Origin of the sequence: Acinetobacter sp. CIP 53.82, assembly GCF_000369465.1 — a bacterium.
In the GTDB taxonomy this organism is placed as follows: domain Bacteria; phylum Pseudomonadota; class Gammaproteobacteria; order Pseudomonadales; family Moraxellaceae; genus Acinetobacter; species Acinetobacter indicus.
This window is the reverse complement of the sequence record NZ_KB850046.1, coordinates 1,764,074-1,821,744: the sequence shown is the minus strand read 5'-3', so window position 1 is coordinate 1,821,744 and position 57,671 is coordinate 1,764,074. Positions and strand designations below refer to the sequence as shown.

Sequence of the window (57,671 nt, the reverse complement as noted above, 5' to 3'; positions counted from 1 at the left end):
CGAAGAAGTACCAATGCCGTGGGACTGGCCGGCGGAGGTGAATTATCATGAGGCCAAAGCCTTTTGCCACTGGAAAGCGAAGCAAACTGGTCAGCCAGTACGACTGCCCACCGAAGAGGAATGGTATCGGCTGGTACAGCTGGCTGGCGTAAATGAGCCGTCTGCACCTGCCAATCTGGCGCTGGCCTATGGTGCTTCCTCCTGTCCGGTCAATACCTTCCCGCATGGCGATTTTTATGACCTGCGCGGCAATGTCTGGCAATGGACCGAAACCCCGATTTATCCATTTCCCGGTTTTGTGGTGCATCCGATTTATGATGATTTCAGCACCCCGACCTTTGATGGCCGGCATAATCTGCTCAAAGGCGGTTCCTGGATTTCTGCCGGCAATGAAGCCGAACTGGCCTCACGCTATGCCTTTCGCCGGCATTTTTTCCAGCATGCCGGTTTCCGTTATGTGGTTTCTGATCAGGAGCCGCTGGCGATTCAATCACAATATGAAACCGACCGGCTGGTGTCTGAATATCTGGAATTTCAGTATGGCCGTGAATATTTTGGCGTGGCCAATTTTGCCCAGACACTGGTGCAACTGGCCCTGACCCAGCTGGCCGACAGACCACGACGTAAAGCACTGGATATTGGCTGTGCTACCGGCCGCGCCAGCTTTGAACTGGCCCGTTATTTTGATGAAGTGGTCGGGATTGATTTTTCAGCGCGCTTTATCCAGAACGGCGTCAAACTGGCACAGGGCGAAACCCTGCATTACAGCATCTGCACCGAAGGTGAACTGGTAGACTATCATGCCTGTGATTTAGCCCAGCTTGGACTGGCGGAGGTCCGGGACAAAGTCCAGTTTTACCAGGGTGATGCCTGTAATCTTAAAGCGATTTTCAGAGGCTATGATTTTATTCTGGCAGCCAACTTAATTGACCGGCTGCATCATCCGGCGCAGTTTTTAAGCCAGATTCATACACGGCTGAATATGGGCGGCATTCTGATGCTCAGCTCACCCTATACCTGGATGGAAGAACACACTGTCCGCAGTGAATGGCTGGGTGGCTTTAAAAAAGATGGCGAAAACTGGAGCAGTCTGGATGGCTTAACAGCCTTGCTAGAGCCGCATTTCCGTTTAATGACTGAACCGCAGGACATCCCTTTTGTGATTCGGGAAACCCAGCGCAAGTTTCAGCATACCTATGCGCAGGTCAGCTTCTGGGAACGGATTGCCTAAATGGATAGAAAAGAAAGTGAGGGATCAGGCCAAATTCCGGATTTGGCCTGATGATCTGGAGATTTGAACGAACGATTTAACGGCGAGGCACAGAGTCTTCATGCAGCGCTTCATTCAGCTGGTCGACCGTAATGGCCCACTCCCCATCCGAGGCAATTTTTTCAGCTAAAAACTGACGTTGACCATCACTCCAGAATTCTGCATCCATAATATGAATTTCCGCCGCCAGTTGATGCTGGCCGATAAAATCTTGAATCGCCTGCTCGCTGGAGTCCAGGCCCAGTTGTTCAAACAGATTGGTCATTCTTGGTCGGGTTTGGCGCATGCGTGAATCTCCCTGTTGTTGTTCTTGTCTTCACCATAGCATATAAAACTGCAAATCCTAGTGCTGTTAAAAAAAATTCACCTTTTCATAAATTTGCAAGATAGATGACAACCAGCTCAGACAAAAAACAGGGCCAGTTATAGCGGCCCTGTCTGCTGATCTTGGTGTAGATGAACTGCGCTTTTATTCAGCAGCAATCGACCAGTCCTGAATCTCCCAGCCCTGCTCGACCGCCAAGGCCCGCAGACGATCATCCGGATTCACCGCAATAGCGTGGTCTGCATATTCTAGCAAGAAACGGTCATTGATTGAATCTGAATAAGCCCAGGATTCGGTCACCTCACGTCCGGCCAGCCACTGTTCCAGACGTACCAGTTTGCCCTGCTGATAACAGGCAGTATTGATGACCTTACCGGTATATTTGCCATCGACCACTTCGGCATTGGTGGCAATGATTTCGCTAATGCCAAATTCACGGAAAATTGGCGCAGTAATAAAATCCGAAGTCGCGGTAATGCCGACCAGTGCATGTCCGGCCTCACGATGACGCTGAATCGCCTTAAAACCTTCCGGGCGCATTTGTGGACGAATCACTTTTTGCATAAACAACTCATGCAGTTCGGTCAGGTAGTGTGACTCGTGCTGGGTCAGAAATTCGAATACAAATTCGTTATAGGCAATCGGGTCAAGCTGGCCAGCTTTGTAATCTTCATAAAATTTGTCATTCATGGCGCGGTGATGAACCGGATCGACCAGACCTTCATTGACTAAAAACTCACCCCAGGAATGATCCGAATCTGTATTTAACAAGGTGTGATCGAGATCAAATAGCGCCAATTTCATGAAAATACTCGTAAAAACTGAAATTTAAGAAAAAATTTGTAAATCTATCTCCGCTAGTCGATAGAAATTCGTTAAGATCATAGCAATTTTAACATTTTTAAACTTTGCTTTTTTTCGTGTTGGATACAGAAATAAAAATCCCCGGAAGCAAAGGCATAATTTACAGAATATTTAGGTAGCCAAATGATCGACTCAGAAGGTTTCCGACCCAATGTCGGGATCATTTTGGCAAACGACTTTGGACAGGTTTTATGGGCAAAACGCATTGGACACAATGCATGGCAATTTCCACAAGGAGGTATCCAGCATGGAGAAACCCCTGAGCAGGCACTTTATCGTGAGCTGAGAGAAGAAGTTGGCTTACTGCCCGAACACGTTCAAATTATCGCACAAACGAAAGGTTGGCTGCGTTACCGTTTGCCGCACCGTTACATCCGGCCCGATTCCGATCCGGTATGTATTGGTCAAAAACAGAAGTGGTTTTTACTCAAACTCACGGCCTCGGCCCAGTTGATTCAGCTCAACCTGTCCGATCCGCCCGAGTTTGATCAATGGCAGTGGGTCAGTTACTGGTACCCACTGGGTCAGGTCGTGAATTTTAAACGCGATGTGTACCGCAAGGCGATGGTGGAATTATGTCATCAATTGCCATCTAAGAAAGCCTGAAAAAAGCTGTATGATCATGCAGATTTTTTAAACGACTCTTGCTATAAAGAGAACAGAACTGGAACGCTGATTTGGAGCAGACTTTATGTCGAATATGCAACTGGATACCCTAAGACGCATTGTGCAGGAAATTAATGCGTCCACCAGTTTGCATGAATCGCTCGACATTATGGTCAATCAGGTTGCTGAAGCCATGCATGTCGATGTCTGCTCTATTTACCTGCTTGATGAGCGCAACCAGCGTTATCTGCTGATGGCCTCTAAGGGTTTGAATCCGGAAGCGGTCGGCCATGTGTCCCTACATACCGGTGAAGGTCTGGTGGGGCTAGTCGGCCAGCGCGAAGAAATCGTCAACTTGGACGATGCACCGAAACATGAACGCTTCCTGTATTTACCAGAAACTGGCGAAGAAATTTATAATTCCTTCCTCGGCGTGCCGGTCATGTACCGTCGTAAGGTCATGGGCGTACTGGTGGTGCAGAACAAAGAATGTCAGGACTTTAGCGAAGCGGCTGAATCCTTTCTGGTCACGCTCTGCGCCCAGCTCTCTGGCGTGATTGCCCATGCGCATGCCGTCGGCAATATTGATGTCTTCCGTAAACCCAGCAATTTGCCAGCCTACAAAACCTTCCAGGGCGTTTCCGGCTCGGGCGGGATTGCGCTTGGCCGTGCGGTCATTCTCTATCCACCAGCAGATTTGGCGGCGGTACCTGACCGTGAAGCCGATGACATCAGCGAAGAACTGAAACTGCTCGACACTGCGCTGGATGCCGTGCGTCAGGAAATTCAGGCGCTGGATGACAAAATGCAGGATGCGCTGATGGCCGAAGAACGCGCCCTGTTTAGCGTGTTCCTGCGTATGCTGGATGAAAATGCCCTGCCGGCGGAAATTAAAGAACTGATTCGGGATGGCAATTGGGCACAAGGTGCGGTGCGGATTGTCATTGACAGCCACATTGCCCAGTTTGCCCAGATGGAAGATGACTACCTGCGCGAACGGGTCTCCGACTTAAAAGATCTCGGCCGGCGTATTCTGGCCTATTTGCAGGAAGCCGATGCCAGCCACCGCGAACTGACCGATGAAAGTATTCTGATTGGTGAAGAAATCTCGACCGCGGCACTGGTGGAATTACCGGTCGATAAAATTGCCGCAATTGTCACCACCGAAGGCGCCATGAACTCACATATGGTGATTGTGGCGCGCGCACTGGGTATTCCAACCGTGGTCGGGGTGACTGAACTGCCGATCAACACCCTCGATGACGTAGAAATGATTGTCGATGCGCATCAGGGCCGGGTGTTTATTAATCCGCCACGGCGTTTACGCACCCGCTATAAAGAAATTCAGAAAGAAGAAGAACTGATTGCCAAAGACCTGAAACAGTATGAAACTAAGGACGCCGTTACCCCAGACGGCGTGACGGTCAAACTGTATGTCAATACCGGTCTGATGATTGATGTGGTACGCGGGGTACAACGTGGTGCCAAAGGGGTCGGCCTATACCGCTCTGAAATTCCGTTTATGCTGCGGGACCGTTTCCCGGGCGAAGAAGAACAGCGTGCCATTTACCGCCAGCAGCTGAGCCACTTTGCCAATAAACCGGTGGTAATGCGTACCCTGGATATTGGCGCAGACAAAGACCTGCCGTATTTCTCGATTGAAGAAGAAAACTCGGCGCTAGGCTGGCGCGGGATTCGCTTCACCCTCGATCATCCGGAAATTTTTTCTTCGCAAATTCGCGCCATGCTCAAAGCCAGCATTGGCTTGAACAATCTGCACATCCTGCTGCCAATGGTCACCAGCGTCAATGAAGTCGAAGAAGCGCTGTATCTGCTAGATCGTGACTGGCATGCGGTACAGGAAGAAGAACAGGTCAAGATCAATAAACCGCGTATCGGGATTATGGTAGAAGTGCCCAGTGTGCTGCTGCAGATTGATGAATTTGCCGAACTGGTCGATTTCTTCTCGGTCGGTTCCAATGACCTGACCCAGTATCTGCTGGCAGTGGACCGTAACAATCCACGCGTGGCCAACGTCTATTCGCATTTCCATCCATCAGTGCTACGCGCACTGACCCGTCTGGTCAAGGAATGTCACAAGTACGATAAACCGGTCAGCATTTGTGGTGAAATGGCCGGTGATCCGCTATCTGCGGTGCTGTTGATGGCGATGGGCTTTAATACCCTGTCGATGAGTTCGAGTAACATTCTGCGCGTGCGTAAAGCGATTTGCCATGTGCCGATGAGCGAAGCACAGGAGCAGCTGGAACGGGTGCTGAAAATGAATAATTCGCTGATGGTGAAAAGCTGGATGGAATATTATTTTAAAACCCATGGTCTGGGCGATATGGTCAAGGCCTCTACCCGGATTGTTGGCGCTTAAGCCATATTTTGATTTAAATCAGACAGAATGAATAAGGGCGATAATCATCAGAATATCGCCCTTGTTTGTGTTTGCTATAGCCGCGTTTGGCATTCTTTTTCCGGTCGACAAAAACCTGGCTCTTGTTGACCTCATGCATATATTTGGCCACGAAGTTATGCTGAATCACTTCTGGCTGTTTTTTCTTTGCCATCACTTTATCCTTCCGGTTCATGATTTGAATGCAGGTGTTCCTGCGCTGTATTGATGGGTACATTTGCGCAAAATTCAAGCGCATTTTAGCCTTAAAACTGCGTTTTGCTTCCCGTCGACATCCCTTTGGAATGGGGAGTCAATCATACATTTTTTTGGACAATTCAGCAGCAATTTTGCGACAGTCATGTAACAATAAAAGAAACGGTATAGAAAAATTTTGCAGTGTTTTTCTGAACATTCTTCAGTCAAAAAATGAAAGTAGATTCAGCTGCTCTGCCCCTATAATTATACCACAAAATCTTATATTTTTTATTATTTTGCAAAGACTTAGCAGTTATATAGCACGCTAGAAAAAACTTCCTGATAGGCTAAGATGAAGCTAGAAGATCAATTCAAACAGCCTCTTCCAAAACAGGAGTTCACAGCATGATTTATGAAGTTTCTGGAGATATTTTATTAAGCCAGGCTCGTGCCATTGCCCACGGTGTTGCCCCAAATGATAACTTTGCCACCGGACTGGCTTTAAGTCTGCGCGAACACTGGCCAGCGCTGTATAAAGACTTCCGGAACTATTGCCATATTTACCATCCTAAAGCGAGTGAGCAGTGGACCTGGGTCAATGCCGAAGGTCAGCGCATCATTAACCTGATGACTCAGGAAGCAGCCTATGACAACGGTTCTAAGCCGGGTAAAGCATCGACAGAATACGTCAACCGCACCCTGAAAAACCTGAAACAGCTGGTTGAAGCCGAGAATATTGAAAGTTTGGCGCTGCCACGTCTGGCTACCGGTGTCGGCGGTCTGGATTGGGAAGAAGTCCGCCCGCTAATTTACAAGCATTTAGAAGACCTGAATATTCCGGTTTATATCTACACCCTGTACCAGAAAGGGGTTAAAGCAGACGAACCGGCGCATTAAGCCAAACTCGTTTGATCGTTAGCGTGAGACTGATGCCGGGATCACACGGCTGCGCAACTGCAGACCGCCATGCATCCAGTCCGATTTCCCCGCTTGGCTGAAGTCAAGCGGGGAATTTTTCTATCAGGATACTCTCTATCACGCGTGATGTTTAAACCGCCAGCGCACGTTCTAACAGCCGGGCAACATCGACCTGGGCCGGGTCTAACATGCCCACCACTTGACCATGCAGGGTCTGATAACGGCTCTGGATAAAGGCCTGTGCCACAAAATCAGGTGCATGCTGGTTTAAGATGACCGCCTGTGCCAGCAGCACCAAACGGATTACCAGCGTACGTGCCATAAACTGCAAGGCTTGTGGGTCTGTCTGCTGGAACAGCTGCATCAGCGCCTGTAATTCCTGCTGTAACAGCGGCTGCTGTTGCACACCGTCGGCCAGCGACTGCAACAGGACCTGCATGGAGGCCGGATCACGCTGTATCGCGCGTAGCACATCCAGACACATGACATTGCCCGACCCTTCCCAGATACTATTCACCGGAGCTTCTTTAAAAATACGCGCCATGATGCCGTTGTCGACATAGCCATTGCCGCCAAAAACTTCCATCATTTCGCCGCTCAGCTCGACAGTACGCTTACACACCCAGAACTTGGCGGCCGGAGTCATAATCCGCTTCCAGGCCTGCGCCAGCAGCGTATCCAACTGATAGCACTGCGCCAGATAAAAACCCAGCTGCACCGCGGCTTCGGTTTCCAGTGCCAGATCAGCCAGCACCGCCTGCATCAGCGGCTGTTCAGCCAGCGGCTTACCAAAGGCTTTACGCTGCCGGGTATAGGCAATACATTGCACCAGCGCCTGGCGCAACATGGCACTGCTGCCGACCACACAGGTCAGGCGGGTATAATTGGCCATTTCAATAATAGTGGGAATACCACGGCCAGCTTCGCCAATCATGATGCCCCAAGCCTCGTGAAACTCGACTTCCGAGCTGGAATTGCTGCGGTTGCCGACCTTATCTTTTAAACGCTGGATATGAATCGTGTTCTTGCGGCCATCTTCCAGCCAGCGCGGCACAAAGAAGCAGGCCAAGCCATCCTGTTCGGTTTTGGCCACCACCAAATGCGCATCACACATCGGCGCCGAGAAAAACCATTTATGCCCGATCAGCAGATAAGGCTGGCCACGACCCGCTGCCCCCACCGGAGTGGCGATGGTTTCATTGGCGCGTACATCGGAGCCGCCCTGCTTTTCAGTCATGCCCATGCCCAGCCAGATTGATGTTTTCTGCGCCATTGGAATATCCCGCGCATCATATTCATTCGACAGCAGTTTATCGCCGAGCTGTTGCCACAGTTCAGGTTCACGCTGAATGAGCGGAATGCTGCCCAGGGTCATAGAAGCGGGACACAGATTGCCACATTCAACCTGACCACTCAGATAAAACCGCGCTGCCCAATCGAGCCAGCCAGATGCGGACTGAGGTTCAATAAAGGGATGGGCATGGGTCTGAAATTCCCGGTTCAGCGCCATCCAGTAATGCCAGGCCGGATGGAACTCGACCACATCCTGACGGCGGCCGCGAGCATCAAAGGCCTGTAACTGCGGGGTATGGCTATTGGCTAAATGGGCAGAATGATAAGCCTCTGCCGATCCGGCCTGCTGACCGAGTGCGCTAAGGCGTGCCTGATCCTGACTGCCATAGCGCTGCAAGATTTCCTGCAACACGCGGTCACTCGCAAACAGATTATAATCCTGACGTTCATCAAACTGATTCTGAATAGAATGGGTCATCCATGCCTGCATCGTTCATCGTTCCTGATTGATTATGATGATAGGCTTTCAGTATAAAGAATATTCACCCACAGCATGTTCGGTTTTCAGTCATGACCTCCCCCTCTGTACAGCTGCGGCGTAAGCCTCGCCAGTCCCGGGCCAAACAGACCCAGCAGGCACTGCTGGACAGTGTTGTTCGGCTTTTGCAGCAGCAGACACCCGCACAACTGACCATCCGCGAGATTACCGAGCTGGCCGGCGTCGGTCTGGGCACCTTTTATGAATACTTTGCCCAGAAAGAAGATTTGCTGGCCTGGGTAATCCACCAGCAGATTATCCAGCATGCCGGGGCGCTACGCAGTTATAACCAGCCACCACCGCAGTTATCCACAACTGGTGATATTTGCAGCGATATACTGACCCTGCTGCGCTTTCAGCTTGACCGTATCCGCAGCGAACAGCGGCTGTGGGCCAGTGTGTTTTTACTGGAACGCAGCCTGTCGAGCGAGCAGGCCTATCAAAAGCATTATCAGCTGATGCTGGACAGCTGGCAGCAGATTTTAAGCCGCTATACGCCTGAAACCCGCGAACGCTTGCGCTGTGCCGAAAACCTGCATCGCATCAGTTATGGCTTTATTTCACAAACCCTGTTAATCCAGCCCACATTTCAGGACTGGCCGCAACTGCAGGCCGATATTGAACTGGCCATCCAGCCATTTTTAGCCCGGCTCATCTCAACAAAATCCGACCAAAACACTCAGAAATCAAAACTTTAAGCTATCGATTATTCCTTTGAGCACTAATCGTTTTATCTATTTGAAAAAGTGTTATATTCGGTTTAAGTTAAATAAGAACCAAGTTGCATTTTTATGTTTTTTTATCCATCGTCATTCTGCCCAGCCAGCTATTGCAAGGTAGATTTCAATGATAAGGTGGGTTTATTTTTTATATTGATGACTTTGATAACGGTTAATTTCATGAGATGTCACCTGCCTGGAGAATCCAGCCCGTGTCCAACGTCAGCACATGAATACAATAACGGAGAACGATAATGAGCCAAGACTTTAAAAAATGTCCGGTCACCCACCTCACCACCGATGCCGGTGCTCCGGTGGTCGATAACCAGAACAGTATGACCGCCGGTGCCCGCGGTCCATTACTTACCCAAGATTTATGGCTCAATGAAAAACTGGCGAACTTTGTTCGTGAAGTGATTCCTGAGCGTCGTATGCACGCCAAAGGTTCAGGTGCATTCGGAACCTTTACCGTGACTCACGACATTACCCAATATACCCGCGCCAAAATTTTCTCTGAAGTCGGCAAGAAAACCGAAATGTTTGCCCGCTTCTCGACGGTGGCCGGTGAGCGCGGTGCTGCCGATGCCGAACGTGATATTCGCGGTTTTGCACTAAAATTCTATACCGAAGAAGGCAACTGGGATTTAGTCGGTAACAACACACCGGTGTTCTTCTTCCGTGACCCGCGCCAGTTCCCGGACCTGAACAAAGCGGTAAAACGTGACCCGAAAACCAACGTCCGTTCTGCTAACAACAACTGGGATTTCTGGACCCTGTTACCAGAAGCGCTGCATCAGGTGACCATTGTCATGTCAGACCGCGGTATTCCTGATGGTTATCGCCATATGCATGGTTTTGGCAGCCACACCTACAGCTTCATTAATGCCAACAATGAACGTTTCTGGGTCAAATTCCATTTCCGTACCCAGCAGGGCATTAAAAACCTGACCGATGCCGAAGCCGCAGCACTGATTGGCCAGGACCGTGAAAGCAGCCAAAATGACCTGTTTAATGCAATTGAACGTGGCGATTTCCCGAAATGGACCCTATTCGTGCAGATCATGCCGGAAACCGAAGCGGAAACCGTGCCTTATCATCCGTTTGACCTGACCAAAGTCTGGCCAAAAGGTGATTATCCATTAATTGAAGTCGGTGAGTTTGAACTGAACCGTAACCCAGAAAACTATTTCCAGGATGTGGAACAGGCCGCTTTTGCACCAAGTACTCTGGTGCCGGGGATCAGCTATTCACCAGACCGTATGCTGCAAGCGCGTTTAATTAACTATGCCGATGCCGCACGTTATCGCGTGGGGGTAAACCATTCCCAGATTCCGGTAAACGCAGCCCGTTGTCCGGTCCACTCTAACCGCCGTGATGGTCAGGGCCGTATGGATGGCAACTATGGCGGCTTGCCACACTATGAGCCAAACAGCTTCCAGCAATGGCAGGAACAGCCACAGTACCGTGAACCACCACTGAAAATCCGTGGCGATGCCGATTTCTGGGATTATCGTCAAGATGACAGCGATTACTTTAGCCAGCCGCGTGCCCTGTTCAACCTGATGAATCCTGAACAGAAACAGGCGCTGTTTGACAATACTGCGCGTGCCATGGGCGATGCCTATGACTTTATCAAGTACCGTCATATCCGTAACTGCTTTATGTGTGACCCGGCCTACGGCGAAGGTGTAGCCCAAGCCTTGGGGATGACCGTGGCAGATGCTCAGGCCGCTCGAGCCACCGACCCTGCGCTGGGTCAGCCAGGCGTGCTCTAAGCCTCTACACAGAGAGTTCAAGCCATAAAAAAACCACCTTCGGGTGGTTTTTTGTTGCAGGATTTAAACTTAAACAATCAGCTTCTTGCCTTCGCGAATGCAATAAAACGGATTCATCAGTTTTGAGGATTTACGCATGGCATTTTGCAAATCGACTTCCGGCTGTTCACGGCCTTCATCGGTGAGCTGGAAGGTACGGTAATGAATGGCCAGCGAACATTTGGAATGCAGGTCTTTATGCGCCTGAAAAGCATCTTCCGGATTCATGTGCATATAGCGCATCAGGTCCCGTGGCTCATAGGCACCAATCGGTAATAGTGCAATCCGCGGTGCGCCAATACGGGCATGGATTTCCTTAAAATGCGAGGAATAACCGGTATCTCCGGCAAAGAAGCAGTGATCTTCACCATGCAGAATCGAGAAACCACCCCAGAGGGCGCTGTTCTGGTCGCGCATACCACGGCCTGAACCATGCTGCGCCGGAATATAGACCAGTTTTAATTCATTAAATAGCGCCGATTGCCACCAGTCCATTTCCACCACATGAAAGTTTTTTGGCAAATACCAGCTGTTGCCCAGTCCGGTATAAATTGGCATGGCAAAACGGGCATGTAACCAGCGCAGGGTGGCCAGATCCATGTGGTCATAATGGTTATGGCTCAACAGCACCGCATGAATGGTCGGTAACTCTTCCAGGGCAATTCCAGCCGGGCAAATCCGTTTCGGACCTCTGCCCTGCTGCGGTCCGGCATATTCACACCAGACCGGATCGGTCAGGAAATTATAGGGGCCAATCTGAATCAGAACGGTAGCATGCCCTACAAACCAGATCTGCCAGTCATCCAGGCTGGCATTCGGACGTTCCTGCGGAATCGGACGCTTGCCTTCAGCGGGCTGCTCTGGTGTGTTTTCTGCGGTCCAGCTATTGCGTTTACGCTGTAACAGCCATTTCAGCAAATCACTGCGGCTACGCCCTTCGGGTGCCGGCACCGGATTGAAAAACTGGGCACCGTTATAATGCCGGGAAGGTAAAAACTGCAAAGCAGGCTGACGCCAGGCGTGTGACCAACATGTTTCGGTTGGTAGCTGAAAATGCTTAGGTTCCGCGTTTTGATTCATGTCAGTCCGATAAAAATTGAAGCACGTAGAGCAAATCCTGTGATTTATTAAGTCTTCATTACACAGGACAGCAAGTGCCGATGCAATATGCATAGTATCCAAAATTGTGGAATATTTTGTTTTATGTTTTTGTTGTTTTTAGCAAAAGCCAAAACAGCAGGAAGCGCATGGCTTCCTGTGCTGTCACCATTTAGAAAAATACTGACGCTGCCAGTCTTTCCAGAAATACATCACAATGCCCAGCATCACCACCGCAATCCCGGCCACCGCATGTGCACTGATATGCTCATGATTCAGGGTCGCTCCGAGTACCAGTGCAATAATCGGGGTCATCACATTGCTTAAAGAGACAGTGGACGCAGCCAGACGGCGAATCAGCCAGAAATAACACAGCATCGCCACAATCGAAGACATGATCATGGTAAACAAAAAGCCAATCATGGTTTGCATGCCCGGCCATTCGGTTGGCATATGTGACCAGATGAATGGCAACATCAGCATTGAACCCAGTGCCGAGACCAGCAAGGAACCGGTGGCCTGTGACATCGGACTCAGTGGTGCATTAATCTGCTTGACCCAGAAAATCGAGCTGATATACGACACCATGCTAATTAACATCAGCACAATCCCAATCGGGTTGATCTTGCTGTCTGCCGAGTCGGCAAAGACATAACTCAGCCCGGCCACCGCCACCGCCATGCCCAGCCATTGCAGGGCCACCAGTTTCTGGGTTTTTAAAATCACATGGCCAATTAAACCGGCAATAAGCGGGGAAAAACCAAAAATCAGTGCCATTAAACCCGAAGTCAGGTAATTGGCTGCCAGATAAATAAACAGCTGCGCACCAATCAGGTTCAGGCTGCCCGCCACATAACTTTTGAGTGAGGTTTCATCCAGCGGCAACGGATCACGCATCAGTTTCAGTAAAAACAGCGTAATCAGCGAAGCCCCGAAATAGCGGATAATCAGCACCCACATGGGATGGACTTCTTCCACACTCCACACAATCGCCAGCGGCGTGGTGGCCCAGATCAGCACCAGCAAGGCATAGATACTGGCGGTAACGATCATGGGAGATGAGTTTGAACTCATAGACAACTCAACTAAATTTGAAAACCATAAAATGAAGGCATCTTTATTCAAACCCATCTTGAAATAATGAGGATGACGACCTGAATGTCACCACGGAACGAAGAGAGACGCCCAAACAATGAAAAGAGTTTTGCCCTGCGAACTCAAAAATAAATTTTGAGGATTCTTATCAGCTTTAAAAAGTAAGACCTACCGACACAAAGTCATGTACAAATCACCATGCACATTGTGCTCATGTCTCGACATTAAAATAAAACAGCCATAAAAAAGCAGACCAAAGTTACCCAAGGTCTGCCCTGCCGTATCGCCGGATTATTTTACCAGCTTACGAAGATCCTGACTCAGATCGAGATATTTGTCAGCCTCAAAAGCCGCCTGTTTGCTGATCAGCTTTTTCAGGTGACGCATGTCTTTGGCTGCATTCACGGTAATCCCGCCAACGATCACGCCATCGGTGACACCAAACAATACGAATGATGATTCAGCACGCAGTTCAGGTTTAATCTCGCCACGCACATGCCATTCAGCCGCTGCCATATCACCAACAAACTGATAGTTGATGTCCAGCTGATCGGTCCAGAACCAGGCCGGGTTTGCCGCTGGATGTTCAACGCCCATCACGTGACGCGCGAAGATACCCGCTTGCAGGTTGGCATTTTCCCAGGTTTCAACGCGGCGGTGGTTACCACAGTCACGCAGTTGCGTGGCCACGTCACCCGCTGCATAAATATCCGGATTTGAAGTCTGGCAATTTTCATTGACCTTAACCGCAAAGTCCGCATCCAGACCGGCTTCAACGGCCAGCTGTGCATTCGGGATAATCCCGATGCCATAGACCACAGCATCTGCACGCAGCTCTTCACCGCCTTCCAGTGTTACCACAATTTCTTCGCCATCCAGCTTGCATTCTGCAATCTGGGTCGACAGGCGTACATCAACACCGGCCAGTTGTTGCTGCTGCAGCAGGAACTCGCTCAGGATGCGTGGTGATGAACGACCCATCACCATTGGACCCATTTCAATCACGGTCACTTCACATTCTTTAAAACGTGCGCTTGATGCAAGCTCCAGACCGATCACACCACCACCAATCAGGATGATACGGCGGCCCGGCTGTAATACCGGCACCAGCGCTTGTGAATCTTCCAGGTTACGCAGGGTGTACACGTGTTTACCCAGCGCATCGAAGTTGGGTAAACGACGCGCTGCACCACCGGTGGCCAGCAGTAACTTGTCATAAGCAACGACATCACCGTTTTGCAGTTCAACCGTTTTTGCCTCGGCATTGATTTTGGCCACACCGTTACCACGGATGGTTTCAACGCCCAGTTCCGCCAGTTTTTCTTCTGACAGAATTTCGATTTTGGTTTCGGCTGGTTTGAGAATCACATCTTTAGACAAAGACGGACGCTCATACGGCAAATGGGTTTCATCCCCGATCAGGGTGATTTTGCCTTCGTATTTGTTGCCACGTAATTCCAGAATTGCGCTGGCACCGGCCTGACCTGCACCGACAATCACGATGCTGTTTACATTGCTCATTCAATTAACCTTTTAATTCTGCAGAAACGATACCGAAACCGGCAATCCACTCGCTGATTTCTTCATAGCAGTGGGTGGTCATGTCATATTCGCCCAGCTCATGCAATGCAGCAAATGCCGCCATCCATGAACGGACTTCCTGACCGCCACGGCCGCCATCACGACGGATTTCCGCTTCAGTCATGGCTTCCAGTGCTGCGAAATCTGCCTGCTTGAATTTCTCCAGCAAAGCAATATCCCATTCCGCATTCAGCGGGACTGCCACAGAAGTATCCCCCGCGGCCAGCTTCTGACCCACGGCAATAATTTTTGCCTGACGGGCTTCACGGGCTTCCGGGGTCGGGTTACGACCGGCAATCAGGAATTCTTCCACTTCTGGTGGTACCGAACCCATTTGCGGGGTTGGTGGATCGTGAGACAGACCACCCGTACCCAGAACCAGTACGCGTTCGTTTTCAAGATTCAGTGACTTGATAAACTGACCGACCGCACGACCTAAAGCGATGGTACGTTTGGTGGTTGGCATTGGTGCAGCTGCACCATTAATGAAAACTGGAATAGTAGGATAACGATCGAGCTGACCACCACACAGGAAATGTAATGGCTGGGTCACACCGTGGTCGGCCTGCATACGATACGAATAGGCTACATCCACGCCTTCATCAAGGACACGGCGGACCAGATTGAGTGCAGTCTCTTCAGGCACATCAATCTTGTTGTTGTCTTTACCGTAGTCCCAGTCACCTGCTGCAGTGGCACGAATGCCGACACAGAAACTTGGCATCAGGTCATAGAAGAAACCATTGAAATGGTCTGGACCAAAGGTAATGATCAGGGTTGGATCGTAGGCTTTGACTTCCGCAGACAGTTTTTCAAACGCCTGACGAACAGCTTGTTCTTTGCGTTGTTCTTGCGGAGTGGCAAACTCCATTAAAGGACTGTGCGATGCACAAATAAGTTTAACGGCCATGTGTGACTCCTAAACGGAAGGCAGCCAAAAGGCTGCCGGGTTAGTCCATTATGTTTTAAGGCGTGAATTACTCGTCAAAGAAACCGGCACGTGGTTGACGTAAACCACGAATGCCCAAGCCACATTCCGCGTTAATCAGCACGCCGGTCAGTGGACGGTTATTTTGACGTGAAGCCAGCAGCACATATGAACCGGTCATATCTTCTGGTTCTGGCAAGAAGTTCAGTGGCATACCACGGGCAATTTTCTCAGGATCACGTGCATCGAGCAGGCCAACATTTTCCTGACCGAGTGATGCCGCGCCTTTGATATTCACATTCATGGCAGACGGTGCCACGGCATTGACACGAACTTTTGGCGCTAATTCATAGGCCAGTTCTTTCATGATGCCTACACCGGCATGTTTGGATGCGGTATAAACAGGACCACCGCCCGATGAATACAGCGCAGAGTTCGATAAAGTGAAGATAATTGAACCTTCAGACTTGATCAGTTCGTCTAGCGCTGCTTTGGCACCCAGGATCAGCGACTTGGTATTAATGCCCATGATTTCATCAAAGGCTTTATCCAGTTGCTCACCCGAGGTGTTGACGATATCGGCATAGTGATCCCAGATACCGGCATTACCCACAAAACAGTCAAGCTTGCCAAAACGCTCAACGGTCGCTTGAACAGCACGGACATTGTCTTCATAGTTGGCAACATCACCAGCGATTGCAAGAATTCGGTCACCGAAGTGTTCCTGTAAAGCATCAACTTTAGACTGAGAACGCTGAAGAACGGCCACCTGTGCTCCTTCTTCTAAAAAACGCTCAACCAAAGCCCAGCCTAAACCCGAACCACCACCAGTGATGAGTGCAACTTCGCCTTTTAGCCAACCCATGATTACTCTCCTGCCATCTCTACGTATAACGCGCCATCTTCAACAATCACTGGGAATGTCTGGATTGGATCTGTTGCTGGCAAGCACAGTGCCTGACCAGTTTTCAAACAGAAACGTGCAGAGTGCAGCGGACATTCAACTGTACCGTCGTCTTCCAGATAACCTTCAGACATCGACGCATTACCATGTGAACAGCGGTCATTCATTGCGAAGAATTCACCGCCATTGTTGAATACTGCCAGCGCATCGATACCGTTTACGCCGCAGTCCACTTTCAATGCTTCGCCTTCGTCAAGCTCGTCAACTTGGCAAACAAAAATCTTATTCATTAGAAGAACACACTCAGGTTATGTGAGTTATAGGTAACTTGGTCAAGCGTGATCTTACGGTTGAAGATCTGGAAGCCTAAGCCGCCTTCAACTTTACGGATCTTGTCATGACGCTTACCACAGTAAATCGTAACGTCTTTCTCTTTTTGGGTACGGTACAGTAAATAAGTCACGTACACATCGTATTCGCCTTCTACTTCAGACGCTTCAACAATCACGTTAGACACCATGTGAGTCGTACGTGATGGAGGCTCTTCTGCCCAGGCCATACCGGTTTCAAGACGGGCAACACGACGTTCCAACAGATCTTTCGTATCGTTGAACACCCAAGTCGTCGGTGGTTCAACCGAACGACGACGGTCACGGGTTTGTGCGTTTGGTGTGGTACGTAGCGTATAAGAAATATCTTCAGCTAGCGTGTCTAACCACTCGCGGAATTTCCAGTCATCAAGAAGCTTGGCTTCTTGATACAGGAACTGACTGATCTGGTGATGAAGTTCTAAGCTGATTTGACTCATTTCATAAGCTCCTTCTCGTATTCGTCAGCCGCTTTTTCAACGTCTTCCCATTTTTCATGGATCAATAAATCTGCCCAGCGACGGTACATACCGCGTGCTGCAGTTTCAGAGAAAATGTAGTTGGTGATGCCCGGGATACCATCTTCACGTACTTTCTCGTTGCCTTTACCCATCTCAACGATCAATTTGTTTTGACGTGCTTTATAACCACGTAAAACTTTCTGAATCTCGATCCAGTTCTCAGAGTCATCTTGCTCCAGGAAGCCGGCAGGACCGAATGCACGCGTTGCAGAGCGTTCAAACGCTTCTTTCACTTCTTGAGACGCTTCAGCATCGGCAATACAGAATGCCCAAACTTCAGTTTTGTTTGGACCACGTGGGTGCCATACGCGAAGTGTTGCAGTACCGTTCAACCAAGACAGTGTCGGGAACATGGTGTTGTGACCTGCAAGACGCAGCGCACGTACTTCACCTAGACGCTCTTTTACTTCTTCATACGTTTCGCGGAAGTAGTTGGCCACTTCACCGTCAACCCAAACGTTTGCATCTGGTTTCTCTGTGAAGAAGAAGCCTGAACCGTGACCACGTGAACCGTATTGCAGTGCATCTTTTGCAGTTTCCCAAACTGGACGAGCCGTTTGAGCAGCACCTAATTTCTTGGTTGATTCGTCGTCTGGTTTCGCGCCAAGTACCTGAATCGCAGATGCGTGAGAGAACAGGGCGTGGTATTGGTCAGATGCAAACTGTTCAGCTGCAAATTTCCAGTTACACTCGATTTCCCACTTGTGTACACCACCGATGATTTCAGTACCACCTGGACGACGGTCTACAACGCCATCAAGATACCAAGCGATATCACCCATGTATTCTTCTAGATCTGGTGTGGTTTCATCCCAGCAGCCGAATACCAGGCCTTTGTAAGACTTCACACGGTTTACTTCAACCAGACCCCATTGCTCTTTACATGCACCATGCGGGTAAGCACGATCTTCAAGCGGGATGTCTTTTAAAGAACCGTCAATACCGTAAGACCAGCCGTGGTATGGGCAAGTGAACGCACGGGTATTACCACAGTCTGCGAAGCTTACGCGCATAGAACGGTGACGGCATTGGTTTAAGAATGCTTTGATCGAGCCATCTTTTTGACGTGCCACAATGATCGGATCTTCACCCATATAGGTATTGAAGAAGTCGCCCGCCTTAGGAATTTGGCTTTCATGGCAAAGGAATAACCAGGTACGACCAAATACACGTTCAAGTTCTAACTCGTAGATATCTGGATCAGTATAGATAGATGGCGTAATACGTCCATTTTGTGCATCGACTAAAGCGTCGATTTCGCGCACATCAATTTTTCCACTCATTGAAAGCTCTCCTGTGACCGACACAACGGCACAAAATAAATAGACTCAACTTTGCATGGATAATGATTTTTTAGCGGGGTTTAGTGAAATATTTTTTTTGTTTTAATTAAGATATTTTATCAATTACTTATCGCTTATTTCTCTTTATTAAAGCATTAATAAAATTTGAAAGCCTATTTATTTCCTAAATGGCAGAATAATCTTCACCTAATAGTTGATTATAGATTATACTCTTAAGACATGATAGTTAGACATTTTTTGAATTAATATTTTGGAATGGGTTTATGGAATTACGTCACCTTCGCTATTTCATTACCGTGGCTGAAGAACTGAACTTCAGTAAGGCTGCCTTGAAGCTCTACACAGCCCAGCCTTCTTTAAGTCAACAGATTAAAGACCTCGAAGAAGACGTTGGCGTAAAACTGTTACACCGGACCAAACGTAAGGTCGAACTGACAGAAGAAGGCGCAGTGTTTCTGGAACAGGCGCGCTTAACCCTGGCTCAGGCCGACAAAGCCGTGGCTATGGCGCGTCAGGTGTCCCAGGCCAAACAGCAGATGCTACGCATTGGCTTTGTCCCGGTCGCGGAAATGAAGATTTTCCCGTATGTATTACCGAATTTGCGCGTACAGAACCCCGATCTGAAAATTGAATTGCTCAGTATGAACAACAATGATCAGATGAAAGCCATTAAAAAAGGTGAACTGGACATCACCTTTACCCGTCACAACTTTAACAGTGATGAAATTGAAAGCCAGTTCGTGCTGCGCGAACCACTGATTTTCATTTTGCCAAAAGACCATCCACTGGCCAAATACGAACGTATTCCAGTCAAAGCCCTCAACGGTATTGATTTTATTATTCCGGCCGCCGAGCAGTCGCAGAATCTGCACGACATGATTCTAAACTTTGCCAAGACCAATGGTATTGAATTTAATATTGTGCAAAAAGCCGACAACATCCTGTTCAATATCAACTCGATTGGTATGGGACTGGGTTGTACCATTTTGCCGGGCTACATTGCCCCGCTGACCATGAACAACACCATCATCCGTCCGCTGGATATCGAACTGCCTTATCTGGACCTGTATGTCAGTTACCGTAAAAACAGCAACTCGCCATCGGTCGACAAGTTTATGGAACTGTTGACCCGGGTGTTTTATCTGGATATTAACCGCGATTAAGCCGCGCTTTGGCTGACTGCCTGCCAGCATCATTATTTCGAGACTAAATAATGGTGCTTTTTTTATGGCCAATTTGCTGGCTTTTTAATCAGATTAGACTTAAGTCGCAGGCTTTTTTGCACCATTTTTTATCATTTTTGCATTTTTACGACTTTTTCTCTGCTAGCCGCACAGATTTATTTTCAGCCGCAAACTACAACTTAAGTCTAATAAGCTAGACTACAGTGAAGTGCCGCTATGTTCTGCCTCTGAAGCAGAATGCTAGGCATGCTTTTATCTGTCATGGGCCAGATCAAAGGAATAAGAATGATAAAAACACCGTTTAGCCATATTAAAACCGGGATGCAGTCTCATCCTTATTTTTTTATCAGTTTTCTGATCACCACGGTGCTGTACGGTATTTTTCAGTGCTTGAGCCCGTGGACCTGGTCGACCTGCCTGCTCATCAGCTGGAATATTGCCGTGTCCGGCTATCTGCTCTTTACCCTGCTGAATTTCTGGCACAGTGATCATCAGCATATTCTGCAACGCGCCCAGCAGCAGGATGCCAGTAAATGGCTGATTCTGTTACTGCTGTTTCTAACCCTGGTGATGTGTTTTATTGCGATTATTGTCGAGATCAACTTATTTGCCCAAACCGACTTTGCACGCATGGGGCATTTTCTGCTGGCGATTACCACTATTTTATGTGCCTGGCTGTTTATGCATACCATTTTTGCGATTCACTATGCGCATGACTATTATCTGGCGCTGCAACAGCATCAGGCAGGTGGTCTGGAGTTTCCGAAAACCCCTTATCCGACCTATCCGGATTTTCTCTATTTTAGTTATGTGATTGGCACGTCGGCACAAACCGCCGATGTCACCATCAGCTCACGCGCGATGCGTATCCTGAATACGCTGCATATTGTGCTGGCCTATATGTTTAACACCACCATTCTGGCGATTTGTATTAATCTGGTGGCCAGCTTTATTCAACACTAAACCGGTTGAGCCAGAAATTCCGCCCATAAAAAAAGGATGGCCTGTCACCATCCTTTTTTCGCTTTTATCACCGACTTATTTTACGCCGTGCGCCGCCAGGTAGTTTTTAATAACTGTGTTGAACTCATCGGCTTTTTCAACTTGTGACCAGTGCCCACACTGGCTGAAGATGTGTGCATCTGCATTTGGCACCACATTCAGGATGTCCCAGGTACGGGATACTGGAATCACCACGTCTTGAGTACCATGAATCAGAAGTACAGGTACGGTGATGTCTTTCATTTTTTCGAAGTCTAACGGGAATTCGAAACGGTCACGGTCACGCGCACCCACCACGTCCATTAAACGGTCAGATGCATAGTCATTTGCAGCCGAGTCAAAACGGACTTTCACCAGTTCGTCTGTAATCAGGTCTTTGTTCACCACGAACATAGACAGTGTCTTACGGATCCCTTCTTCAGTCAGTACTGGGTTCGCGTGCGCTTTCAGTGCCGCAGTTTGCTTGGCACCACCGGTACCCATAGACACGATACCCAGAACGCGCTCTGGATAATCCAGTGCCAATTGGAATGCCAACCAGCCACCTAAAGAGTTACCCACCAACCAGGTTTTCTCGATACCTAAAGCATCTAAGGTACGGATTGCGTGATCAACCCAAGCACGGATCCCGTATTGGGTACCCGGTGCAACAACGGTTTGACCATAACCAATGGTATCAATCGCGATACAACGTGCCTGTTCACCAATTTGTGGCAGGTTTAACCACCAGTTGGCCGCTGCAGATACACCCGTACCTGAACCGTGCAAGAACAGAATTGGCGTACCTTCACCAATTTCATGGTAATGGGTGAGTTCGCCTTCTGCGGTTTCAATCCATTTATCTTCTAAGCCAAAGAATGAATCTGTTGTATAGTCAGGGATTTGGACAGTGCTCATACTTACTCCTCATACAGTCTTTAGCTTGCGTTTCCCTCAATCTTGGAAGGTCTGGACGTCAAGTGACTCGTTGAACATGCGTTTTCTATAGGCTTATATTAACCGCTCCTGCGCTTTCAACTGATACAAAATTACGATTTTAAGCTACAAAAAAACGATTATTTAAGCCATTGTTTTTAAACATTTTAGTTAATTTTAAATCCTTATTTTTATTAGGACTTTCATCTGTTTTTATATAAAAAAGAGCAGCTGGAGGTGCAGCTGCTCTTTGATCTTGACCAATTAGAATGTATAGGTATAGGTCGTCGCGATACGGTGTTCTTCTAGATCGTTACCACCTGAGATATTGTCATAGTTGGTATCAATAAACATGTAGTTGAAACCTAAACCTTTTAGCTTACCTTCTGGTACCACATAGTTCACAATCAGGTTGTTTTCATTTTCTTTGCCACGCGGTTCGCCTGCACCATTATCGACATCCCAACCACGGAAATGACGTGCAGTTGCGGTTAAACCTGGTACACCCACATCAGCAAAGTTATAGGTATAACCCAAGCTCCATGATTTTTCATCTTTACGGATAAAGCTTGCCACCGACCAGTTGTCTAGATAAGGCTGTGGTACCCAACCACCCAATGTCGGGAACATTGGCGCTTTGTTACCATGCTCTCCAAACATTTGCTGGTAGCCTAATTGTACTGTGTGCATACCATGGTTGATTTTTGCACCTGCAGACACGGCCTGGCTGTCAATCTTGCCATACAGCTGGTCACCCGATTCGCTGTTGTCAAAATAACGTACATGGGTGTCTAACTTGGTGTTTTCAGCCAAGGTCGTTTTATAGTTTACAGCGGCATAGTGTTGTTGGTAGATGTTGGTGACATCGGCATACCAGTAACTACCACCCACTTTTGGGGTAAATTGGTGATCAATCCCGGCAATATACATACCGTCATCTGTACTGACTGCTGTCGCAAAGTTGTTTTGCGGAAATAAGCTCAGGTCATGATATTGATTTTCATAACGTGCATTAATGCCATCTAAATATGCCAAGGTCAGTTTAGTATCTTTAATGTCCTTAGACTCTAACCAGGCACCACTATAAGTAGTCAGTAATTGGCGAGATGGATCAAAGAATACCACTGGTGACATTGGTAATAGATCACCAACCTTCAACTCAGTTTCAGATACCTTAACTTTTAAGGTTGCACCAACTTTACCAAAATGATCTTTAGATTCTTTGCCATCGTGAGGTAACACCCAATCCGGATTTTGATCACGGCCGTTGAGTTTAACTGCATGTTGAACCAGTACATCTGCTCCAATTTGCACGCCACCACCAATATCATGATAACCAGACTTGGCATCCAAAGTTACCGCCTGTGACCATGAACCAAAGTTCAATTCTGGTTTATCTTGATACTGACGATCTAAATAGAAATTTTTAAATTTAAGTTGAACATTGCTGTCATCAATAAAATCTGCATATGTAGCAGAAGTTCCTAAAGTTGCTGTCGCAGCAAGCATTGCTATCCATAATTTTTGACGACGCATGGTAAATTTTCCCATTCAGCAGATAAAAACAATGCCGTCATCATGCGTAAGCATAATCAAATAGAAAATCCGACCACAGTATTAAACATTTATCGGTTTGGGCATTTTTTTGATTTCACAGCGCTTTTTTTATTTTTTTTAAGATATTTCAGCAATCATTTCCCTGCTAAATACTCTCCACCCTGCAAATATAAACCTCTGTTATTCATATTATTTTTCACTGTATTTTTTATTTATTTTGAGTTTTTAGGCTTTATTTATTGGTTTTAACATTAACACTTTAACTAATAGCTTTTAACTATCAGTATTATTTATAAAAAATTTAATATTTAAAATAATTCAGCTTTTCCCCTAATTTAAATCCCTTAGCTTTCCATTCCCCCTTCTCCATCCTTTTAAAATAAATCTCGGCTGATCATTTAACAGATTTTTTATATAAAAATAAGATGCATCTTAAATGTATTGAGCTGTGCGCTTTTAAATCCGGATTTATTTTAAAGTGATCGTGAGTCAATCAATCACACCAATAAAAAAGCACCCCAAATATATTTGGAGTGCTTTGTTTAAGCCAGTTTTAAAATTAAAACTTAAGCTTGCATTTCACGTGCTTTAGACATGGTCAACGCCAAGTCTTCAATCATGTCTTCCTGACCACCGACTGTACCACGGCGACCCAGTTCCATCAGGATTTCACGCGCAGACACGCCATATTTCGCTTCAGCGCGTTTTGCAAACAACAGGAATGAAGAGTAAACACCCGCATAACCTAAAGTTGCCGCATCACGGTCTGCACGAATTGGGTTGTGCATCATTGGAATCACAAGGTCTTCAGCAACGTCTTGTACTTTGAACAGGTCAACGCCTGTATCCATACCCATACGGTTCGCTACAGCAATGAACAATTCAAGTGGTGTGTTACCCGCACCCGCACCAAGACCTGCAGAGGCCAAGTCCACACGTACCGCACCGGCTTCAACCGCAGCAACCGTATTCGATACACCCATACCTAAGTTGTGGTGACCGTGGAAACCAAGTTCGATGCTTGGGTCAAGGTGTTGACGTAAGTGACCCACGCGGTCTTTCACGTCTTGAGGAAGCATGTAACCTGCTGAGTCTGTGACATAAATACAGTTCGCACCGTAAGACACCATCTTCTGTGCTTCTTCTAAAAGACGCTCAGGAGAAGCCATGTGAGCCAGCATTAAGAAGCCCACGGTGTCCATGTCGAGTTTACGAGCAGCAGTGATGTGCTGTTCAGAACAGTCCGCTTCTGTACAGTGTGTTGCAACACGAATCGTCGATACACCAATTTCATGCGCCATTTTCAAATGGTCAACTGTACCGATACCTGGAAGAAGCAGTGCAGACACTTTCGCATTCTTCATACGTGGCACAACAGCAGACAGATATTCTTCATCTGTTGCAGCAGCAAAACCGTAGTTCACTGATGAACCGCCCAGGCCGTCACCGTGGGTCACTTCAATTAAAGGTACGCCGGCATCATCTAGCGCTGTTGAAATGGCAATCATTTGCTCAACAGTGGTTTGATGGCGCTGCGGGTGCATACCATCACGTAAAGTCATATCATGAACAATAATCTTAGACATGAGGTTGCTCCTTAAGCTTCAGCAGTGTTGAAAACGTGTTCAGCAAACATTTCTGCAGTACGTGCAGCTGCTGCTGTCATGATGTCGAGGTTACCTGCATATTTCGGCAAGAAGTCACCTAAACCTTCGACTTCTAAGAAGATCGAAACACGGTTACCGTCAAAAATAGGACCATTTACCAGTTTGTAACCTGGTACATATTTTTGCACTTCTTTAATCATCGCATGCACAGATTCAGTGATCGCAGCTTGATCTGGCTCACCTTCTACTAGACAGTGAACAGTGTCACGCATCATCAGTGGTGGCTCAGCAGGGTTAATGATGATGATCGCTTTACCTTGTTTCGCACCACCAACTTTCTCAATTGCACCTGCAGTAGTACGGGTAAATTCATCAATGTTTTTACGCGTACCTGGACCAACTGATTTCGTCGATACCGTTGCAATGATTTCGCCATATTCAACCGGTTGAACGCGAGAAACCGCAGCAACCATTGGAATGGTTGCCTGACCGCCACACGTTACCATGTTGACGTTTGGCACTTCACCAGCCGCAAGCAATGCTTCCAGGTTGACAGGTGGTACGCAGAATGGACCAATTGCAGCCGGTGTTAAGTCAATCATTAACACGCCAAGTTCATTGAGCTTGCGGCTGTTTTCTGCGTGTACGTATGCAGACGTTGCATCGAATGCAATTTTGATGTCATCTTCGATTACGTGAGGAAGAAGACCATCTACACCTTCAGCCGTGGTTTTTAAACCCATTTTCGCTGCACGCGCCAGACCTTCAGATGTAGGATCAATACCCACCATCCATACTGGCTCTAACCATTCGCTGCGTTGTAATTTGTAAAGCAAATCAGTACCGATGTTACCTGGACCGATCATTGCACATTTAATCTTTTTCATGAATGTACTCTCTTAAAATTCTGATCAGGTTGGGGCTTATTCAGCAGCGAATGCCGCTGTAACTGAACCAAAGCCTTCAATTTCAACTTTGAATTCATCACCTGGTTGCGCCACAACCATTGGCCCTAATGCACCTGTTAAGATGATGTCGCCTTTTAACAATGGACGACCACGGCGTACCATTTCATCTGCCAGCCAGACTGCAGCATTCAATGGGTTGGCTAAACAGGCTTTACCCACACCTTGAGAAACCACTTCTTCACCGCGGGTCATGACCATCTTGCAATTCACAAGATCCAGGTTTTCCAGTTTTACCGGTTGAGAACCCAGTACAAACGCCGCTGAAGATGCGTTGTCTGCCACGGTGTCAATCAGGCTGATTTTCCAGTTTTCAATACGGCTATCCACCACTTCTACTGCTGGCAGTGCGTAGTCAGTTGCACTGATAATGTCAGCATAGGTGTGTTTTTCTTTGGTCAAATCTTCTTTAATGACCAGTGCAATTTCTGCTTCAACTTTCGGTTGAATCAGCAAACCTGCAGGAATGGCTTCACCATCACCATAGGCCATATCTGCAAACAACATACCGAAATCTGGCTGATCAACACCCAGTTGTGCCTGAACTACCTTCGAGGTCAAACCAATTTTGCGACCTACTAAACGGCGGCCTTCTTTCAACGCGCGTTCGGTATTTACTTCTTGAACTGCGTACGCGATATCTACATCAGCAGATTCACCGCCTAATTGTGGGCGAATCGGTGCAATCGCAGTTTGTGATAATTCAGCATCTCTTAACGCTTGAGCAACTGATGCAACAACAGCAGAATTCGACATCAATGTTTCCTTAAACTGCAAAAATTGGGCTTATGCTGTTGACTAGATTTTCCGGCATGCAGCTGAACATCGGCCGATATAGGGGGGACTGATCAGAGCGGCAACAGGCTGTTGCTGCCGATCTCTAGCAAACGCGCATAGATATAAACTGATTTAGAATCGGAAAAATGGACTTTTTATGCCAATACTTATTTTATTTTTTACAATAGCTAGAACCTATAACACAGCCACAACTCAACCGACACGAAGCCCCTGATAGCTATAGATTTCCGAGTATTTCTATCCACTTTTTAAGAAAATCTGGATGAGAAGTTTCAGCGCTTAAGGCTTCGGTATTAGACGATTTTATCAGCAGCTTTTAGAGGCAATAAGGCTGCACAGTGTTTATACAGCCTCTAGAACAGAAAAAGAAAGACGAAACTTTGCAATCACGCAACATGCCCAGGCAGAGATCAATATAAGAAGGAAGAAAATAAGCTCTTGAATAAAAGAAGAAGCCGCAAGAGGTTCACTTCTTCTGAAAAGATGCTCTCCCACCTAGATGGCCTGTTTCATTTGTACCTGCTGTAACAGGAACTGATGCAGGCTGCTGACATCCCCGGCAATTTTTAGCGGTTGAAACAGCTGTAACACTTCGACCGTATGTACCCCATAGCTGACACCCACACGCGGCATGGCAATAGCCTGCGCCATTTCCAGATCATAAGAGGTATCGCCGACCATAATTGCCTGCTCAGGGCGCACTCCGGTTTCTGCCAGAATTTCTTCTAACATTAAGGGATGCGGTTTAGAGCGGGTTTCACTGGCGGCACGGGTCGCAGCAAACATTCCCATACTTTGAGTTTGCTGCAGCACACGATCTAGACCCTTACGGCTTTTACCGGTAGCCACCGCGAGTTTTACCCCGGCATTCTGTAAATCATCCAGCATCGCCGCCACACCATCAAACCAGACATCGGTTTTGGAGTTGGCTACATAGTGCTCGGAATAGCACTGTAAAATCTCGCCATGCAATTCCGGCACCATCGGGAACAAACGCTGCGCCACTTCAGGCAGGCCCAAACCGATAATGCTTTTGGCTGCTTCATCGGTTAAGGGTTGCTGAAACTGCTGTGCAGCGAACTGTAAACTCGCCACAATTTGACCGACTGAATCAAACAAGGTGCCATCCCAGTCGAAAATGATGAGTTCTACAGCTGTGTTCATATATGGTTTCCTCGATTTGATTCGGTTTAAATCCACCCCGACCCTCCTTTAAAAAAGGAGGGAGAGCTTCATTAGAAAATAACTTTTATTGCAAGATCACAACAGATATTAATTACCCAACGGCGACATCCATGTCGCCTTTCGCACATTTCGGATGCAGATATCATTTACTATCGCAACGCTCCCTCTCCTGAACGAGTTTAAAGCACTGCTTTAAACGACGTGCAAGAAGGAGACTTGCGCAGCAGTGCTGCTCAGGGAGAGGATTTTTCCGAAATTTAATCTCCCCTTGCGGAACAATGTTCCTCATCTTTAATTTTAATAAAGAGGGAAGTTTCCCACTTAAATAAAGCAAGATGAACGAGAATTAAAAAGCCAAAGATTATTCGTCATCTTCCCCAAGTGTTACTACCTTATCTGCCTTTTGCGCACGGAGCTGTGCGACCAGACTCTGCATATCTTCAGGCAATGGTGCTTCAATGGTTGGATAACCCGGAATCTCCAGACGCATGGCGTGCAAGCATAAACGGCGTGGTTTAGGCCCGCGATATTCGGTTTCATGACCGTATTTTTCATCGCCCACCAGCGGATGGCCAATACTCAGACCATGCACACGAATCTGATGGGTACGTCCAGACAGCGGCGATGCATAGACCAGTGTGGCATGCATAAAGCGCTCTTGCACATTCCACTGGGTTTTCGATTCTTTACCTTCTTTAGACACACGCACGCGACGTTCGCCATTGGCCAGCTCATAACGATGTAAAGGTGCATCAATCAGCTGTTTGTCCAGCGTCACCTGTCCTTTCACCACCGCAGCATAGGTTTTACGGATTTTGTGTTCGCGCAGCATGTCCTGCAAGGTTTTTAATACGCTGCGTTTTTTCGAAATCATCACCAGACCCGAAGTATCGCGGTCAATGCGGTGAATCAGCTCCAGATATTTTTTCCCGGTGGCGGCGCGCAAGCCTTCAATCAGGCCATAGGCCACACCACTGCCCCCATGCACGGCAATGCCCGATGGCTTGTTCACCACCATCAGCCCTTCATCTTCATAGATGACCCGGTTCAGCAAGCCTTGAGCAACTTTGTCCGACACCGGCGCCGGGGTATCATCTTTCTGTTCAAAACGGATTGGAGCAACCCGGATCTGATCGCCAATATTCAGCTTGGTTTCGGCTTTGACCCGTTTTTTATTGACCCGCACCTGACCTTCACGAATCAGACGGTAAATCCGGCTTTTGGGCACGCCTTTTAAACGGCTAAACAAAAAGTTGTCAATCCGTTGCCCCGCTTGATGCTCATCGACTTCAAACCAAGTGACACTTTGCCATTGTTGGGTAGAATTCATACAGTTACGACGACCTAAAAAAATACTAAAATTGATTAAAAACTGATCACTTAGGCTATGCTTTACACAAGAAACATAAGCTTAGCCCATAGGCAGATGATGCAAGGTTTGATATAGTCAGCGCACGGAAACCATCGTAAGTGGGTAAAAGTTGGGTCATTTCGGTTTTTACTGAAGTTGATTATTCAATCAAACACTCCACTAAACACGTAAAGGTCCCAAAAGAATTATGCCGACGCCGAAGGCTTATTATATCGGCAAAACTGCAAACTGTTGCGTTTAATTGTACTTAAGGTACATAAATCAGTTTGCCTGAAAAAATATGTCGCCAACCTCAAGTTGGTTTTTAAACGTAAACTGATACACATCAGACTAGTCGTTCCCTGATGTCGCATTCAGGCTACAGCGTTGATACATTGGATCTGCACAAATTGTAAAGATACGACGATAATTCCGTATCAAGACACTCGACTAAAAGAAGGGATGATCTTTGAGCAATGTGACAGTGAAAGTTACTCACATCCAATGTACCGCTCGTCCGCCAGTGAAACGACCAGGTGACTTTAATCGTTTAAAGATTGAAGCCGTATTGACATCATCAATACGTGAATCATCCACCGAAACCCGATTATCAGGCCGGTAGAGAAACGTTCAGACCGCTGTATTTGAGATCTGAACCATGATCCGTGATGTTTGATGCTCGCTACGTATAGAGCGATGTTTTGCTGTGTATCACTATAAGGTGTTACACCCATGAAACGTATGTTGATTAATGCAACACATGCTGAAGAAATTCGCGTTGCACTTGTCACTGGTCAGCGTCTTTACGATTTTGATTTAGAAAATCGTACCCGTGAACAAAAAAAATCAAATATCTATAAAGGTCATGTGACTCGCGTAGAGCCATCTTTAGAAGCTGTATTTGTTGAGTATGGTGCCGGTCGTCAAGGTTTCCTGTCGATGCGCGAAATTGCCAACTCTTACTACAAGGCCGATCCTCGTCAAACTTCAAATATTCGCGAACTGATTACTGAAGGCACCGAACTGCTGGTTCAGGTAGAAAAAGAAGAGCGCGGCAACAAAGGTGCTGCCCTGTCGACCTTTATTTCACTGGCGGGCCGTTACCTGGTCCTGATGCCAAACAACCCGAAAGGGGGTGGTATCAGCCGTCAGATTTCCGGTTCAGTGCGTGAAGAACTGAAAGAAATGCTGGCCTCTTTAAACGTGCCACGCGGTATGAGCGTGATTGTACGTACTGCCGGTATTGGTCGTTCTCAAGAAGAATTACAACTTGATTTACAGCATCTGCTAGATCTGTGGGCGCAAATTCAAAGCACCTCAAGTTCTGGTCCATCGCCAATGCTGGTGCATCAGGAAGCCGGTGTCGTCACGCGTGCCATTCGTGACTACCTGCGTGATGATGTGGCTGAAATCCTGATTGACTCAGAACAGGCCTATAACGAAGCTTATAACTTCGTAAAAGCGGTGATGCCACGTCAGCTCGACAAGTTAAAAACCTATACCCTAAATGAACCACTGTTCGCGCATTTCGGTATCGAAAGCCAGATTCAAACCGCCTATGAACGCGAAGTCAAACTGCCTTCAGGTGGTTCAATCGTGATTGACCAAACCGAAGCATTGGTGTCAATCGACATTAACTCGGCAAAATCAACTCGTGGTCAGGACGTTGAAGATACCGCACTAAACACCAACCTGGAAGCTGCTGAAGAAATTGCACGCCAGTTACGTTTACGTGACATCGGTGGTCTGGTAGTAATCGACTTTATCGACATGACCAAAGACCGTAACCAGCGTATGGTGGAAGCCAAGCTGCGTGAAGCAACGCAAAGCGACCGCGCGCGTATCCAGTTTGGTCAATTGTCACGCTTTGGTTTAATGGAGATGAGCCGTCAGCGCTTACGTCCATCTTTAGAAGAAGCGACCGGTTATGTTTGCCCACGTTGTCATGGTACCGGCATGGTACGTGACTTACGTTCTCTCTCACTGTCGATTATGCGTAAAGTGGAAGAGATTGCGCTACGTGAGCGTCATGGTGAAGTTCAGGTTGAAGTACCGGTTGAAATTGCAGCATTCTTATTGAATGAAAAGCGTCACAGCCTGGTTTACCTTGAACAAACCTCAAATGTACGTGTAACGGTATTGCCGCACCCGCATTTAGAAACCCCACATTACGAAATCTCTTACAATCCGGAAGGCTTTGCCCCAACCAGCTATGAACGCACAGCAGCCACCCGCTTAAGCGAACAGGAACTAGGTTATGAAGCCTCTGAATGGCATTTAGAAGAAGAACAGCACGCTCAGCATGCAGCTGCGCCTGCAGCACCGCAAAAGGAACAGAAGCGTCCAGCCAAAGCTCAAGCCGCTGCGCCTGCACAAGTGGCCCCTGCTGCCGCTGCACCAAGTGCTAGCCCATGTGCATGGTTAGAAAACCTGTTTGTGCAAAAACAGGCCAACACGGTTGATCAGTCACGTAGCGCCAACAATGCGGCTGCAGCGATTGAGCAAATGGTCAATAATGGCGCAGTTAGCCGTGGCCAGTTCGGTCAGATTGCAGCTGCGGCGCCTGTGGCTGCACCAGCAGCAGCAACCAGCAATGCTTATCTTGCCCCATCAACTGTGGCCAAGCATGAGCGTGATCACGCTGAAAAACCGGCTGAACGTGAAGAAAAATCATCACGTCACAACAACAAAAAGCGCAGCAAGCACAAAGAGCCGCGCGAGCAAAACAGCCAGAATGACAACAGCCCAGCACAGCATCAGGTACACGAAGAAGTGGTGCAGCTGTCACGTCAGGAGCAACGTCAGGAAGCGCGTGAAAACAAACGCAACTCCCGCCGTCAGCACAACAACAATGAACAGACGCAAAACGAAGCGCAACAGCAAGATGCTGTGCCACGTCGTGACCGTCGTAACCAGCAACGTCCAGAGCGTCCAAATCGCCACCGCGATGCCAGCGTGCTGAATGACACGGCTGCACCGGCAGCAGCTACAGCAGCACCAGCCGCTGAAGCACAAGGCCTGAAAGTGGACCTGGTGGATGCACCACGTCAGGACGTGATGCCAACTGCTCTGGTGGTGAATGTTGATGCTGCACAAAGTGAAATTGTCGCGCTAAACCAGAACACAGCCGCTGCACCTGCAGCAACTGCTGAACTTCCGGTTGCGACCAGCACTGAAGCAGTAGAAGAAGCACCAGTACCAAAAGAAGAAGTGGCACCTGCGGCAATTGTGGCTGAAGAGCACAAATCGCAACCGGTGAAACGCGCCAGCAACGATCCGCGTCAGCGTCGTCGCCAGCAACGTGAAGGTCGTGCGCAACAAAACCAGCCGCCAAAGCTGTCACCATCTCAGGTTCCAGCCTTGCAGCAGTACACGGTAGGCAGCCTGATCCGTCATGTGTATGGTGAAGATTGCTCGGTGCTGATTGAGCAGTTTGGTTTAATTCCAACCTTCAACCGCGCCCTGCAAAAGTTCACTGAACAATATGCAGCCAGCCTGGTCGCTCAAGCACCTGCGGCAGAAAGCCAAAAGCAGCCTGTGACCCGTGATGTTGAAGTCAGCAAAGCCGAGCCAGAAGCAGAACCTGCTCCTGTGCTGGACCTGACTCCACCAGCGCCAGTCAAACGTGTGGCCAATGATCCGCGTGAGCGTCGTCGTTTAGCCAAACTTGCTGCCGAACAGGCGCTGGAACAGGCCAAACAGGCCCATGCCGACGAAGCAGAAAAAGCACCCGCTAACGCTGCACCAGCAGAAACTGCGGCGGACGCTCAAGCAGCTGAAGCAACAGAAGCCACTGCTGCAAGCAGCACAGCAGCACCTGTAGAAGCGACTGCCGAGCCAGCAGCAACTGAAGCAGCACCAGCGGCTGAAACCACTGCGACTGAAACTGAAGTGGCGACTGAAGAAAGCGCTGCAGCCGAAGCACCGGCTAAAGAAACAGCGAAAGCTGAAGCAGCGCAACCAGTACAGGCTGAACTGCCAGTTGATGCAGCAGATGCCAGCGAAGCACCGGCAAATGCAGAAGCTGAAGCTCCAGAAGCCGCAGCAGACAAGGCCGAGAAAGAAAAACCGGCACGTCCGCGTCGTCCACGTGGCCGTCCACCAAAGAAAGCCAACACCTCAACTGAGTCATAATTTGCTTTTTTGCAGGTGAATAAAAAAATCCAGTCATTTCGGTGGCTGGATTTTTTTTGTTAATTTGTCAGATTAGGTTGATTACACTACAACGAAACGATTAAAACCTTAAAGTGCAATATTCATGCGCTAGAACTACAGATTGGATGTCGAGAATAAATAGGATTCATATGAGCCATACAACACAACATGATCTTATTGGTCTGGCCGATGTCGCCGCCAAAATTCCAAAGTTTATCGGCAAAGTCCCGAATCTTATTCAGGGTCTGAGTCAAGCCTATTTACGAACGCCATCCACCCCTGCCGGTCTGGGCATTGCCTTTGAAAAAGCGGTCAAACGTAATCCGCATGGTCTGGCTTTAATGTTTGAAGAGCAGCGCTTTAGCTACAAAGCCCTGAATGAATGGGCCAACCAGATTGCCCACTATTATCTGTCACAAGGCGCACGCAAAGGCGATGTGATTGCGGTAATGCTGGAAAACCGCCCGGAACTGATCGCGACTGTCATCGGTCTGGCCAAAATTGGCGTCACCATTGCACTGGTAAACACCTCACAGGTCGGCAAGGTGCTGACCCATAGCATCAATCTGGTCAAACCGGTCGCGCTAATTGTTGGCGAAGAATGCCGTGCTGCGGTAGAGGAGATTCGTCAGGCGCTGGATTTGCCGGCAGATCGTCTGGACTGGTTTGCCGATCAGGAAACCCAGCGCGATGCGGGCAAAGCTCCGAAAGGCTTTAACAATCTGGCCGAAAAGATCGACCATTTTCCGAAATTCAATCCGCCGACCACGCATTCCGTCCAGGGCAAAGATGGCCTGTTTTATATCTATACCTCGGGAACCACCGGCCTGCCGAAAGCCGTGGTGTTCACCCATAGCCGCTGGACCCTGGCCTATGGCACCTACGGCCATGTACTGAATCTGAATCCAAAAGATGTCATGTATGTGACCCTGCCGCTGTATCATGCCACTGGTATTGTGGTGTGCTGGTGCGGCGTAATTGCCGGTAGCGCAACCCTGGCAATTCGACGTAAATATTCCACCTCCAGCTTCTGGAAAGATGTACAGAAATTTAATGCCTCTGCCATTGGTTATGTCGGCGAGCTGTGCCGCTACCTGATGGATGCACCACCATCCGCGCTGGATCAGGGCCATCGTGTTACCAAAATGATTGGGAACGGCATGCGCCCGAATATCTGGAACAAGTTTAAGCAACGCTTTGGCATTGAAGAAATTCTGGAGCTGTATGCCTCCAGTGAAGGCAATGTCGGCTTTAGCAACATCTTTAACTTTGACAATACCGTTGGTTTTTCTCCAACCCCTTATGCGATTGTGGCTTTCGATAAAGAAAAAAATGAACCGGTCCGGGATGCGCGCGGCTGGTGCCAGAAAGTCAAAAAAGGTGAAGTTGGTTTATTGATTGGCAAAATTACCCGCCGTTCGCCGTTTGATGGCTATACCGATCCGGAAAAAAACAAGGCGGTGATTTTAAAAGGCGTTTTCCAGCGTGGCGATCAATACTTTAATACCGGTGATCTGGTACGAAATATCGGCTTCCGTCATGCCCAGTTTGTTGACCGCCTGGGTGATACCTTCCGCTGGAAAGGTGAGAATGTTTCCACCACCGAAGTGGAAAATATACTCTGTGATTATGAGAAAATTGCCGAAGCGGTGGTTTACGGCGTAGAAATTCCAGAAACCAATGGCCGTGCCGGAATGGCGGCCATTACCTTAAATACCGATGCAACACTGGATGAACATGACCTGCAGCAGATGGTGAGCCAGTTTAAACAGGCCCTGCCCGGCTATGCGGTTCCGGTATTTTTACGGATTCAGGCCCAGGTTGAAACCACCGGCACTTTTAAATATCAGAAAAACAAGCTCAAAGAACAGGCATTTAATCCGGCAGCTACCACGGATCGTTTGCTGGTGTTGCTGCCCGGTGCAGCGGCTTATACTGATCTAACCCCGGAAATTTTCGAGCAGATTCAAACCTATCAATACCGCTTCTAAGCCCAAAGTTGTCTATTTTTTGATTCCCTAGCATGAATTTGTTTCATTTATAATCAAACATAGACAACTTTTTTATTTTTTACTTGCGCTCAAACGAGATCTTGCTACAATACGCTCCATCAAATGATATGGGTCGTTAGCTCAGTTGGTAGAGCAGCGGACTTTTAATCCGTTGGTCCCGCGTTCGAGTCGCGGACGACCCACCACTCATTTGAAAGCCTAAGATGGGTCGTTAGCTCAGTTGGTAGAGCAGCGGACTTTTAATCCGTTGGTCCCGCGTTCGAGTCGCGGACGACCCACCATCTTTCCTTAGGAACTCTGCAAAAACTCCAGTTCTTGCATCTTAAAAAATAAGCAGCTTATTTTTTATTCCTCAGGGTCGTTAGCTCAGTTGGTAGAGCAGCGGACTTTTAATCCGTTGGTCCCGCGTTCGAGTCGCGGACGACCCACCATTTATCTTCCAGAATAAATATCCTCGCTTCCCTACTCTGCATTGCACATTTATATGCTGGCCTGCATTGCATCTGCGCTACAACCTTAATATTGATATGGATGAAAGAACGCTCGATCTGCTTTTGCTAATCGGCCGACTTTTCCAGATAATAAGCATGTGCCGGTAAAGGATTACGGGAAAAATACTGCTGATTTACCGTCGATACTGTGGCAATTTTTTCTAAATCCATGCGTAGATTCTGCGTGTCATCAATATCATAAAAAATTTCCACCCCATTACTGCGATGCACAATAATCTGGTGTGCGGCTTCATCATACATCCAGTAATCCAGATGATAATTCATTTGTGCACCGGCCATGACCCGGCCAAGATAGACAATGGAACGATGTGCGGTGCCATCAGGCAATAAAGTCAGAATAAAATCGGCTGTACCGGTCTCACATTTGACATAGGCATCTTCACAGCTAATTTTTACCTGATACCGGCCGACATAGGCCAAGGCCGCTTCCGGCACCACGGCTTTATCGGCATCTTTTGCAGATGGAAATACCGGTTGGCCAGCCACTTCACTCAGGCGTTTACTTGGCACATCTTCCGTCACCTGCAGGTCTGCCACGGGTGTAAACGGCTGTGCCTCCTCTCCTTCTTGACTGTTAAACGTCGGGTCACAAGCGGCCAAAGACAGGCAACAGATTCCCCATAACCATTTCGAACAATGCACAGCCAATATGGTGTCTCCCGGGTATCAATAAAAATAGCCACCGTATCATTGCTGTCCCACAATTTTTCACAAGAGGAAGCTCATTTGAGCTTCCTCTTGTTTTATGGGTATTTTATCGGGTGAAAATAAAGCTTTTAAAGTTCTTCTTTCAAACAAATTCACTTGAATTATTCTGAGTAAACGTTGAACTGTCCAACCTGTTTTTCCTAAATGTCGAGCGAAACTCACCAATAAATAGGCGATCATCGCAATCCAGATTTGTGTCTGAATTGCGTTCCTGCTGCGGCCTAGAAACGCTTTTAATTTGAGATTCTGCTTAATCGCCTTAAAGAACAGCTCAACTTTCCAACGATCTTTATAAATCGCCGCAATGGTGGAGGCGGCTAAATGAAAGTTATTGCTGAGAAAGCTAAAGTGCTTGCCACTTTGCTGATCTCTATATTCAATTCTTCTTAACACTGGGGCTTTTCTTTTTAGGGCATGTGCGCTATTCAGCTGAATGGTTTCATCTTTTAGAATACCTTTGGATTCAAGCACTGGATGTTGCTGGATCACCTGATACACAGATTTAGGCCTAAAACGTGTGACAAATCCAATGTTTTGAGCAGTCAGATTTGCATACCATTGGTAATCGACATAGCCTTTATCAAAAACTACAATGCTGCCAGCAGGAAACTGGAATTTGCGGCCTTGTACCATGTCATTTTCTTTGCCATTTTCAACTGCAACAAACTCAGGAATATCATTGCTGTGATTCAATCCTATACTGAGTTTCATGCTGGCTTTTGAGTCGTGAACTTTGGCCCATTCACATAAGGAAAGCGACAGGTCAATATGACTGGCATCCAAGGAATACAAGGGATTCTTAAAGCGAAATTTATGAGCTACTTTTGAGTGTTCATAGTATTTAAGCAACTTGTAAAATAGCTGTTGATACAAGGCAGCAGGCTGCTGCTCATTGATTCGTGCCAGCGTGCTTCGGGGAATAGACTTTGCTCCGAGATGACTCAGCTTTTCCTGTTGGCACTCCAAATTGGATTGAATATCTCTCAGACTTTGCCTACAAGAGAATTGAGACATCAATATGGCAATAAACTGATCCCACCGGGAAGCCGCTCTAAATTTCTGTCCAACATGGTGTACTTTAGCAAGTTGTTCAAAATCCTGTCGCACAACAGGTTTAATTAGCTCATGAAATACGGTATTCTGATGTGACAAAACCTGAATCCTGGTCGTTAAAGTGTTTGTTTGCACTCATATTTTAACTGTTAGGACTCAGGTTTTTTATTTAAAGCAAACTATGGGACAGCAGTGGCCACCGTATGCCTTTGCATCAGGTTGATGGGCACACAGCAAAGCTATTGAAATTATATGAATTTTCACCAAAATCTACAGTTTTTGTAGACCTGTTTCAAGATTTTAAAGCGCAATATTTATACCGTGTCATTTTATTTACATAAATTAACGATTTATAGCGCATTGACCCTTTAAAAACGGAAATAGGTCGCCATTTTTATTTTATGAGTTCTTGATTGACTCACCATTTTATTTTTTAAGGAGACCTCAATGGCCAATGTTGGTTTATACCGCTCTAACCGCTCAAACATGATTGCAGGTGTAATGGGTGGTATTGCTGAACGTTTTGGTTGGAATGCAAATTTACTCCGCATTATTTTTGTGTTGGTATCCATTATGAGTGCCGCCTTCCCGGGTATTCTGGTGTACTTGGTACTGTGGCTGGTGATGCCGAAAAAGAAAGCTGAAATTGAACACGTGAATGGCTATCGCAATCCGGTACGTACCATTCATGAAGATCAGAACAGTTACCGTTAATCTTCATTTTTCTTGCACAGTTTAAAGCTACGGTGGCCCCCTATTACCGTAGCTTCTTTTTTCTGGCTTTAACTTTCCGTAGTTTTGCTGCGTAGCCAGATCAGACGCTGGTTCATGGCGGCAATCATATCGGCGCGGCTAATAATCCCGACCAGCTGCTGCTGTTCCACCACTGGAATATAGTTAAACGAACGTTCCACAAAATACGGGACCAGATCGGCAATACTCTGATGTGGTTTTACCGTCACCACCTTGCGGTTCATAATGTGTTTGACCTGATGCTGCCATGACATCCGCACATCGGTAGCATGTTTAAACCATTCCACCACTTCATACAGTGCCAATGTGCCGACCAGTTGCTGCTCGGCATTTACCACCGGCAAGCTCATTAAATTGACCTGCTTGAACTTGTCTAGCGCGAGCTGGATATCATCATCCTGCTGCAAGGTAATCACATCATGGGTCATGATATCTTCACAGCGCCATTCCTGCACGTTTTCATCCTGCATACGCGCATTGGCTTGATATTGCGCTTCCAGAATAATTTTCTGCAAGTCATATTCACTAATGTCCAGCAGCTCGGTCTGATGCTCCAGCACATGATGAATATCTTGCGGCTGAATGGTGACTTTCTGGGTCGGGGTCGGGTCTTGCGAACGCAGGTTCAGCTGGGCCTTGTGTGGATATTGCTTGCCAGTCAGTCGGTTAAACATCATTGCCACCAACAGCAATAACAGCGAATTTAACAGCACCGGATAAAAGATAAATAAATAGCCCAGTTCACTGACCGCCTCACCGCCCAATACTGCGGTAATCGCCACAGCACCACTCGGTGGATGCAGCGAATCGGTCGACATCATTAAAATAATAGATAAGGCCACCGCCACACTAAAGGCTTCGGTCAGATTCGGAATATACAGCGCACAAGTCACACCAATAATGCCGGCAATAGTATTGCCAATCACCATATTCCACGGCTGTGCCAGCGGACTGGCCGGCACCGCAAACAGCAATACTGACGACGCACCCATCGGCGCGATATACCAGGCATTAATATCGCCCAGAATCCATAAGCTGATCAGTGAAGATAAACTTAAGCCCAGCAAAGCACCCAATCCGCACAACAGACGTTCTTTCAGCGGCAGTAATTTGAAATTGGGTTTTAAGATTTCTAACCATTCAGATTGCGGATGAAACACGGGAATCCTTTGTGATTTTGGCGACGGCCGCCATTATAAAATGAAGCAGCTTATAAGATGTATTCATTCTATATCTTATAATTATGAATTTTTCTGTTGAGATGTATATCAGTATAGGCACACTGAATCATCCTCTTTTTAGAAAAAATTGATAAGCCCTTCATTTTAAAAACATCGTTTTTGCGTATACACCGTTCAGCGCAGATGATTGCGCTGTATACACCAGATGAAACCAATCTTTGAGAAAAATGACTGAAATGACAATGCTGGGTTTTCCCCGAATCCTACAGATCAAAATCCGTTTTTTGTGGATAGACAGATCAACCGAATGTCGGTTTCTCTACTGATTTTTCATGGCGATTTTTCGGTTAGGCTTCGCTTCCTGATCAAAGCGCCAGCATTGTATGGATAACCTTTGCTACCTCCCGCCAAAATCCTTATAATTGAGCACAATTTTTCTCTAATTTTAAGTGGATGACCATGAGTCGCGCCATATCGCATATTGATACTTTCCAAGGCTTAATTCTTGCCTTACAAAATTACTGGGCGGAGCAAGGCTGCGTCGTGTTGCAGCCTTACGACATGGAAATGGGTGCAGGAACATTCCACACTGCAACTTTCCTACGTGCATTAGGGCCTGAAACCTGGAATGCCGCTTATGTGCAACCTTCACGTCGTCCAAAAGATGGCCGTTATGGTGAAAACCCGAACCGTTTGCAACACTACTACCAGTTCCAGGTGGTATTAAAGCCAAACCCGGACAACATCCAGCAGCTGTATCTGGATTCTTTAAAAGCCATCGGGATTGATCCTTTGGTTCACGACATCCGTTTTGTCGAAGATAACTGGGAATCACCAACACTCGGTGCTTGGGGCTTAGGTTGGGAAGTTTGGCTGAATGGTATGGAAGTCACGCAATTCACTTATTTCCAGCAAGTCGGTGGTGTTGAATGTTATCCGGTCACGGGTGAAATCACTTACGGTTTAGAACGTCTGGCGATGTACCTGCAAGGTGTCGACTCAGTTTACGATTTGGTTTGGACCAAAGGTCAGTTCGGTACGGTGACCTATGGCGATGTATTCCATCAAAACGAAGTAGAACAATCGACCTATAACTTCGAATATGCGCCAGTCGACAAACTGTTTGAACTGTTCGACTTTTACGAAGCAGAAGCCTCTCGTTTGATGGAAGCGAAACTGCCACTTCCTGCCTATGAGCAAGTGGTGAAAGCATCACACAGCTTTAACCTGCTTGATGCGCGTGGTGCGATTTCTGTGACTGAGCGTCAGCGTTATATTTTACGTGTCCGTACATTGGCGCGTGCCATTGCACAAAGCTACGTGGCCGCACGTGCAGAGCTTGGTTTCCCAATGGCAGAACCGCATTTACGTGATGAAGTTCTGGCACAGTTAAAAGCACAGGTTGAGGCGGAAGCCGCGCAAGCAGAAAAATCAGCGGAGAGCAAATAATGTCTAAGCATACTGTTTTATTTGAACTTGGCTGTGAAGAACTTCCACCAAAAAGCCTGAAAAAATTACGTGATGCGTTACAGGCTGAAACGGTTAAAGGCTTAAAAGATGCAGGTCTGGCTTTCGATTCAATTGAAGCTTATGCTGCACCACGTCGTTTGGCACTTAAAATTGTCAATGTAGATGGCGCGCAAGCCGACACTCAAAAACGTTTTGACGGCCCTGCAAAACAAGCAGCGTTTGATGCTGAAGGCAATCCAACCAAAGCTTTAGAAGGCTTTATGCGTGGTCAAGGCATTACGGTTGATCAAGTATCGACTTTCCAAGCAGGTAAAGTTGAAAAAGTGTGTTACTTAAAAGATGTCAAAGGTCAAAGCCTTGATGCGCTGTTACCGCAAATTTTACAAAATGCTTTGGACAACCTGCCAATTGCGAAACGCATGCGTTCTGCAGCCAGCCGTACTGAATTCGTTCGTCCGGTAAAATGGGTGGTGTTGCTGAAAGACAACGATGTGGTTGATGCAACCATTCAAGATCATAAAGCTAGTAACGTGACGTATGGTCACCGTTTCCATGCACCTGAAGCGATTACGCTGGCCAATGCAGATGCATACTTAGATGCACTTCGTAGCGCTTATGTGGTTGCGTCTTTTGAAGAGCGTCAAGCGATCATCGACCAGCAAGTAAAAGCACTGGCAGATGAAGTCAATGCCATTGCCATTGTGCCTGCGGATCTTCGTGACGAAGTCACTGCACTGGTTGAATGGCCTGTTGCACTACGTGCCAGCTTTGAAGAACGCTTCCTTGCTGTTCCTCAAGAAGCGCTTATTACGACCATGCAGGACAACCAAAAGTACTTCTGCCTGGTGAATAGCGATAATAAACTGCAACCGTACTTCATTACGGTGTCAAACATCGAGTCGAAAGATCCGTCACAAATTATTGAAGGTAACGAGAAAGTCGTTCGTCCACGTTTGTCGGATGCTGAATTCTTCTTCCTGCAAGACCAAAAACAACCGCTTGCGTCTCGTAAGGAGAAACTGGCGAATATGGTATTCCAGGCAGAACTCGGTACGCTTTGGAACAAATCTGAACGTATTGCCAAACTTGCTGTTGCGCTTGCGCCAATTACAGGTGCAAATGCGGCTGACGCTGAAAAAGCTGCCCTGCTGGCAAAATGTGACTTAACCTCTGAGCTTGTGGGTGAATTCCCAGAACTTCAAGGCATCGCGGGAACTTACTATGCACGTCTTGAAGGCGAAAATGATGAAGTGGCTGAAGCACTTGGCGAGCAGTACTTGCCTAAATTTGCAGGTGATGTTTTACCGAAAACCAAAACAGGTACAACCATTGCGCTTGCAGACCGCTTAGATACGCTCACCGGTATTTTCGGTATTGGTCAAGCGCCTACAGGTTCGAAAGACCCGTTTGCCCTGCGTCGTTCTGCAATTGGTATCTTACGTCTAGTGACTGAAAACGAGCTTGATGTTTCAATCGAAGATTTGATCAAACTTGCTTTAGCTGCGTATGGCGATGTACTCAAAGATCACGATAAGACTTTAAACGATGCGGTTGCATTCCTTGAAGGTCGTTACCGTGCCAAATATGAAGACCAAGGTGTGGCTGTTGACGTGATTCAAGCCGTTCAAGCCTTGTCACCAAAATCACCGCTTGATTTTGACAAGCGTGTCAATGCGGTCAATCACTTCCGCGCATTGCCTGAAGCGGCTGCACTTGCTGCTGCGAATAAGCGTGTTGCCAATATTCTTGCCAAAGAAGCGGCACCAGCTGGTGAAGTGGTTGAAGCGAATCTGGTGGAAGATGCTGAAAAAGCATTGTTCGCTGAACTTGCAAAAATCACGCCTGTAGTTGAGCCATTATTCGCTGCCAAAGACTACACTGCTGCGCTCTCTGCACTTGCTGCACTGCGTGCGCCTGTAGATGCGTTCTTTGACGGTGTAATGGTGATGGCGGATGATGCTGAATTAAAAGCAAATCGTTTACGCTTGCTTGCTCAGCTTCGCGCCTTATTTACCAAAGTGGCGGATATTTCGGTGCTTCAACACTAAAGATGAGTATTTATAACGACTCACCTATCACCCTTGCAATCCTCAAGCTCTTTCAAGAGCTTGAGGATTGGATTTCAATGAATCATCAATATCTTCCTCATGGTGCCGTTAAGGCATTTATTTTTGGTGGCTGTGCGTTTCACATCCACACCAATGCTCGAGGTAGCAATGATATTGATGCTGAAATCCAATCGATCAGCCAATTAAAAAAAGAAGATATTTTCTTATTTCTAGAAAATAATGATATTGAATATCTGGATCATAATAATCTTGAAACAAATTTAGAATTTGACAGTGGATTTAATACCAGCCTTGCCTCCATCGATCCTGATTACAGGGAACGAGTTATCCCCTTAACCGCTGAAAGTATCGTAGAGGTCTATCTCGTATCTGGCGTAGATTTGGCTGTTTCTAAATTGGCACGCTTGTCTGACAGAGACATCGAAGATATTCAAGCATTATATGCAAGAAACAAGTTTTCGCTTGAGCAGTTCAAAGAAATAGCAAATAATGCTAAAGACTATTACGTTACACCTGAGCAATTAGATTCTAATATTCAATATATGATTTCGCTTCTTTCAGACCTGGGAGATTGACACAATGAATCAGCTGGAATTTGAGCATGCTTTAAAAGCACTATTAAAGCAGCCATTGAATTCTGCAACATTCGAGCAGGTTAAACCCGTTGCTGAAGCATTATTATATTCAGAACTACTACCTGCTGTGAGTTCCAGTTTAAACCCCTTAGAAAAGCGCCGACTGTTTTTTCTATTAGAAAAATTCCGCAGATACTCATGCTCAAGTGTTTCTAGACGCCAACAACTTAAAGCACTCTCCCAAGCCTTGAATGTCGTTCCATTGCCGAGCACTCATGATACAAGAAGATTAGTTGACCCTCTGGCAAAACGTGTAGGCCTCAATGAAGATTTAAATCATTTAAAACCTCAATTACTGACCTTACAAACACGCCACTACTCACTTTACAGTTAATTCTCTCCTCCTTCTCTTAAGTACTACTATTCTATAGGTCATACCTATAGGCTTTTCCTTCCATATTCCCTATACTCAAACTGAAAACACTCAACAAGAAAGAAGCTTATGAAACTTAAAACTTTAATTTTATCTGGTCTAACTTGCCTTTCTCTGGGTGCATGTACCTCTGCGCCAGTCATTCCACAACTACAAGCGGGGGTATTACAAGAAGTCCAAAATCTTGAGGTCTATCCAGACACCACGCATAACTCGGCCAAACTGACCAAGTTTATTGATAAATGCGTGATTGAATTTAGAGGGCAGCTCAAAGCCGGCCGCTCAATTGAACAATGGGCATTTAAAGGCAACACCCTCATTTCAGCCGGTTCAGCTACCTTTGCCCAAGATGGCACCAGCACCGCCCATAATTTTGACCTGCATGATGCCACGGTACAGAAAAACTTCCTCACCCTGCGCGATCATTTCCATAAAGATGCACTGGCGCAATGTAACTAAAAATTCAAGCATCATGCCTGCAAAAGGTATGGTGCTTTTCCACATTTTTCAGAAAAAATAAAAATAACCTGAAAAATAAATAGATTTTTCATCATGCAAATTATATCTGCTATACCAACTGGTATAAGACTTCGCAGCCAATTCCCAGTTTACAAAAATGCCTGAATTGTTAAGCAGTTGTAGCAAGATTGTGGATGTTTTTGCATAAAGCATATCGGCGCATATTTTTCTCCTTAAGATAGGCACCGCTCACAGCATTGCGTCTGTGGCACACATGCAAGGAAAATCCTATGAAGAAAACTCTCACAACAATATTCATGAGCAGCGCCCTACTCGCGACATCTTCACTGTATGCCGCGCCCGCACTTCAGGCCAATGTCAACGCATCGGCAGCTGTGCAGACGCCACAGGCTGGTGGACTTTTAAATAATGTAGTGCAAGGTACGCAGCAGACCTTACACAGCGCAGGCGAGCATGTCGGTCAAGGATTACATAGCGTAAAAACCACGACCCAGAACACCTGGCAAAACACCAAACAGTTCAGCAATGAAAAAGCCGAAGCCGGCAAAGAAAAAGCCGCAGATTTAAAACAGGCGGCCTATGAACGCTCAAGCGAACTGAAACAGTCTGCCGCCAAGAAAGCCGCAGCAGCCCGTGAACATGCCGCAGATCGTACGGAAAAAACCAAAAACAGCCTGAAACAGAAATCGGCACAGGTACAATTGCACAGCAATGCGCAGGTTGATGTCGATACGCCTGTGGCCAAAGCCAAAGTCAGCAGTAAAACCCATACCGCGGTTGGCGCTGCACAATAATCAAAATGAGAGAACCAAGCCTGCAACCCTGCGGGCTTTTTTAATTTTGTGCTTGAGTTTCAAGACAATTCAGCAGATGCTCAACACAGTAACAGGAATCTTCATGATTTCTTCATGCCTTCAGTTTAGGCTTAGGCTTTCCATTCTCTTTTAGCAGGGGTCATGATTATGCATAAAATGAAATCCGTATTGGCTGTTGGCCTTATGCTCATGGGCACTGCAGTCTGGGCACAAACTCCACCAGCAGAAGCGAATAGCAGCACCAAGCTCCAAGCCCCGATTCAGCCGTATGCCGATAATCCGAATTTACTGCATGTCTGGGCCTATAAAGTACAGCAAGGTGTTTTAAACGCGGCAGATCGGGTTGGTGAAGTGGCAGAAAAAGGTGTGCAAAAAGTACGGCCTTCGGTGCATCAGGCCTGGGAAAATACCAAAACCTTAACCAGCAACACCACGCAACAGGACAACCAGAAAATTCAGGACACCAAAGAAGCTTTAGGCGGCGCACCGCAACAGCCGGTACCAATTGTACAGGGCAGCTTGAGTCAGCCAGATACCGCTCAACCGGCGGCATCAGTACCTGCTGAAACCGGTTCAGGAGCCACCAGCTACGCCGTGACCGAACTTTAAGACGGAGTGAGCGAGAGCATCATCATCACTCGCCTTTTCATTCCACCCAAAAATACGGACCTGAATACGTCCGTATTTTTTATTGCTTGATATCTGATTAATTGACCTGACGGATCGGTTGGCCCTGCTGAAATGCGATCACGTTTTCTACCATTTGCTGCACAATCCGCTGCCGCGCATCTACACTGCCCCATGCACTATGCGGGGTTAAAATTAAATTGGGAATGGCTGGGTCTAACAGGATATTGCCCTGCTTGGGTGGCTCGACACTCAGCACATCCATCGCCGCACCGGCAATTTGTCCGGACTGTAAGGCTTCGGCCAGCGCCGCTTCATTGACAATACCGCCGCGGGCACAGTTAACTAAAAACGCGCTATGTTTCATGGCAGCAAACTCAGCCGGCCCGATTAAATCCCGGGTATCTTCGGTCAGTGGACAATGCAGGCTTAAAAAATCCACCTGCGGTAACAGCTCGGCAAAAGGCACCCGCGACGCAGATTGTGGCCGGTTGGCGAGAGCAGCAATTTTGACCTGCATGCCCAAGGCTTCGGCTAGCTTGGCCACTGCCTGCCCCAACTCACCATAACCGACAATTCCCAGCGTTTTTCCAGCCAGCTCGACAATTGGATAATCCAGCAGACAGAACTGGCTAGAACGCTGCCACTGGCCCTGTTGCACCGCCTGATGATAAGGCACAAAAGAAGTAGCCAGATTTAACATCAGCATTAAGGTATGTTGCGCCACTGCGGCCGTGCCATAACCCTGACAGTTACACACCACCACACCCTGGCGGCGTGCCTGTTCCAAATCGACATTATTGGTACCGGTGGCTGAAATCAGGATCAGTTTAAGCTGCGGGCATTGCTGTAATGTCGCGGCATCCAGCAAGACTTTATTGCTGATAATCACCTCGGCAGATTGCACCCGTGGCAGCAGCTCTGCAGGCGAAGTGGTTGGATACAGCGTTAACTGCTGCTGAAAGACAGCGTTTAAGTCTTCTAGCTGTAAATCATCCTGATCCAGCGAGGCAAAATCCAGAAATATGGCGTTCATGTGGTGCATCCTCTCATCATGGCGTGAAGAAATTAAAGCACACTTGTAGCGCTGCGCGTCAGTTCAAAAATGGGATGCCCACAAAAAAACGCCCATGAGTTCATGGGCGCTTGCTGTGATAATTGCGTAAAGAAAAGCGGATTTGCCGAATGACATAAATGGTTAAAGCCAATACCAATAACAGGCCACTGCCGAACACCATATAGGCTGAATAATGCACCGTTTGTGCCGAAGCAACGGACGGAACAGCCCAACCCAGCAGGCTCAGTACCACAACAGACAGAGGTCGAATGGTCATAACACTACCCTACTTTTATCCACTGGTTGTTTTACATCCATCTTCATCTTAGCCTGAATATAAAATAAAACAAGGACTTCGGGGTCAGTGCAGTTTTGGCTTACAGCACCACTTCGGGCTGGGTCACAAATTTGGCACTTTCCGGGCTATCATCGACAAATTCATTGCCGCCAAATTCATCACTACTTAAATTCAGCTGTTTATAACTCAGCACATAATAATCGCTGTATTTTTTAATCACGATGGGGTGCATACCGGCGCTGAGCTCATCCTGTTCCTGAAACAGTTTCATGACCTGACGATCATTCATGGCCACAATATAACGCTGGTCATTCAGCCAGATTTGTACCAGTCCATTGCCCTTGGCATAAATCGGAATCAGGAATTTATGGTTTAAGGCCACAGCACTGGCAGCATAGCTTTCGATCTTCTGGCTAATGACATTAAATACCAGCCCATGGCCAAAACAGTCCATCAGCTGGCGGCGGCTTTCCTGCGGCAGGTTAAACTGAATCCCGAGTTTATGCAGGTCATGCTGATCGACCTGTTTATTGCTGAGCAGCGAGCGAATCAGGTTCTGCTTGAGCTTGGCATCAAAAAAGCCGCTGTCCAGTTGCAGTTCGTTATTTTTCAGGATTTTCCCCAGCGCATGTTTGTGCCGTGGCAACAGGTTTTCAATCAGCTTGCGATAGTAAAACTTACTGTTCTTTTTGACCTGACGCATCTTCTGGTAAAAATGTGCCGGATCAAAAGGATGGCTAAGAAAATCATTGAGCAAATCGGAACTGGCCAACACCGCAATTGCATCATGTCCGGTAAACGGTAAATGCAGGGTCTGCAGCGAAGGCAGCACTGCCTGCAATTTTAAATACTGGGCGCGGTCTTCGGCATAGTGCGGATCATAAATTACGATATATTCGCGCTCAGCCGAAACATCTTGGGGCTGAATACGCATGTCAGCATTGTGCTGCGGGTGGAAGAACATATTGTAACGCGTGTCCAGAATATCTTCCGGATCAATCGAATATTGCGGCACCAGTGCCACCACACGTTGCAAATCAAGCAGGTTGGAATATTTGATGGCCGCATAACCACCCATCGAACCGCCATAGCCAATACGCTGCTGAAACGGCGCAATGGTGGCGGCAATTTCATTCAGCATCGCGCGCATCGACTGTTCGGGAAACCAGGATTTCTCCTTTGGCATGATGCCAACCACATTATAGCCGTGTTTGCTCAATGACTTTTCAGCATTAATGGTCAGGCCTTTGGCGCGGGTAATTAAATCGCCAAAAGAAAAAATCAGCGCCTCTGAATGACCGGGCATCCAGATGACGCGGATATGATCGTCTTCAAAAATTATGTGTTTATCCATTCCCACACCAGAGCTGCACAGCCCTCTATCAAGATTCAAAATAACAAATAGACCGTATGCCGACGACTAAAAAGCGAATATGTTATTTTATAGATGCCCGGCAGATAAAAAAGCGCAAAATATGACACAATTCCTCCATCCTGCAGCAGAACAAGGCTTTTCCACAGCCGCCAAACTTTATCAACAGGTCCGACCAAGTTATCCACAAGCGCTGGTTGCATGGTTAAAAAACCAGCTCAAATCTGATGCCGCACCGGTCTGTGTCGACCTAGGTGCCGGTACCGGTAAATTCCTGCCGATTCTGCAACAGCTTAGCCCGCATGTGATTGCTGTTGAGCCGGTGGCCGAAATGCTGGCACAACTACAGCAACACTATCCTGATGTGCAAAGCATTCAAGCCTATAGTCATGCCCTGCCGCTGCCTGATGCCAGTGTCGATGCCGTCTGCTGCGCGCAGTCCTTTCACTGGTTTGCCAATCTTGAAACCCTGAACGAAATTTACCGGGTGCTGAAACCGGGTGGTCAGCTATTGCTGATCTGGAATCAGCGTGACACCCGCATCGACTGGGTCAAGGCACTGGCCGAGCATATAGCACCGCTGGAAGGTGATACCCCGCGTTTTCATAGCGGCCAATGGCGACAGGTCTTTTCGGCTGCAACCGGCTTTAACGCTAACGCAGAAGCTACTTTTCAGCAATGGCAAAGCGGTACAGTTGAACAGGTGGTGTCAAAACGCCTGCTTTCTACCAGTTTTATTGCCGCGCTGCCTGAACATCAGCAACAGCAGCTGAAACAGCAGTTCGAGCAGATGGTGCTGCAATATACAGGCAAACAGCCGCAGCAACAAATTGACTTTCCCTACCTGACCCATGTGTATAGCTTTACAAAAATTACAGAACAATAAGGATGAACCTGTCATGTCCAATCTGATCAAACCTTTATCTCTGGCCTGTCTGCTTGGCAGTGCACTGCTGCTGAGTGCCTGCGAGCGTAATCCGTCACCAGAACCGAAGCAGGAATTAAGCGCCGAAGATCAGGTGCTGCAGGAACTGAAAAGTGAGCCGGTACGCACTTTCCCGAAAACCGAGCAGGACTTGCATGACCTGCAGCTGCTAACCGACTATGAACAGCGCTTTGGTCAGATGAGTGAGGAAATGGAAGTTGAACTAATGCAGATGCAGCAGCAAGGCACGCTGGATGATGTCTTTGCACGAAGCCGGCAAGGTGACAATATCCAGTCGGCCCTGAATATGCTGAAAGCGCTGGATTTAAAAACTGAACAGGGCCGCTATATTCAGGGTCTGATGTATGAATATTGGGATCATCAGGCCCAGCTGCATGCCCAGCAACCAGCTTCAGCTGCATCGGAGAGTGCACCAGACAGCGTTAAAGGTCTGGGGAAATTTATTCATGCCCAAGAGCAATTAGAACACTGGCGCGACCAGTATCCACAGCTCGAGCATTAAATGATATGCACAACCTCAGGGCCCTAAATAGCCCTGATTTTTTTACAGGCAGGATGTCTGTGAGTTTTACTGCCCTGTAGCGAGATAGGCATGTACACCTTCCCCAGCTGCCCGTCCGGTGGCAAAACAGGCCGTGAGCAAATAGCCGCCGGTGGGTGCATCCCAGTCCAGCATTTCACCGCAGCAAAATACCGCCGGATGACCCTTCAGCTGTAACTGCGGGCTGAAGGCACTGCGCTTGATTCCGCCGGCACAGCTAATCGCTTCTTCAATCGGGCGAAAACCCGTTAATTCAATCCGCAGCTGTTTCACCTGTGCCGCCAGTGCCTCCGGCTGATGCCATAAGCTTTTATCGACCAGTTCGCGCAGCAGACTGCTTTTGGCTGCATCTAAACCGGCTTTACGCCAGACATTGCTAAGCGACTGCTTTTTACTGGGGTGTAATTTTTTGGCCAGCTGCGCCTGCGACTGCTCGGGCAGTAAATCCAGAGAGAGCACCATGCGCTGCTGCTGTTTCAGCTGTGCACGTAAGGCCCGGCCCTGCTTATAAATCAGGCCACTTTCCAGTCCATAATGGGTCAGGACAATATCGCCGACACTGCGCGTATGCGGTTCCACCCAGGTCTCAACCCGTTTTAAAGGCTGACCAAACACTGGCTGCATAAAGCTGGACCACGGATACTCCACCCCGGCATTGCTGGCCTGAAATGGTTCAATCTGCTCTGGATGGAGCCAGTCCTGCCAGGCACCATCACTGCCTAATTGCGACCACGACAGCGCACCACAAGCCAGCACAATCGCATCAAATGATTCACTGCGCAGTTGCCCATGTTTTAAGTCCAGAATCTGCAGCTGTTGCTGCTCAAGGCCTTTGACCTGCTGGCGGTAATGAAACTGCACCCCATTATCCGCCAGTCGTTTTAACCAGGCCCGTAATAGCGGTGCAGCTTTCATCTCCACCGGAAATATCCGCCCGGATGAACCGACATAAGAGCGAATGCCCAAGCCTGCCATCCAGTCCTGAATCCAGCCAGCATCCCAGCGCTGAATCCACGGCGCCAGCCAGTCGGCCTGATCATAACGCTGAATAAACTGCGGCACTGCTTCGGCATGGGAAATATTTAACCCGGTTTTTCCGGCCATTAAAAACTTGCGTGCTGCCGAAGGCTTCTGCTCATAGACATGCAGGTTATAGCCATACTGGCTGAGCACCTCAGCCGCCATCAAGCCGGCCGGGCCTGCCCCGATAATGGCAATCCGCTTGGACATGCTTATTCTTCCACTGCCTGCGCAGGCGACTGCCCCTGAAGCGGCTGAAAATCATCAAAACGGGTGCGATACCCTTCCGGTTTACGAATAATCAGTTGCTGGCATAATTCACCGCGCTGCAAATATTTAATTTCAAAATGGGTCCGGGCAGAATCGGCGGCAATCCGCTGTTTCTCAAACGGCAGTTTCCATAGCGCCAATAATTGCTGTTCAGCTTCGGCAATATATTCAGGGATATTACTGGCCAGGGTAATCTGTCCATTCGGTTGTAAACGCGACAGCAAAAACTCAAAAAATGGCATATTTAGCCAGCGCTGGGCCGGATTATGCGGCTCCGGATTCGGATATAAAATAAAGCACTGCTCGACTTGCGCTGGATATAGCGCATGTACAATCCACGGTAAGGCATCGGCATGGACCGGCTGCAGATTGGCACGCGGTTCTAATCCATGCTGCTTTTGCATGGCCAGAAACTTTTCCCGGGTGCGCTCAATCGCATACAGGGTTTGCTCAGGATGTTGCCCACTGAACAACAGCGCGTGCTTGCCTTTGCCTGCACCAATTTCGATACAGACAGGAGTATTGGCAATGGCTTGAAAGTCACGCGGAGCATGCATACGCTGGGCTTGAAATTGACGAATGGGCATAATCAGATCAAACTTATAAAAAACCACACAAGTCTATCAAGTGCAGCTGTTTTTGACTAATCTAATCCGGGATTTTATCAGGAGACCCGCATGCCACGTACATTCCCTTGCCCACGTTGTGGTGAACCTTCTGTCTGGGAAGGCAATGAATTTCGCCCTTTCTGTTCCGAGCGTTGCAAGCTGATTGATTTGGGCGCCTGGGCCAGTGATGAATATCGCCTGCCGACTCAGGATGCACCCTCGGTAGATAACCCGGAAGACTAAAATGAGTTACGCGGTTTTACAAAAAGCCGCTTTTACTGGAAAGGTGTAATAAAAATCCTACACATTTAAAACTTCTTTGCGCAAACAGCGCACACATTTAAAAATTTTACTGCAAAACGTTACCCTATTCGCATTCGGTTCTTTTTTAAATGGCCTCGAGATTCTAATTATCGAGCCCTGTATGCCCACGCTCCTGAAAATTCTTTTTTTCGCCTTTCTGCTTGCCGCAATCTTAATGCTGGCGGTCGGTTTATATAGTCAGGATACGCTGCTGATTGGGGTGGCGGTATTATTTGCCTTAATGGCCTGGCTGGTGGGCATGGAAGCGAAAAAACAGCTGAATGACCCGTTTCGCAAATAAATGGCAATCAAAACGGCGCAATAAAAAAGTCAGCACTGTGCTGACTTTGGTTAGGGTGAAATTTGCAGATTAACCGGTCTGCCCCGCCACAAAAGGATTGTGCTGTTTTTCAAAACCAATGGTACTGATCGGACCATGCCCTGAAATAAACTGGGTTTCATCGGGCAGGCTAAAACATTCACGCTGGATTGAATCCAGTAATTGCTGATGATTCCCTCGCGGGAAATCTGTCCGGCCAATCGAGCCTTTAAACAGCACATCACCGGTCCAGAGCAAACCGTAATTGGCATTATAGAACATCACATGACCTGGGGTATGTCCCGGTGCAAAACGCACTTCAAACTGTTCATTGCCGAGCTGCAGCTGCTCACCGCCTTCCAGCCACTGATCCACCTCGACCTTTTCAGGAATCGGGAAACCATAACGCGCCGATACTTCCTGAATCATGTCCAGCCAGAACGCATCTTCCTTATGCGGGCCAATGACCGGCACATTCCAGCGTTTTTTTAAGGCACCGACAGCACCGGCATGATCCAGATGGCCATGAGTTAACCATAAGGCTTTCACAGTTAAGCCCAGTGCTTCGACTTCTGCCTGCAGCTTGTCCGGTTCACCGCCCGCATCAATCAAAATGGCGTCTTTGCTTTCTGCATCCCAGACGATGGAACAGTTTTGGGCAAATGCCGTGACCGGCACAATTTTGACTTGTAACATGGGTTAAGCGTCCTGTTGAAAATGGGCAAAAGTCTGTTTCAGCGCATCCAGATTAGCCTGAAGCAAGGCATTCAGCAATTGTAAATGATCATCCCGCTGGTTGAGTGCCGGAATATAGGCATAGTGTTCCCCGCCAGCCTGCTGAAAGATCTCGGCATTTTGTATCGCCAGTTCTTCCAGCGTTTCCAGACAGTCGGCAGAAAATGCCGGACTCATGATCTGGACCGATTTGACTCCCTGCTTGCCCCATTCTTCGAGCAGCACATCGGTATAGGGCTTGACCCATTCCTGCTTGCCAAAACGTGACTGGAAACTGATTGCCCACTGATCCTCATTTAAACCCAGCGCCTGCGCCACCAGTTGAGCGGTTGTGCGACTGCGCTCGGCATACGGGTCGCCTTTATCGGCATAGGGCTGTGGAATACCGTGAAATGACATCAGCAGTTTTTCCGCCGGACCATGCTCGGCCTGAAATTCGCGCACACTCTGCGCCAAAGCCTGAATATACAAAGGATGCTGATAATAATCGCGGATAATGCTCAGCCCCGGCAAATTGCGCTGCTGCGGAATCCATTTGGCTATAGCATCATATAGCGGCGCGGTGGAAGTTGCGGAATATTGAGGGAATAGCGGCAGGACAAGGAGATGATCTTGCGGCTGCTGGGCCAGCTTTGCCAGCAAAGCGTCGATGCCCGGGTTGCCATAGGTCATGGCTGGCACAATATTCAGCTCAAATTCCGGGTAGAGCGGAGTTAAGGTCTGTCTGATGGCATCAACCTGCGCCTGCAAAATTTCGCGCATAGGCGAATCCTGATTCCAGACCATGGCATAAGCATGTGCCACGCGTTTGGGGCGAAACGGTAAAATAAACAGCCTTAAAATGATTTGCCACAGCAGTTTGGGAATTTCAATCACCCGCTGATCAGACAGGAACTGTTTCAGAAAACGTCGTACCGCAGGCACAGTCGGTGCATCCGGTGTGCCCAAATTGGCCAGAATAATGGTGATTTTCGGTTTCGCAACAACAGACATTAGGCTCTCAGGAATCATCAGGGAACGCGTTTACTTTAACAGCTTTCCCGTCTGTTACTAAATGAATTAATGCGTCGATTTATATTGAAAAACACGATCATTATCAAGCAGGTTACTGTCCAGCAACTTCTGCCCTTTGGCTGTAGTCTGCCATAGCATACGCTGGCGTTCATCCCGGCCGGCCTGCACAATCCAGTCATTCTGGCGCATCTGCATTTTAATGGTATGCAGGGCACGAATATTGATTTGCGCCCGTGCCACCGCATGCGCACGCGGCATTTCACGCCGCGCATCAGTCAGACCGGTATCATTTAAATATTCATTCATGCGTTTGGAAAAATATTCTTCCGGGGTCGGATGAATAAAGGTCGAGCCTAAAATACTGAACAGCTGCGCCCAGGTCAGCTGTTTTTGTACTTTCAGTTCTTTAAAATTACCATCCTGATAAGCATGCATCCGGTATTCAAACTGGAAAGCTTCATGCATGGATACTTTGGGCAGGCTTAAAAACGGATCGGCTTCGGTCTTGCCAAGTTCATTTTTTAACTGGGCCACTTTGGCCTGTAGCTGCTCGATTTCATCATGCAGGGCCTGGGTATTTTGCGGACGCACCCAGCCCACCACCGGATAACGCTCCAGCATTTGCGGCATATTGAAACGTACCGCCAGCTCCAGATCACGCAAGCTGCGATAGCAAAACACCTGATCAACTTCCTGCTGCAACAGGCGACGGAATTCTTTAAATTTTTCCCGCAGTTCAGGTTTGGCATCCTGCAAGCTGGCATCACGTGAATCCGGGTCTTCATGCATAAACACAATCATCGGTTTCTGCTTGGTGACCGCGTAAATATATTCCAGATGCATATAGCCCACACCCGATACCGACTGCTCGCCATACTGGCTGCCCAATAACAGCACCACATAATCGCAGTCATCAATCTGACGGCGGGCAAATGCCGTACTCAACGGCGTACGCTGCTCCAAGCCCCAGGAAAAGAAGCCCATTCCCACCAAGGTCTGTGTCAATACCATGCGTTCCGGCTGCATATCTGAACCGGACGTAGAGATAAATACCTGATAGCGTTTATCGAGCATTGGCTCTCCTTCCCTCAATAGCTGAAGCGCCCAATGGGCATCAGTATTGTTCCCCAATCAAAAAAATAAGTCATGCTGAAGCAATCATGTTGCTTTCTTTATGGAGCCTGGCTTAGCGAGGCAGATTGGAAATTTTCCAGCGGATCTGCTCAGGCATCAGACGCCCGACAATCGGTTGTAAATGTTCAGCATTTTGACCGCTGACATAACAATGAATCTGCACCTGATCGGCTCGGCTCTGTTCAAATAATAACTCATTTTTCGTTAAAATGCGGGAAGTTTGACGCGCAACGGCAGTTCCTGAGTCAATTAATGTCAATTTCTGACCAAAAATAGACTGAATCGCAGTTTTTAAGAAGGGATAATGGGTACACCCCAGCACCAGATGATCTGCGCCAGCATCCACCACCGGCTGTAACAGTTCGCTTAAAGTGCTTAAACAGGCCGCGCTCATTTGTGCTCCGCTTTCCACAAAAGGCACCAGCTCAAGCGAGGTTAAAGGAATCACCTTGACCTCGGCCGGCAAGGCAAAACGCTGAATCACGTCTTTAATTAGCTGGCCACGAAAGGTCGCCGGTGTCGCCAGCACAGCCACGGTTTTGGTTTTGCTCTGCAGTACCGCCGGTTTTAAGGCTGGGACCAAACCAACAATCGGGAAATCTTCCCCATAATGCGCACGCAGATAATCCAGACTAAAAGCCGAAGCAGTATTGCAGGCCACCACTGCAATTTTACAGCCCTGCCGATACAGCCACTCGATGGCCTGAGCGGTCAGTTCACGAATCTCCTGATCATCACGCGGGCCATAAGGCACATGCGCCGTGTCGGCATAATAAACAATCTGTTCATTGGGCAAATGCTGGGCAATTTCCAGTGCCACCGACAGGCCGCCAATGCCTGAATCAAAAATCCCAATTGGCGCATCCGCCTGCGCTCTGGTCATAGGGTGCAACAAAGGAGCAAGGGGATGAATGGCGGTCATGGCAGCGGAATGAGCAGTTTGAAATAGGATGGCTCAAGCTTAAACCTCAGGTGCCTAATTGCAATAGCAAATCACCACTTTTCAGGCTTAAAATCGCATCGCCTTCGGCATTTTCCTGCAAGCTGCCCAGCTCGACCAGATGAAAAAAAGCCGCACGCTGGATCAGGGCATTCAGACCAAAACGCACATGCACATAGGGACGTAACTCCCCTTCATATTCACGCATAAAGATCGGATGCTGCTCATCGACAATCACCAGGTCCTGGGTGGTAGTGGTCAGTTGCAGATAGGTCTTGCCTTCAATATCAACCTGATCTACCTGATTGACAAATAAAGGCTCATCTTCCACCTCAATTTCAATCTGCTCGACCGGGGTTTTTAAATAGAACGTGTGACCTTCTTTCCAGAGTACGGTAGAAAACAGCTCAATTAATGACTGGCGCTTCACCAATTGACCTTCGTGCCACCATTCTCCATTGGCTTTTACCGTTAAATCCATTTTGCCACAATGCTTTGGATGCCATTGCTCCAAAGGGGGAATTGACCTTTTGTGACCGGGCTGTGCATCTTTTAAGTATTGTGCAATGCCCATTAAATTTTTATCATCAGAAAATGCTACTTTTTTCGTCGGATTTGGTTCATTGTGCTCATTGTTCATCATTGAATACCCTGCTGACGGAAAAATAATATGATTCAGCCAATTGGCTAGACCAAGGTTTAAAACTATACTAGCCCACAATATAAAAGACACGATAGCAAATTTGTGTCTAGGAACTAAGAACACTCATGGCAGCACCGGATTCTGAGATGACGGTTGCCACCTTCTAGTATTATGAGGAGTCCTACATGGAACACATCGAACGTGAATCGATGGAGTTTGACGTAGTTATCGTAGGTGCTGGCCCTGCGGGTCTGTCTGCGGCGATTAAAATCCGTCAACTTGCAATTGAAAATAACCTGAATGATCTGTCCGTTTGTGT

The 57,671-nt window shown here is 47.7% G+C and carries 55 protein-coding genes and 3 tRNA genes (1 of these 58 cut by a window edge); 26 read left to right on the top strand and 32 right to left on the bottom strand.

What is annotated here, in order from left to right:
- Positions 1 to 1,231, top strand: partial view of a 5-histidylcysteine sulfoxide synthase gene (gene ovoA / locus F905_RS14070; protein ID WP_005182036.1) — the 3' portion only. Its footprint begins 944 nt before the window's first position; 1,231 of the gene's 2,175 nt are visible here — the last part of the coding sequence; its start codon lies beyond the left edge, outside the window; the stop codon is at positions 1,229 to 1,231.
- A gap of 76 nt (positions 1,232 to 1,307) precedes the next feature.
- On the opposite strand, the gene F905_RS14065 is transcribed toward ovoA, so the two are convergent.
- Positions 1,308 to 1,556 carry a DUF2789 family protein gene (locus F905_RS14065; RefSeq protein WP_005182035.1) on the bottom strand — a complete coding sequence of 83 codons (249 nt, stop codon included), beginning with the start codon at positions 1,554 to 1,556 and terminating at the stop codon, positions 1,308 to 1,310.
- Between the two features lie 183 nt (positions 1,557 to 1,739).
- Positions 1,740 to 2,399 (bottom strand): HAD family hydrolase, encoded by a 660-nt coding sequence (locus F905_RS14060; RefSeq protein WP_005182034.1) that lies wholly within the window; start codon positions 2,397 to 2,399, stop codon positions 1,740 to 1,742.
- 183 nt (positions 2,400 to 2,582) lie between these two features.
- Between F905_RS14060 and F905_RS14055 the strand changes: the two genes are divergently transcribed.
- Together F905_RS14055 and ptsP are read left to right on the top strand one after the other, a co-directional pair.
- A complete protein-coding gene (locus F905_RS14055; protein ID WP_005182032.1) occupies positions 2,583 to 3,065 on the top strand; it encodes an RNA pyrophosphohydrolase in 483 nt (160 codons plus the stop codon).
- An 85-nt stretch (positions 3,066 to 3,150) separates the two neighbouring features.
- Complete coding sequence (gene ptsP / locus F905_RS14050; protein WP_005182028.1) at positions 3,151 to 5,448, top strand: phosphoenolpyruvate--protein phosphotransferase; 2,298 nt, start codon at positions 3,151 to 3,153, stop codon at positions 5,446 to 5,448.
- Positions 5,449 to 5,461: 13 nt separating this feature from the next.
- Here the strand turns inward: ptsP and F905_RS14045 are convergent, their stop codons facing one another.
- On the bottom strand, positions 5,462 to 5,641 hold the full coding sequence (locus tag F905_RS14045; protein WP_005182025.1) for a DUF7230 family protein: 180 nt from the start codon (positions 5,639 to 5,641) through the stop codon (positions 5,462 to 5,464).
- A 428-nt stretch (positions 5,642 to 6,069) separates the two neighbouring features.
- Between F905_RS14045 and F905_RS14040 the strand changes: the two genes are divergently transcribed.
- Positions 6,070 to 6,561 (top strand): macro domain-containing protein, encoded by a 492-nt coding sequence (locus F905_RS14040; protein WP_005182023.1) that lies wholly within the window; start codon positions 6,070 to 6,072, stop codon positions 6,559 to 6,561.
- A 151-nt stretch (positions 6,562 to 6,712) separates the two neighbouring features.
- Here the strand turns inward: F905_RS14040 and F905_RS14035 are convergent, their stop codons facing one another.
- On the bottom strand, positions 6,713 to 8,365 hold the full coding sequence (locus F905_RS14035; RefSeq protein WP_005182019.1) for an acyl-CoA dehydrogenase family protein: 1,653 nt from the start codon (positions 8,363 to 8,365) through the stop codon (positions 6,713 to 6,715).
- Positions 8,366 to 8,445: 80 nt separating this feature from the next.
- Here F905_RS14035 and F905_RS14030 point away from each other — a divergent pair, with 80 nt between their 5' ends.
- Together F905_RS14030 and F905_RS14025 are read left to right on the top strand one after the other, a co-directional pair.
- A complete protein-coding gene (locus F905_RS14030) occupies positions 8,446 to 9,111 on the top strand; it encodes a TetR/AcrR family transcriptional regulator (protein WP_005182016.1) in 666 nt (221 codons plus the stop codon).
- A gap of 275 nt (positions 9,112 to 9,386) precedes the next feature.
- Entirely contained in the window at positions 9,387 to 10,907 is a 1,521-nt protein-coding gene (locus tag F905_RS14025; protein ID WP_005182013.1) for a catalase, read from the top strand.
- Positions 10,908 to 10,976: 69 nt separating this feature from the next.
- Here the strand turns inward: F905_RS14025 and F905_RS14020 are convergent, their stop codons facing one another.
- From F905_RS14020 to hcaE, 8 genes are all read right to left on the bottom strand, one after another.
- Positions 10,977 to 12,026, bottom strand: a complete 1,050-nt coding sequence (locus tag F905_RS14020; RefSeq protein WP_005182011.1) for an MBL fold metallo-hydrolase — start codon at positions 12,024 to 12,026, stop codon at positions 10,977 to 10,979.
- 183 nt (positions 12,027 to 12,209) lie between these two features.
- On the bottom strand, positions 12,210 to 13,118 hold the full coding sequence (locus F905_RS14015; RefSeq protein WP_005182008.1) for a DMT family transporter: 909 nt from the start codon (positions 13,116 to 13,118) through the stop codon (positions 12,210 to 12,212).
- 312 nt (positions 13,119 to 13,430) lie between these two features.
- On the bottom strand, positions 13,431 to 14,660 hold the full coding sequence (gene hcaD, locus F905_RS14010; RefSeq protein WP_005182007.1) for a 3-phenylpropionate/cinnamic acid dioxygenase ferredoxin--NAD(+) reductase subunit: 1,230 nt from the start codon (positions 14,658 to 14,660) through the stop codon (positions 13,431 to 13,433).
- Positions 14,661 to 14,664: 4 nt separating this feature from the next.
- A complete protein-coding gene (locus F905_RS14005) occupies positions 14,665 to 15,630 on the bottom strand; it encodes a 3-carboxyethylcatechol 2,3-dioxygenase (protein WP_005182005.1) in 966 nt (321 codons plus the stop codon).
- A 67-nt stretch (positions 15,631 to 15,697) separates the two neighbouring features.
- A complete protein-coding gene (gene hcaB, locus F905_RS14000; RefSeq protein ID WP_005182001.1) occupies positions 15,698 to 16,513 on the bottom strand; it encodes a 3-phenylpropionate-dihydrodiol/cinnamic acid-dihydrodiol dehydrogenase in 816 nt (271 codons plus the stop codon).
- A 2-nt stretch (positions 16,514 to 16,515) separates the two neighbouring features.
- Positions 16,516 to 16,842, bottom strand: a complete 327-nt coding sequence (gene hcaC / locus F905_RS13995) for a 3-phenylpropionate/cinnamic acid dioxygenase ferredoxin subunit (protein ID WP_005181999.1) — start codon at positions 16,840 to 16,842, stop codon at positions 16,516 to 16,518.
- Positions 16,842 to 17,360, bottom strand: a complete 519-nt coding sequence (gene hcaF / locus F905_RS13990; RefSeq protein ID WP_005181997.1) for a 3-phenylpropionate/cinnamic acid dioxygenase subunit beta — start codon at positions 17,358 to 17,360, stop codon at positions 16,842 to 16,844. The genes hcaC and hcaF overlap by 1 nt, the downstream gene beginning before the upstream one ends.
- The gene (hcaE, locus tag F905_RS13985; RefSeq protein ID WP_005181982.1) at positions 17,357 to 18,724 is read right to left on the bottom strand and encodes a 3-phenylpropionate/cinnamic acid dioxygenase subunit alpha; all 1,368 of its coding nucleotides are present in this window, start codon (positions 18,722 to 18,724) and stop codon (positions 17,357 to 17,359) included. Before hcaE ends, hcaF begins: the two co-directional genes overlap by 4 nt.
- 284 nt (positions 18,725 to 19,008) lie before the next feature.
- On the opposite strand from hcaE, the gene hcaR reads away from it, so the two are divergent.
- Positions 19,009 to 19,908 (top strand): DNA-binding transcriptional regulator HcaR, encoded by a 900-nt coding sequence (gene hcaR, locus F905_RS13980; RefSeq protein WP_005181980.1) that lies wholly within the window; start codon positions 19,009 to 19,011, stop codon positions 19,906 to 19,908.
- Positions 19,909 to 20,214: 306 nt separating this feature from the next.
- Complete coding sequence (locus tag F905_RS13975; protein WP_005181979.1) at positions 20,215 to 20,892, top strand: DUF1345 domain-containing protein; 678 nt, start codon at positions 20,215 to 20,217, stop codon at positions 20,890 to 20,892.
- A gap of 75 nt (positions 20,893 to 20,967) precedes the next feature.
- Here the strand turns inward: F905_RS13975 and F905_RS13970 are convergent, their stop codons facing one another.
- From F905_RS13970 to F905_RS13940, 7 genes are all read right to left on the bottom strand, one after another.
- Complete coding sequence (locus F905_RS13970) at positions 20,968 to 21,828, bottom strand: alpha/beta fold hydrolase (protein ID WP_005181976.1); 861 nt, start codon at positions 21,826 to 21,828, stop codon at positions 20,968 to 20,970.
- 282 nt (positions 21,829 to 22,110) lie between these two features.
- A complete protein-coding gene (locus F905_RS13965) occupies positions 22,111 to 23,382 on the bottom strand; it encodes an OprD family outer membrane porin (protein WP_005181973.1) in 1,272 nt (423 codons plus the stop codon).
- A gap of 587 nt (positions 23,383 to 23,969) precedes the next feature.
- On the bottom strand, positions 23,970 to 24,989 hold the full coding sequence (gene dmpG, locus F905_RS13960) for a 4-hydroxy-2-oxovalerate aldolase (RefSeq protein WP_005181971.1): 1,020 nt from the start codon (positions 24,987 to 24,989) through the stop codon (positions 23,970 to 23,972).
- A gap of 11 nt (positions 24,990 to 25,000) precedes the next feature.
- Positions 25,001 to 25,897 (bottom strand): acetaldehyde dehydrogenase (acetylating), encoded by an 897-nt coding sequence (locus tag F905_RS13955; RefSeq protein WP_005181969.1) that lies wholly within the window; start codon positions 25,895 to 25,897, stop codon positions 25,001 to 25,003.
- 36 nt (positions 25,898 to 25,933) lie between these two features.
- Positions 25,934 to 26,731, bottom strand: coding sequence for a 2-keto-4-pentenoate hydratase (locus F905_RS13950; protein ID WP_005181967.1), 798 nt, complete (start codon positions 26,729 to 26,731; stop codon positions 25,934 to 25,936).
- A gap of 537 nt (positions 26,732 to 27,268) precedes the next feature.
- Positions 27,269 to 27,937: an HAD-IA family hydrolase gene (locus tag F905_RS13945; protein WP_005181965.1), complete on the bottom strand. Its 669-nt coding sequence runs from the start codon at positions 27,935 to 27,937 to the stop codon at positions 27,269 to 27,271.
- Positions 27,938 to 28,319: 382 nt separating this feature from the next.
- A complete protein-coding gene (locus tag F905_RS13940) occupies positions 28,320 to 29,288 on the bottom strand; it encodes an RluA family pseudouridine synthase (RefSeq protein WP_005181964.1) in 969 nt (322 codons plus the stop codon).
- A gap of 753 nt (positions 29,289 to 30,041) precedes the next feature.
- On the opposite strand from F905_RS13940, the gene F905_RS13935 reads away from it, so the two are divergent.
- The 5 genes from F905_RS13935 (at position 30,042) to F905_RS13915 (ending at position 35,907) form a co-directional block, all read left to right on the top strand.
- Entirely contained in the window at positions 30,042 to 33,443 is a 3,402-nt protein-coding gene (locus F905_RS13935; protein ID WP_005181961.1) for an Rne/Rng family ribonuclease, read from the top strand.
- 170 nt (positions 33,444 to 33,613) lie between these two features.
- Positions 33,614 to 35,455, top strand: coding sequence for a long-chain-acyl-CoA synthetase (locus F905_RS13930; RefSeq protein WP_005181958.1), 1,842 nt, complete (start codon positions 33,614 to 33,616; stop codon positions 35,453 to 35,455).
- A gap of 130 nt (positions 35,456 to 35,585) precedes the next feature.
- A tRNA-Lys gene (locus tag F905_RS13925) sits at positions 35,586 to 35,661 on the top strand.
- 20 nt (positions 35,662 to 35,681) lie between these two features.
- Positions 35,682 to 35,757 (top strand) — tRNA-Lys (locus tag F905_RS13920).
- Between the two features lie 74 nt (positions 35,758 to 35,831).
- Positions 35,832 to 35,907 (top strand) — tRNA-Lys (locus F905_RS13915).
- A gap of 126 nt (positions 35,908 to 36,033) precedes the next feature.
- On the opposite strand, the gene F905_RS13910 is transcribed toward F905_RS13915, so the two are convergent.
- Positions 36,034 to 36,630 (bottom strand): hypothetical protein, encoded by a 597-nt coding sequence (locus F905_RS13910; protein ID WP_228127902.1) that lies wholly within the window; start codon positions 36,628 to 36,630, stop codon positions 36,034 to 36,036.
- A 66-nt stretch (positions 36,631 to 36,696) separates the two neighbouring features.
- Positions 36,697 to 37,848, bottom strand: coding sequence for an IS4-like element ISAbe18 family transposase (locus tag F905_RS13905; RefSeq protein ID WP_005176703.1), 1,152 nt, complete (start codon positions 37,846 to 37,848; stop codon positions 36,697 to 36,699).
- 348 nt (positions 37,849 to 38,196) lie between these two features.
- Here F905_RS13905 and F905_RS13900 point away from each other — a divergent pair, with 348 nt between their 5' ends.
- The gene (locus tag F905_RS13900; protein ID WP_005181954.1) at positions 38,197 to 38,463 is read left to right on the top strand and encodes a PspC domain-containing protein; all 267 of its coding nucleotides are present in this window, start codon (positions 38,197 to 38,199) and stop codon (positions 38,461 to 38,463) included.
- Between the two features lie 68 nt (positions 38,464 to 38,531).
- On the opposite strand, the gene F905_RS13895 is transcribed toward F905_RS13900, so the two are convergent.
- Positions 38,532 to 39,662 (bottom strand): HPP family protein, encoded by a 1,131-nt coding sequence (locus tag F905_RS13895; protein ID WP_005181952.1) that lies wholly within the window; start codon positions 39,660 to 39,662, stop codon positions 38,532 to 38,534.
- A 480-nt stretch (positions 39,663 to 40,142) separates the two neighbouring features.
- Here F905_RS13895 and glyQ point away from each other — a divergent pair, with 480 nt between their 5' ends.
- From glyQ to F905_RS13865, 7 genes are all read left to right on the top strand, one after another.
- Entirely contained in the window at positions 40,143 to 41,132 is a 990-nt protein-coding gene (gene glyQ / locus F905_RS13890; RefSeq protein WP_005181950.1) for a glycine--tRNA ligase subunit alpha, read from the top strand.
- Positions 41,132 to 43,201 (top strand): glycine--tRNA ligase subunit beta, encoded by a 2,070-nt coding sequence (gene glyS / locus F905_RS13885; RefSeq protein WP_005181948.1) that lies wholly within the window; start codon positions 41,132 to 41,134, stop codon positions 43,199 to 43,201. The genes glyQ and glyS overlap by 1 nt, the downstream gene beginning before the upstream one ends.
- Positions 43,202 to 43,203: 2 nt before the next feature.
- The gene (locus F905_RS13880; protein WP_034598129.1) at positions 43,204 to 43,797 is read left to right on the top strand and encodes a DUF6036 family nucleotidyltransferase; all 594 of its coding nucleotides are present in this window, start codon (positions 43,204 to 43,206) and stop codon (positions 43,795 to 43,797) included.
- A 4-nt stretch (positions 43,798 to 43,801) separates the two neighbouring features.
- Positions 43,802 to 44,191, top strand: coding sequence for a hypothetical protein (locus tag F905_RS15295; RefSeq protein ID WP_005181943.1), 390 nt, complete (start codon positions 43,802 to 43,804; stop codon positions 44,189 to 44,191).
- Positions 44,192 to 44,299: 108 nt separating this feature from the next.
- Positions 44,300 to 44,689 (top strand): hypothetical protein, encoded by a 390-nt coding sequence (locus F905_RS13875; protein WP_005181941.1) that lies wholly within the window; start codon positions 44,300 to 44,302, stop codon positions 44,687 to 44,689.
- Between the two features lie 290 nt (positions 44,690 to 44,979).
- Positions 44,980 to 45,504 (top strand): hypothetical protein, encoded by a 525-nt coding sequence (locus F905_RS13870; RefSeq protein ID WP_005181937.1) that lies wholly within the window; start codon positions 44,980 to 44,982, stop codon positions 45,502 to 45,504.
- Positions 45,505 to 45,708: 204 nt separating this feature from the next.
- Complete coding sequence (locus tag F905_RS13865) at positions 45,709 to 46,134, top strand: hypothetical protein (protein ID WP_155756635.1); 426 nt, start codon at positions 45,709 to 45,711, stop codon at positions 46,132 to 46,134.
- Positions 46,135 to 46,231: 97 nt separating this feature from the next.
- Here the strand turns inward: F905_RS13865 and F905_RS13860 are convergent, their stop codons facing one another.
- From F905_RS13860 to F905_RS13850, 3 genes are all read right to left on the bottom strand, one after another.
- Positions 46,232 to 47,188 carry a 2-hydroxyacid dehydrogenase gene (locus F905_RS13860; RefSeq protein ID WP_005181933.1) on the bottom strand — a complete coding sequence of 319 codons (957 nt, stop codon included), beginning with the start codon at positions 47,186 to 47,188 and terminating at the stop codon, positions 46,232 to 46,234.
- 100 nt (positions 47,189 to 47,288) lie between these two features.
- Positions 47,289 to 47,486: a hypothetical protein gene (locus tag F905_RS13855; protein WP_005181929.1), complete on the bottom strand. Its 198-nt coding sequence runs from the start codon at positions 47,484 to 47,486 to the stop codon at positions 47,289 to 47,291.
- Between the two features lie 100 nt (positions 47,487 to 47,586).
- Positions 47,587 to 48,861 (bottom strand): hypothetical protein, encoded by a 1,275-nt coding sequence (locus F905_RS13850; protein WP_005181928.1) that lies wholly within the window; start codon positions 48,859 to 48,861, stop codon positions 47,587 to 47,589.
- 121 nt (positions 48,862 to 48,982) lie between these two features.
- Between F905_RS13850 and F905_RS13845 the strand changes: the two genes are divergently transcribed.
- Both F905_RS13845 and F905_RS13840 read left to right on the top strand, forming a co-directional pair.
- Positions 48,983 to 49,765: a class I SAM-dependent methyltransferase gene (locus tag F905_RS13845; RefSeq protein ID WP_034598303.1), complete on the top strand. Its 783-nt coding sequence runs from the start codon at positions 48,983 to 48,985 to the stop codon at positions 49,763 to 49,765.
- 13 nt (positions 49,766 to 49,778) lie between these two features.
- Complete coding sequence (locus F905_RS13840) at positions 49,779 to 50,327, top strand: hypothetical protein (RefSeq protein ID WP_005181924.1); 549 nt, start codon at positions 49,779 to 49,781, stop codon at positions 50,325 to 50,327.
- A gap of 66 nt (positions 50,328 to 50,393) precedes the next feature.
- Here the strand turns inward: F905_RS13840 and F905_RS13835 are convergent, their stop codons facing one another.
- Together F905_RS13835 and F905_RS13830 are read right to left on the bottom strand one after the other, a co-directional pair.
- Positions 50,394 to 51,596 (bottom strand): TIGR03862 family flavoprotein, encoded by a 1,203-nt coding sequence (locus tag F905_RS13835; RefSeq protein WP_005181922.1) that lies wholly within the window; start codon positions 51,594 to 51,596, stop codon positions 50,394 to 50,396.
- 2 nt (positions 51,597 to 51,598) lie between these two features.
- On the bottom strand, positions 51,599 to 52,249 hold the full coding sequence (locus F905_RS13830) for a class I SAM-dependent methyltransferase (RefSeq protein WP_171065136.1): 651 nt from the start codon (positions 52,247 to 52,249) through the stop codon (positions 51,599 to 51,601).
- An 84-nt stretch (positions 52,250 to 52,333) separates the two neighbouring features.
- On the opposite strand from F905_RS13830, the gene F905_RS13825 reads away from it, so the two are divergent.
- Both F905_RS13825 and F905_RS13820 read left to right on the top strand, forming a co-directional pair.
- Entirely contained in the window at positions 52,334 to 52,507 is a 174-nt protein-coding gene (locus F905_RS13825) for a DNA gyrase inhibitor YacG (protein WP_005181919.1), read from the top strand.
- A gap of 181 nt (positions 52,508 to 52,688) precedes the next feature.
- Entirely contained in the window at positions 52,689 to 52,868 is a 180-nt protein-coding gene (locus F905_RS13820) for a hypothetical protein (protein WP_005181916.1), read from the top strand.
- Positions 52,869 to 52,937: 69 nt separating this feature from the next.
- Here the strand turns inward: F905_RS13820 and F905_RS13815 are convergent, their stop codons facing one another.
- From F905_RS13815 to F905_RS13795, 5 genes are all read right to left on the bottom strand, one after another.
- Positions 52,938 to 53,582 (bottom strand): MBL fold metallo-hydrolase, encoded by a 645-nt coding sequence (locus F905_RS13815; protein WP_005181913.1) that lies wholly within the window; start codon positions 53,580 to 53,582, stop codon positions 52,938 to 52,940.
- Positions 53,583 to 53,585: 3 nt separating this feature from the next.
- Positions 53,586 to 54,614 (bottom strand): ferrochelatase, encoded by a 1,029-nt coding sequence (gene hemH, locus F905_RS13810; protein ID WP_005181909.1) that lies wholly within the window; start codon positions 54,612 to 54,614, stop codon positions 53,586 to 53,588.
- A 66-nt stretch (positions 54,615 to 54,680) separates the two neighbouring features.
- On the bottom strand, positions 54,681 to 55,709 hold the full coding sequence (locus tag F905_RS13805; RefSeq protein WP_005181907.1) for a DUF4062 domain-containing protein: 1,029 nt from the start codon (positions 55,707 to 55,709) through the stop codon (positions 54,681 to 54,683).
- A gap of 112 nt (positions 55,710 to 55,821) precedes the next feature.
- On the bottom strand, positions 55,822 to 56,691 hold the full coding sequence (gene murI / locus F905_RS13800; RefSeq protein WP_005181904.1) for a glutamate racemase: 870 nt from the start codon (positions 56,689 to 56,691) through the stop codon (positions 55,822 to 55,824).
- Between the two features lie 46 nt (positions 56,692 to 56,737).
- Positions 56,738 to 57,349: a DUF1285 domain-containing protein gene (locus F905_RS13795; protein WP_034598302.1), complete on the bottom strand. Its 612-nt coding sequence runs from the start codon at positions 57,347 to 57,349 to the stop codon at positions 56,738 to 56,740.
- Between the two features lie 188 nt (positions 57,350 to 57,537).
- Between F905_RS13795 and F905_RS15290 the strand changes: the two genes are divergently transcribed.
- The coding region (locus F905_RS15290; RefSeq protein ID WP_005181899.1) for an FAD-dependent oxidoreductase at positions 57,538 to 57,671 on the top strand (134 nt) is incomplete at its 3' end.

Excerpts from the sequence above, each read along its gene's own strand:
- F905_RS13950 (WP_005181967.1), bottom strand. The coding sequence starts at position 26,731 with ATGTCGAATTCTGCTGTTGTTGCATCAGTTGCTCAAGCGTTAAGAGAT.
- F905_RS13835 (WP_005181922.1), bottom strand. The coding sequence starts at position 51,596 with ATGTCCAAGCGGATTGCCATTATCGGGGCAGGCCCGGCCGGCTTGATG.
- F905_RS14025 (WP_005182013.1), top strand. The coding sequence starts at position 9,387 with ATGAGCCAAGACTTTAAAAAATGTCCGGTCACCCACCTCACCACCGAT.
- hcaD (WP_005182007.1), bottom strand. The coding sequence starts at position 14,660 with ATGAGCAATGTAAACAGCATCGTGATTGTCGGTGCAGGTCAGGCCGGT.
- hemH (WP_005181909.1), bottom strand. The coding sequence starts at position 54,614 with ATGTCTGTTGTTGCGAAACCGAAAATCACCATTATTCTGGCCAATTTG.
- F905_RS14035 (WP_005182019.1), bottom strand. The coding sequence starts at position 8,365 with ATGCAGGCATGGATGACCCATTCTATTCAGAATCAGTTTGATGAACGT.
- F905_RS13955 (WP_005181969.1), bottom strand. The coding sequence starts at position 25,897 with ATGAAAAAGATTAAATGTGCAATGATCGGTCCAGGTAACATCGGTACT.
- hcaC (WP_005181999.1), bottom strand. The coding sequence starts at position 16,842 with ATGAATAAGATTTTTGTTTGCCAAGTTGACGAGCTTGACGAAGGCGAA.
- ptsP (WP_005182028.1), top strand. The coding sequence starts at position 3,151 with ATGTCGAATATGCAACTGGATACCCTAAGACGCATTGTGCAGGAAATT.
- hcaE (WP_005181982.1), bottom strand. The coding sequence starts at position 18,724 with ATGAGTGGAAAAATTGATGTGCGCGAAATCGACGCTTTAGTCGATGCA.
- F905_RS13965 (WP_005181973.1), bottom strand. The coding sequence starts at position 23,382 with ATGCGTCGTCAAAAATTATGGATAGCAATGCTTGCTGCGACAGCAACT.
- F905_RS14045 (WP_005182025.1), bottom strand. The coding sequence starts at position 5,641 with ATGGCAAAGAAAAAACAGCCAGAAGTGATTCAGCATAACTTCGTGGCC.
- F905_RS14040 (WP_005182023.1), top strand. The coding sequence starts at position 6,070 with ATGATTTATGAAGTTTCTGGAGATATTTTATTAAGCCAGGCTCGTGCC.
- F905_RS13875 (WP_005181941.1), top strand. The coding sequence starts at position 44,300 with ATGAAACTTAAAACTTTAATTTTATCTGGTCTAACTTGCCTTTCTCTG.
- F905_RS14005 (WP_005182005.1), bottom strand. The coding sequence starts at position 15,630 with ATGGCCGTTAAACTTATTTGTGCATCGCACAGTCCTTTAATGGAGTTT.
- F905_RS14020 (WP_005182011.1), bottom strand. The coding sequence starts at position 12,026 with ATGAATCAAAACGCGGAACCTAAGCATTTTCAGCTACCAACCGAAACA.
- hcaF (WP_005181997.1), bottom strand. The coding sequence starts at position 17,360 with ATGAGTCAAATCAGCTTAGAACTTCATCACCAGATCAGTCAGTTCCTG.
- F905_RS13825 (WP_005181919.1), top strand. The coding sequence starts at position 52,334 with ATGCCACGTACATTCCCTTGCCCACGTTGTGGTGAACCTTCTGTCTGG.
- F905_RS13845 (WP_034598303.1), top strand. The coding sequence starts at position 48,983 with ATGACACAATTCCTCCATCCTGCAGCAGAACAAGGCTTTTCCACAGCC.
- hcaR (WP_005181980.1), top strand. The coding sequence starts at position 19,009 with ATGGAATTACGTCACCTTCGCTATTTCATTACCGTGGCTGAAGAACTG.
- F905_RS13850 (WP_005181928.1), bottom strand. The coding sequence starts at position 48,861 with ATGGATAAACACATAATTTTTGAAGACGATCATATCCGCGTCATCTGG.
- F905_RS13865 (WP_155756635.1), top strand. The coding sequence starts at position 45,709 with ATGCTCATGGGCACTGCAGTCTGGGCACAAACTCCACCAGCAGAAGCG.
- F905_RS13815 (WP_005181913.1), bottom strand. The coding sequence starts at position 53,582 with ATGTTACAAGTCAAAATTGTGCCGGTCACGGCATTTGCCCAAAACTGT.
- F905_RS13975 (WP_005181979.1), top strand. The coding sequence starts at position 20,215 with ATGATAAAAACACCGTTTAGCCATATTAAAACCGGGATGCAGTCTCAT.
- F905_RS14055 (WP_005182032.1), top strand. The coding sequence starts at position 2,583 with ATGATCGACTCAGAAGGTTTCCGACCCAATGTCGGGATCATTTTGGCA.
- F905_RS13855 (WP_005181929.1), bottom strand. The coding sequence starts at position 47,486 with ATGACCATTCGACCTCTGTCTGTTGTGGTACTGAGCCTGCTGGGTTGG.
- F905_RS13945 (WP_005181965.1), bottom strand. The coding sequence starts at position 27,937 with ATGAACACAGCTGTAGAACTCATCATTTTCGACTGGGATGGCACCTTG.
- F905_RS14065 (WP_005182035.1), bottom strand. The coding sequence starts at position 1,556 with ATGCGCCAAACCCGACCAAGAATGACCAATCTGTTTGAACAACTGGGC.
- F905_RS13970 (WP_005181976.1), bottom strand. The coding sequence starts at position 21,828 with ATGAGCACTGTCCAAATCCCTGACTATACAACAGATTCATTCTTTGGC.
- F905_RS13805 (WP_005181907.1), bottom strand. The coding sequence starts at position 55,709 with ATGCTCGATAAACGCTATCAGGTATTTATCTCTACGTCCGGTTCAGAT.
- glyQ (WP_005181950.1), top strand. The coding sequence starts at position 40,143 with ATGAGTCGCGCCATATCGCATATTGATACTTTCCAAGGCTTAATTCTT.
- hcaB (WP_005182001.1), bottom strand. The coding sequence starts at position 16,513 with ATGGGTTGGCTAAAAGGCGAAGTTGCACTCATCACTGGTGGTGGTTCG.
- glyS (WP_005181948.1), top strand. The coding sequence starts at position 41,132 with ATGTCTAAGCATACTGTTTTATTTGAACTTGGCTGTGAAGAACTTCCA.
- dmpG (WP_005181971.1), bottom strand. The coding sequence starts at position 24,989 with ATGTCTAAGATTATTGTTCATGATATGACTTTACGTGATGGTATGCAC.
- F905_RS14015 (WP_005182008.1), bottom strand. The coding sequence starts at position 13,118 with ATGAGTTCAAACTCATCTCCCATGATCGTTACCGCCAGTATCTATGCC.
- F905_RS13860 (WP_005181933.1), bottom strand. The coding sequence starts at position 47,188 with ATGAACGCCATATTTCTGGATTTTGCCTCGCTGGATCAGGATGATTTA.
- F905_RS13935 (WP_005181961.1), top strand. The coding sequence starts at position 30,042 with ATGAAACGTATGTTGATTAATGCAACACATGCTGAAGAAATTCGCGTT.
- murI (WP_005181904.1), bottom strand. The coding sequence starts at position 56,691 with ATGACCGCCATTCATCCCCTTGCTCCTTTGTTGCACCCTATGACCAGA.
- F905_RS13900 (WP_005181954.1), top strand. The coding sequence starts at position 38,197 with ATGGCCAATGTTGGTTTATACCGCTCTAACCGCTCAAACATGATTGCA.
- F905_RS13840 (WP_005181924.1), top strand. The coding sequence starts at position 49,779 with ATGTCCAATCTGATCAAACCTTTATCTCTGGCCTGTCTGCTTGGCAGT.
- F905_RS13820 (WP_005181916.1), top strand. The coding sequence starts at position 52,689 with ATGCCCACGCTCCTGAAAATTCTTTTTTTCGCCTTTCTGCTTGCCGCA.
- F905_RS13930 (WP_005181958.1), top strand. The coding sequence starts at position 33,614 with ATGAGCCATACAACACAACATGATCTTATTGGTCTGGCCGATGTCGCC.
- F905_RS13870 (WP_005181937.1), top strand. The coding sequence starts at position 44,980 with ATGAAGAAAACTCTCACAACAATATTCATGAGCAGCGCCCTACTCGCG.
- F905_RS13940 (WP_005181964.1), bottom strand. The coding sequence starts at position 29,288 with ATGAATTCTACCCAACAATGGCAAAGTGTCACTTGGTTTGAAGTCGAT.
- F905_RS14060 (WP_005182034.1), bottom strand. The coding sequence starts at position 2,399 with ATGAAATTGGCGCTATTTGATCTCGATCACACCTTGTTAAATACAGAT.
- F905_RS14030 (WP_005182016.1), top strand. The coding sequence starts at position 8,446 with ATGACCTCCCCCTCTGTACAGCTGCGGCGTAAGCCTCGCCAGTCCCGG.
- F905_RS15295 (WP_005181943.1), top strand. The coding sequence starts at position 43,802 with ATGAATCAGCTGGAATTTGAGCATGCTTTAAAAGCACTATTAAAGCAG.
- F905_RS13795 (WP_034598302.1), bottom strand. The coding sequence starts at position 57,349 with ATGAACAATGAGCACAATGAACCAAATCCGACGAAAAAAGTAGCATTT.
- F905_RS13880 (WP_034598129.1), top strand. The coding sequence starts at position 43,204 with ATGAGTATTTATAACGACTCACCTATCACCCTTGCAATCCTCAAGCTC.